46 protein-coding genes (1 of these 46 running past the window's edge) are annotated in these 57671 nt (G+C 66.1%); 13 read left to right on the top strand and 33 right to left on the bottom strand.

Annotated features, from left to right (window positions below; translation table 11 throughout):
• A protein-coding gene (gene smc / locus BRO63_RS06725) for a chromosome segregation protein SMC (protein WP_088138996.1) crosses the window boundary here: on the bottom strand, positions 1-3270 show its 5' portion. 264 nt of this gene lie to the left of the window's left edge; the window shows 3270 of its 3534 coding nt (coding positions 1-3270); it begins with the start codon at positions 3268-3270; its stop codon lies off the left edge, out of view.
• 298 nt (positions 3271-3568) lie between these two features.
• On the opposite strand from smc, the gene lplT reads away from it, so the two are divergent.
• Complete coding sequence (lplT, locus tag BRO63_RS06720) at positions 3569-4882, top strand: lysophospholipid transporter LplT (RefSeq protein WP_088138995.1); 1314 nt, start codon at positions 3569-3571, stop codon at positions 4880-4882.
• A 79-nt stretch (positions 4883-4961) separates the two neighbouring features.
• On the opposite strand, the gene BRO63_RS06715 is transcribed toward lplT, so the two are convergent.
• Together BRO63_RS06715 and tsaB are read right to left on the bottom strand one after the other, a co-directional pair.
• Complete coding sequence (locus tag BRO63_RS06715; RefSeq protein ID WP_088138994.1) at positions 4962-5945, bottom strand: uracil-DNA glycosylase; 984 nt, start codon at positions 5943-5945, stop codon at positions 4962-4964.
• Positions 5942-7189: a tRNA (adenosine(37)-N6)-threonylcarbamoyltransferase complex dimerization subunit type 1 TsaB gene (gene tsaB, locus BRO63_RS06710; protein ID WP_088138993.1), complete on the bottom strand. Its 1248-nt coding sequence runs from the start codon at positions 7187-7189 to the stop codon at positions 5942-5944. The genes BRO63_RS06715 and tsaB overlap by 4 nt, the downstream gene beginning before the upstream one ends.
• Positions 7190-7331: 142 nt before the next feature.
• On the opposite strand from tsaB, the gene risA reads away from it, so the two are divergent.
• From risA to BRO63_RS06690, 4 genes are all read left to right on the top strand, one after another.
• Positions 7332-8066 (top strand): response regulator transcription factor RisA, encoded by a 735-nt coding sequence (gene risA, locus BRO63_RS06705; RefSeq protein WP_013392162.1) that lies wholly within the window; start codon positions 7332-7334, stop codon positions 8064-8066.
• Positions 8067-8100: 34 nt separating this feature from the next.
• Positions 8101-9495 (top strand): sensor histidine kinase RisS, encoded by a 1395-nt coding sequence (gene risS, locus BRO63_RS06700; protein WP_059374934.1) that lies wholly within the window; start codon positions 8101-8103, stop codon positions 9493-9495.
• A gap of 55 nt (positions 9496-9550) precedes the next feature.
• On the top strand, positions 9551-10099 hold the full coding sequence (locus BRO63_RS06695; RefSeq protein ID WP_006389231.1) for a peroxiredoxin: 549 nt from the start codon (positions 9551-9553) through the stop codon (positions 10097-10099).
• A 74-nt stretch (positions 10100-10173) separates the two neighbouring features.
• Complete coding sequence (locus BRO63_RS06690) at positions 10174-10692, top strand: carboxymuconolactone decarboxylase family protein (RefSeq protein WP_042796792.1); 519 nt, start codon at positions 10174-10176, stop codon at positions 10690-10692.
• Positions 10693-10767: 75 nt separating this feature from the next.
• Here the strand turns inward: BRO63_RS06690 and BRO63_RS06685 are convergent, their stop codons facing one another.
• The 3 genes from BRO63_RS06685 to ispD form a co-directional block, all read right to left on the bottom strand.
• Positions 10768-12855, bottom strand: coding sequence for a DUF4344 domain-containing metallopeptidase (locus BRO63_RS06685; protein ID WP_088138992.1), 2088 nt, complete (start codon positions 12853-12855; stop codon positions 10768-10770).
• Positions 12856-13000: 145 nt separating this feature from the next.
• The gene (gene ispF / locus BRO63_RS06680) at positions 13001-13492 is read right to left on the bottom strand and encodes a 2-C-methyl-D-erythritol 2,4-cyclodiphosphate synthase (RefSeq protein WP_088138991.1); all 492 of its coding nucleotides are present in this window, start codon (positions 13490-13492) and stop codon (positions 13001-13003) included.
• Positions 13489-14172, bottom strand: coding sequence for a 2-C-methyl-D-erythritol 4-phosphate cytidylyltransferase (gene ispD, locus BRO63_RS06675; protein WP_059374938.1), 684 nt, complete (start codon positions 14170-14172; stop codon positions 13489-13491). The genes ispF and ispD overlap by 4 nt, the downstream gene beginning before the upstream one ends.
• 29 nt (positions 14173-14201) lie before the next feature.
• On the opposite strand from ispD, the gene mfd reads away from it, so the two are divergent.
• Together mfd and serB are read left to right on the top strand one after the other, a co-directional pair.
• On the top strand, positions 14202-17684 hold the full coding sequence (gene mfd, locus BRO63_RS06670; RefSeq protein ID WP_373557766.1) for a transcription-repair coupling factor: 3483 nt from the start codon (positions 14202-14204) through the stop codon (positions 17682-17684).
• Positions 17685-17707: 23 nt separating this feature from the next.
• Positions 17708-18565 (top strand): phosphoserine phosphatase SerB, encoded by an 858-nt coding sequence (gene serB, locus BRO63_RS06665; RefSeq protein WP_088139188.1) that lies wholly within the window; start codon positions 17708-17710, stop codon positions 18563-18565.
• 85 nt (positions 18566-18650) lie between these two features.
• On the opposite strand, the gene BRO63_RS06660 is transcribed toward serB, so the two are convergent.
• From BRO63_RS06660 to BRO63_RS06580, 17 genes are all read right to left on the bottom strand, one after another.
• Positions 18651-20927: a TonB-dependent receptor gene (locus tag BRO63_RS06660; protein ID WP_088138989.1), complete on the bottom strand. Its 2277-nt coding sequence runs from the start codon at positions 20925-20927 to the stop codon at positions 18651-18653.
• A gap of 333 nt (positions 20928-21260) precedes the next feature.
• Positions 21261-21590 carry a DUF2818 family protein gene (locus tag BRO63_RS06655; RefSeq protein WP_088138988.1) on the bottom strand — a complete coding sequence of 110 codons (330 nt, stop codon included), beginning with the start codon at positions 21588-21590 and terminating at the stop codon, positions 21261-21263.
• 15 nt (positions 21591-21605) lie between these two features.
• Positions 21606-23090, bottom strand: coding sequence for an NADH-quinone oxidoreductase subunit NuoN (nuoN, locus tag BRO63_RS06650; protein WP_088138987.1), 1485 nt, complete (start codon positions 23088-23090; stop codon positions 21606-21608).
• 9 nt (positions 23091-23099) lie between these two features.
• Positions 23100-24602: an NADH-quinone oxidoreductase subunit M gene (locus BRO63_RS06645; RefSeq protein ID WP_013392151.1), complete on the bottom strand. Its 1503-nt coding sequence runs from the start codon at positions 24600-24602 to the stop codon at positions 23100-23102.
• The gene (nuoL, locus tag BRO63_RS06640; RefSeq protein WP_088138986.1) at positions 24599-26635 is read right to left on the bottom strand and encodes an NADH-quinone oxidoreductase subunit L; all 2037 of its coding nucleotides are present in this window, start codon (positions 26633-26635) and stop codon (positions 24599-24601) included. Before nuoL ends, BRO63_RS06645 begins: the two co-directional genes overlap by 4 nt.
• A gap of 18 nt (positions 26636-26653) precedes the next feature.
• Positions 26654-26962, bottom strand: a complete 309-nt coding sequence (gene nuoK / locus BRO63_RS06635) for an NADH-quinone oxidoreductase subunit NuoK (RefSeq protein ID WP_006217969.1) — start codon at positions 26960-26962, stop codon at positions 26654-26656.
• Positions 26959-27609 carry an NADH-quinone oxidoreductase subunit J gene (locus BRO63_RS06630; RefSeq protein WP_088138985.1) on the bottom strand — a complete coding sequence of 217 codons (651 nt, stop codon included), beginning with the start codon at positions 27607-27609 and terminating at the stop codon, positions 26959-26961. The genes nuoK and BRO63_RS06630 overlap by 4 nt, the downstream gene beginning before the upstream one ends.
• Before the next feature lie 17 nt (positions 27610-27626).
• Positions 27627-28115, bottom strand: coding sequence for an NADH-quinone oxidoreductase subunit NuoI (gene nuoI / locus BRO63_RS06625; protein ID WP_008161196.1), 489 nt, complete (start codon positions 28113-28115; stop codon positions 27627-27629).
• A gap of 21 nt (positions 28116-28136) precedes the next feature.
• The gene (nuoH, locus tag BRO63_RS06620) at positions 28137-29210 is read right to left on the bottom strand and encodes an NADH-quinone oxidoreductase subunit NuoH (RefSeq protein ID WP_088138984.1); all 1074 of its coding nucleotides are present in this window, start codon (positions 29208-29210) and stop codon (positions 28137-28139) included.
• Complete coding sequence (gene nuoG, locus BRO63_RS06615; protein ID WP_088138983.1) at positions 29210-31537, bottom strand: NADH-quinone oxidoreductase subunit NuoG; 2328 nt, start codon at positions 31535-31537, stop codon at positions 29210-29212. The genes nuoH and nuoG overlap by 1 nt, the downstream gene beginning before the upstream one ends.
• Before the next feature lie 15 nt (positions 31538-31552).
• Complete coding sequence (gene nuoF / locus BRO63_RS06610; protein WP_088138982.1) at positions 31553-32920, bottom strand: NADH-quinone oxidoreductase subunit NuoF; 1368 nt, start codon at positions 32918-32920, stop codon at positions 31553-31555.
• Entirely contained in the window at positions 32917-33411 is a 495-nt protein-coding gene (gene nuoE, locus BRO63_RS06605; protein ID WP_013392145.1) for an NADH-quinone oxidoreductase subunit NuoE, read from the bottom strand. Before nuoE ends, nuoF begins: the two co-directional genes overlap by 4 nt.
• Positions 33412-33458: 47 nt before the next feature.
• Positions 33459-34715 carry an NADH-quinone oxidoreductase subunit D gene (locus tag BRO63_RS06600; RefSeq protein ID WP_088138981.1) on the bottom strand — a complete coding sequence of 419 codons (1257 nt, stop codon included), beginning with the start codon at positions 34713-34715 and terminating at the stop codon, positions 33459-33461.
• 3 nt (positions 34716-34718) lie between these two features.
• Positions 34719-35345 carry an NADH-quinone oxidoreductase subunit C gene (locus BRO63_RS06595; protein WP_088138980.1) on the bottom strand — a complete coding sequence of 209 codons (627 nt, stop codon included), beginning with the start codon at positions 35343-35345 and terminating at the stop codon, positions 34719-34721.
• Between the two features lie 75 nt (positions 35346-35420).
• Positions 35421-35897, bottom strand: a complete 477-nt coding sequence (locus BRO63_RS06590; protein ID WP_006217960.1) for a NuoB/complex I 20 kDa subunit family protein — start codon at positions 35895-35897, stop codon at positions 35421-35423.
• A 39-nt stretch (positions 35898-35936) separates the two neighbouring features.
• Positions 35937-36296: an NADH-quinone oxidoreductase subunit A gene (locus BRO63_RS06585; protein ID WP_006217959.1), complete on the bottom strand. Its 360-nt coding sequence runs from the start codon at positions 36294-36296 to the stop codon at positions 35937-35939.
• 291 nt (positions 36297-36587) lie between these two features.
• Positions 36588-37697: a porin gene (locus BRO63_RS06580; protein ID WP_088138979.1), complete on the bottom strand. Its 1110-nt coding sequence runs from the start codon at positions 37695-37697 to the stop codon at positions 36588-36590.
• 479 nt (positions 37698-38176) lie between these two features.
• On the opposite strand from BRO63_RS06580, the gene BRO63_RS06575 reads away from it, so the two are divergent.
• The 3 genes from BRO63_RS06575 to BRO63_RS06565 are packed head-to-tail and all read left to right on the top strand — an operon-like array spanning position 38177 to position 39665.
• Entirely contained in the window at positions 38177-38791 is a 615-nt protein-coding gene (locus BRO63_RS06575) for a TetR/AcrR family transcriptional regulator (protein ID WP_088139187.1), read from the top strand.
• Entirely contained in the window at positions 38788-39231 is a 444-nt protein-coding gene (locus BRO63_RS06570) for a PaaI family thioesterase (RefSeq protein WP_088138978.1), read from the top strand. Before BRO63_RS06575 ends, BRO63_RS06570 begins: the two co-directional genes overlap by 4 nt.
• Entirely contained in the window at positions 39228-39665 is a 438-nt protein-coding gene (locus tag BRO63_RS06565; protein ID WP_088138977.1) for an NAD(P)-binding domain-containing protein, read from the top strand. The genes BRO63_RS06570 and BRO63_RS06565 overlap by 4 nt, the downstream gene beginning before the upstream one ends.
• Here BRO63_RS06565 and BRO63_RS06560 read toward each other — a convergent pair.
• The 7 genes from BRO63_RS06560 to axyZ form a co-directional block, all read right to left on the bottom strand.
• On the bottom strand, positions 39636-40403 hold the full coding sequence (locus BRO63_RS06560) for a phosphatase PAP2 family protein (protein ID WP_088138976.1): 768 nt from the start codon (positions 40401-40403) through the stop codon (positions 39636-39638). The two genes, BRO63_RS06565 and BRO63_RS06560, sit on opposite strands and share 30 nt — an antisense overlap.
• Positions 40404-40440: 37 nt before the next feature.
• Entirely contained in the window at positions 40441-41226 is a 786-nt protein-coding gene (locus BRO63_RS06555; RefSeq protein WP_088138975.1) for a metallophosphoesterase family protein, read from the bottom strand.
• Entirely contained in the window at positions 41223-42197 is a 975-nt protein-coding gene (locus tag BRO63_RS06550; protein ID WP_088138974.1) for a diacylglycerol/lipid kinase family protein, read from the bottom strand. Before BRO63_RS06550 ends, BRO63_RS06555 begins: the two co-directional genes overlap by 4 nt.
• 79 nt (positions 42198-42276) lie before the next feature.
• On the bottom strand, positions 42277-44076 hold the full coding sequence (locus BRO63_RS06545) for a gamma-glutamyltransferase family protein (RefSeq protein ID WP_088138973.1): 1800 nt from the start codon (positions 44074-44076) through the stop codon (positions 42277-42279).
• A gap of 185 nt (positions 44077-44261) precedes the next feature.
• Positions 44262-45764 (bottom strand): ABC transporter substrate-binding protein, encoded by a 1503-nt coding sequence (locus tag BRO63_RS06540; protein WP_088138972.1) that lies wholly within the window; start codon positions 45762-45764, stop codon positions 44262-44264.
• A gap of 210 nt (positions 45765-45974) precedes the next feature.
• Positions 45975-46871 (bottom strand): LysR family transcriptional regulator, encoded by an 897-nt coding sequence (locus BRO63_RS06535; protein ID WP_088138971.1) that lies wholly within the window; start codon positions 46869-46871, stop codon positions 45975-45977.
• Positions 46872-46946: 75 nt separating this feature from the next.
• Positions 46947-47585, bottom strand: coding sequence for a multidrug efflux transcriptional repressor AxyZ (gene axyZ / locus BRO63_RS06530; RefSeq protein ID WP_088138970.1), 639 nt, complete (start codon positions 47583-47585; stop codon positions 46947-46949).
• Between the two features lie 225 nt (positions 47586-47810).
• Between axyZ and BRO63_RS06525 the strand changes: the two genes are divergently transcribed.
• The 3 genes from BRO63_RS06525 to oprZ are packed head-to-tail and all read left to right on the top strand — an operon-like array spanning position 47811 to position 53545.
• Positions 47811-49022 (top strand): MexX/AxyX family multidrug efflux RND transporter periplasmic adaptor subunit, encoded by a 1212-nt coding sequence (locus tag BRO63_RS06525; RefSeq protein WP_088138969.1) that lies wholly within the window; start codon positions 47811-47813, stop codon positions 49020-49022.
• A 6-nt stretch (positions 49023-49028) separates the two neighbouring features.
• Complete coding sequence (locus BRO63_RS06520) at positions 49029-52166, top strand: multidrug efflux RND transporter permease subunit (protein ID WP_088138968.1); 3138 nt, start codon at positions 49029-49031, stop codon at positions 52164-52166.
• Complete coding sequence (oprZ, locus tag BRO63_RS06515) at positions 52163-53545, top strand: multidrug efflux RND transporter outer membrane subunit OprZ (protein WP_088138967.1); 1383 nt, start codon at positions 52163-52165, stop codon at positions 53543-53545. The genes BRO63_RS06520 and oprZ overlap by 4 nt, the downstream gene beginning before the upstream one ends.
• 4 nt (positions 53546-53549) lie before the next feature.
• On the opposite strand, the gene BRO63_RS06510 is transcribed toward oprZ, so the two are convergent.
• From BRO63_RS06510 to BRO63_RS06500, 3 genes are all read right to left on the bottom strand, one after another.
• Positions 53550-54206, bottom strand: coding sequence for a helix-turn-helix transcriptional regulator (locus BRO63_RS06510; protein ID WP_088138966.1), 657 nt, complete (start codon positions 54204-54206; stop codon positions 53550-53552).
• 53 nt (positions 54207-54259) lie between these two features.
• Entirely contained in the window at positions 54260-55705 is a 1446-nt protein-coding gene (locus BRO63_RS06505) for an efflux transporter outer membrane subunit (protein ID WP_088138965.1), read from the bottom strand.
• A gap of 15 nt (positions 55706-55720) precedes the next feature.
• Positions 55721-57671: efflux RND transporter permease subunit (locus BRO63_RS06500; protein WP_179215046.1), on the bottom strand; the 1951-nt coding region annotated here is incomplete at its 5' end.

Raw genomic sequence — 57671 nt, 5'->3', positions numbered from 1 at the left:
GAACACCAGGGCGGTCGCGGTCAGCGCCTTTTCGCCGCCGGACAGCAGGTGGATGGTGCTGTTGCGCTTGCCCGGAGGCTGCGCCATGACCTGCACGCCGGCGTCGAGGATTTCCTCGCCCGTCATGCTCAGCTTGGCCTCGCCGCCGCCGAACAGCTTGGGGAACAGCTCGCCGAAGTGGCCGTTGACGACGTTGAAGGTTTCTTGCAGCAGCTCGCGCGTCTCGCGGTCGATCTTGCGGATGGCGTCCTCGAGAGTCTCGATGGCGCTCATCAGGTCCTGGTTTTGCGAATCCAGGAAGCCCTTGCGCTCGCGCGAGGTGTTCAGTTCGTCGAGCGCGGCCAGGTTGACCGAGCCCAGCGATTCGATCTGGCGCGAAATACGGCCAACTTCGGACTGCAGCCAACTGGCGCGGCGCCATTCGTCGGGCTGGTTGGCCAGATCCAGGGCCAGCGCCTCGCGGTCGACCTCGCGCGCGTTCAATTGTTCGGTGAACTGCTCTTCGGCCAGGCGGGCGGCCTGTTCCTGCAACTGCAGTTCCATGATGCGGGCGCGCCGCGGCTCCAGCGTCTGCTCCTGCTGCAGGCGGTCTTCGTCCGCGCCACGCAGCAGCGCCGCCAGGTTTTCGAGTTCCTGGCGCGCGCGCGACAGCGCTTCCTCGCGCTCGGCGCGCGCTTCCAGCGCGTCCTGCAGGCCGGCCTGGGACGCCGAGGCGTCCAGGTCGGCCAAGTCCACCAGCAACTGTTCCAGTTCGACGCTGCCGCGCTGGCTCTGGTCGGCGGCCAACTGCTGATTGCGCTGCAGGTCGGTGATGCGGACCTGGATGCCGCGTTCGGCGAATTCGGCTTCCTGGGCGGCGCGTTCCAGTTCACGCAGGCCGGCGCGAGCCGCCTCGGCCTGGGCCGCCAGGGTCTCGCCGTCGATTTCGGCGTCGGCGAAACGGGATTGGTGTTCGGCCAGCTCTTCGTCCAGCGCCTCGAAGCGGGCCTCGGCCTCTTCGCGGGCGGCGCGCAGGTCTTCTTCCTGGACCTTGATCTCTTCGAGGTCCTGGCGCAGGCGCGAGGCGCGTTCGCCGGATTGCTCGGCCTGCTGCTGCAGGCGCGAGTGCTCCAGCTGGATGTCGTGCACCCGGCGGGTGACCTCCGCCACGCGCTGGCGCGCCGGGGCGATGGCCTGGGACACCTGCTGCCAGGCGACTTCGGCGCGGGCGACCGCGGCGCGCGCCTGGTCGGCGATGAGCTGCTGCGCCTTGATCTCGCGTTGCAGGTTCTCGATTTCCTGCTGGCGCGCCAGCAGACCGGCCTGCTCGGAATCCGGCGCGTAGAAGCGCACGCTGTGGGCGTCGACCAGGTGGCCGGCCTTGACCACGCAGGCGCCACCGGCCGGCAGGCTGGCGCGCATGGCCAGCGCCTGGGTCACGTCGGTGGCCGTGTAGATATCGCCCAGCCACTCATTCAGCAGGGTACGCAGGTCCGGATCGGTGATGCGCAGCAGGCTGGCCAGCGGCGTCAGGCCCGCGGGCGCTGCCGGTGCGGGCGCCGCGACCGGCAACTGGTAGAACGCCAGCCGGGCGGGCGGCGCATCCTCGGCGAAGGCGCGGGCCCAATCCAGGTTGCGCACCTCCATGGAGGCCATGCGCTCGCGCAGGGCGGCTTCCAGGGCGGTTTCCCAGCCGGGTTCGATGTGCAGCTTCTGCCACAGACGCGACAGGCCGGCGAGTTCATGCTTGGCCAGCCAGGGTTCCAGCGCGCCCTGCTTCTGCACGTCTTCCTGCAGCTTCACCAGGGCCGACAGGCGGGCCTCCAGGCGCGCCAGGTTCTGCACGTCGGTCTGGGCGGCGGCCTGGGCGCGGCTGCGCTCGGCATCCGCTTCCGGCACGCGGCCTTCCAGGGTGGCGAGCGCTTCCTGGGCTTCCTCGAGCTGGTCCTCGCCAGCGACGCGGTCGCCGGCCAGTTGCTCCAGGCGCACCGGATCGGGGCTGTGCAGTTCGCGCAATTCCTGCTGCAGGCGTTCGCGGCGCTGGTCCAGCGCCTGCATCTGGCGGTCCGCGTCGCGCTGCGACTGGGCCACCAGGGCCAGATTCTGTTCGACGCGGGCCAGTGCGGCGCGCATCTCGTCGCGCCCCGAGGCGGCTTCGCGCACGCGCTGCTCGACGGCCGGCAGCGCGGCCTGGGCGTCCTCGGCCTTGGCGCGCGCCTCTTCGGTGCGGGCGGCGCCGGCGGCCAGGTCTTCCTCGGCCTGGGCGATCTGTTCAGTGCAGTGTTCGCGCTGGGCGGTCCACTCGCCGATCTGCTGCTGCAGCTGGTCGCGGCGCGCCTGCAGGCGGTTGCGGGAATCGACCACGTGGCGGATTTCGGCTTCCAGGCGGCTGACCTGGGCGTTGGCCTCGTACAGCCCGCCCTGGGCGGTGTGCACCGCATCGCTGGCGGCGTAGTGGGCCTGGCGGCGGGATTCCAGCGCGGCCTCGCCCGCCCGCAGGCCGGCGATGGCGGCTTCCAGCTCGTTCTGGGCCTGCGCCATCTCCTGGGCTTTCTTGGCCCGTTCCTCGCGCGCCCCGGTTTCCTTCAGGAACCACAGCGCGTGCTGCTTCTTTTCGCCGTCGGCCTGGAGCTCGCGGTAGCGCGTCGCCACTTCGGCCTGGGCTTCCAGCTTTTCCAGCTGGCTGTTGAGTTCGCGCAGGATGTCTTCGACGCGGGTCAGGTTCTCGCGCGTGTCGGACAGGCGGTTCTCGGTCTCGCGGCGCCGTTCCTTGTAGCGCGACACCCCGGCCGCCTCTTCCAGGAATACCCGCAGTTCTTCGGGGCGCGCCTCGATCAGCCGGTTGATCATGCCCTGGCCGATGATGGCGTAGCCGCGGGCGCCCAGGCCGGTGCCCAGGAAGATGTCGTGGATGTCGCGGCGGCGGACCTGCTGGTTGTTGACGAAGTAGCTGCTGGTGCCGTCACGGGTCAGCACGCGGCGCACCGCGATTTCCGCGTAGGTGCTCCACTGGCCGGCGGCGCGCCCCTCGCTGTTGTCGAACACCATTTCCACCGAGGCCCGCGCCGCGGGCTTGCGGTTGCCTGAGCCGTTGAAAATGACGTCCTGCATGGACTCGCCACGCAGCTCCGAGGCCTTGGCCTCGCCCAGCACCCAGCGCACGGCGTCAATGATGTTCGATTTGCCGCAGCCGTTGGGACCCACCACGCCCACCAGTTGGCTGGGCACGGGAATCACGGTGGGATCGACGAAGGACTTGAAGCCGGCGAGTTTTAGCTGAGTAAGACGCACAATACGATGACGACGGGGTGGGTTGAACGAAAGGCGTTAACGGACCTGCCGCACAGATTGCAAACCGGCCCGTGGAGGGCCGGCTTACACATGGGTCGTATGATACCGCAGGCAGTCTGTCCCCAAACGTCAGCAAGGGTCAAGGCGTGTTGTCCCTGAGCCTTGCCGGCGGTCAATCCGCGGGCAAACGCTCAATGGCCGCCGCCTGGGGTCCGGCTATACTCCCTGACACTTTTTTGCACGACACATAAATTTTCACGCGGACTGGCCGGGGCCAGGCCTGAGAACGGGGACATTCTTGAAACGTGGTTTCTATCTGGTCATGGCCGCGCAGGCCTTCTCGTCATTGGCGGACAACGCGCTGTTCATCGCAGCCATCGCCTTGATACAGGAACTGCATGGGCCGGACTGGATGGCGCCCATGATGAAGTGGTCGTTCGCGCTGGCTTATGTCGTCCTGGCCGCCTTTGTCGGCGCGCTGGCGGACTCCTTCCCCAAGGGCCGCGTGATGTTCTCCACCAACGCGCTGAAGGTGACCGGCTGCATGCTGATGTTCTCGTATGCCAGCATCGGCGTCGCCCCCGAGTACCAGACCTACCTGGTTTGCGCGGCCTACGCCATCGTCGGCATCGGCGCGGCGGCCTACTCCCCCGCCAAATACGGCATCGTCACGGAAATGCTGCCCCCGTCCATGCTGGTCAAGGGCAATAGCTGGATCGAGGGCCTGACCGTCTTCTCCATCATCCTGGGCACCGTGCTGGGCGGCCTGCTGATTACGTCCTCCGTTTCCAACGCCCTGCTCAGCCACTCGTTCATCGGCAAGCTGGTCCACACCCCGGCCGAAGCCGCGATCCTGGTCATCGCCTTCGTGTACCTGCTCGCAGCACTGTGCAACCTGCTGATTCCGCACACCCACGTGCGCTACCCGCCGCAGCAAAAGAACCCGGTGCGGCTGATCCGCACGTTCTGGGGCTATGTCTGTGTGCTGTGGAAAGACAAGCTGGGCCAGATCTCGCTGGCCGTCACCACCCTGTTCTGGGGCGCCGGCGCCACGCTGCAACTGATCGTCATTGAATGGGGCCGCAGCCACCTGGGATACCAGCTGGACAAGGCCTCGATGCTGATGGGCGTGGCCGCGCTGGGCACGGTGGTCGGCTCCATCCTGGCGGGCCGCATTCCGCTGCGCCGCGCCCTGGCCGTGCTGCCGGTCGGCGCCGCCATGGGCCTGGTCGTGCTGCTGATGCCGCTGGTCTACTCGCCCTGGAGCGTCTACCTGCTGCTGCTGATCACGGGCGGCCTGGCCGGCTTCTTCGTGGTGCCGATGAATGCCTTGCTGCAACACCGCGGCCACGTGCTGCTGTCGGCCGGCCATTCCATCGCCGTGCAGAACTTCAACGAACAGCTCAACATTCTGCTGATGGTGGCCATGTACACGCTGCTGCTGTGGCTGCAGCTACCCATCAACATCATCATCGTGATCTTCGGCACCGTGGTCGCCGTGCTGATGGTGGTCTTCATGCGCTGGAGCAAGCGCAATCTGCAGGCCAACCCCGAACTGCACGACCAGATCGGCCAGGAAGGCCATGGACGCGCGCTGGACTCCACGCATTAGGCGTGGCGATTCCACTGCAATGAAAAAAACCGGGCTCATGCCCGGTTTTTCTTTGCCACTAGACTTGCCCAGCCGGGCCTCAGGCCAGCTGCGCCACCGCCAGCCGCAGGTCCTGCCAGGCGCGCGCCTTCTCGCTGGGGCTGCGCAGCAGGTAGGCGGGGTGGTAGCTGACGACCACCGGGATCTCCCGCCCTTCGTCCGTCTTCAACGGGTGGATGCGGCCGCGCAGGCTGCCTATCGTCGCGTCCGTGCCCAGCAGCGTCTGGGCGGCGAAACGGCCCAGCACCAGGATCCGTTCAGGCTTGAGCAGCGCGATCTGGCGCATCAGGTAGGGACTGCAAGCCGCGATTTCCTCGGGCTTGGGATTGCGGTTGCCAGGCGGGCGGCACTTGATGACGTTGGTAATGAACACGTCGCGCTCGCGGCTCATGGACACCGACGACAGCATGGCGTCCAGCAACTGCCCGGAGCGGCCCACGAAGGGCTGCCCTTGCCGGTCCTCTTGCTCGCCCGGCGCCTCGCCCACCACCAGCCAGCGCGTGGGCTGGCCGCCATGGCCGAAGACCGCATTGCGGCGGCCCTTGCACAGGCCGCAGGCAGCGCAGGCCACGACCTGGTCGTGCATTTCTTCCAGCGTCGAATTGCGGATCGCTTCGGCCACCGGCACCGGCGGCGGTGGCGCAGCCTCGGCCTCCGCCTTGGGGACCGGACGCGGCGGCGGGCCGCTGCGGTTCAGGATCGAAGCCGGGATGCCGGGACGGCCGGAAACGGGCTCGGCGGGCTTCACCGCTACGGGGCTCGACGTCTCGCTTGCAGGTTGCGCGGCAACCGGCGCAGCGACCTCGACCGACGGCGGCGCGGGCGGCGCCTCGACCACGGGCGCCTGTACCGAAGCCGGCAAAACCGCCTTCGAAACAATGACTTGCGCCTCGACTGCGGGCCTGCTGGGCGCAGGAGCCGGGCGCAGCCACAGCCGCTCCATGCCGAGTTCGCGCAGCCAGATGCGCTGCAGCGGATTGACGCGGGGCGCGACCGGCGGCGGTGCTACGTTGGGCTGGCTCATGCCGCCGCTCCATCCGCCGCGAAGCGCTTCTGCATGACCAGGGCATCTTCCCTGCCGCCCTTCTCCGCCGGGTAATAGCCCCGGCGCACGCCGATCTGCAGATAGCCGTGCCGCTTGTAGAAACCGATGGCCGACTCGTTGGACGGGCGCACCTCCAGCAGCACGCCCTCCACGCCGCGTTCGCGCGCCTGCTGCTCACACCAGTCGAGCAGCACGCCGCCCAGGCCTTGGCGGTGCAGCGGCTTGGCCACCGCGATCACCAGCAGGTGCGCCACATCGGGCGCGAACATGAGCACGCAGAACCCCGCCAGCTTGCCTTCGCGCCGCAGCACCCAGGCGCCGTAGCCCGCAGCCAGGGCGTCCACGAAATTGCCGCGCGTCCAGGGAAAGGCCTGCACATGGGCCTCCAGCGCCACGACCTCGTCCAGATCGGCGTCGGTCATGGGCTGGGGAGCCGAAACGACCAGCGACTGGGCTTTCGGATTGCCGCCCTCGCCCCGCATGCGCTCGGCGGTGGTGAATGCCACCTTGTCGCGCACATAGAGCGGCGCGGCCAGCTCAGGCGCCACGGCCTCGCCCCGCATCCAGCCCTGCCGCCCCAAACGGGCGACGCTGGCCGCTTCCGGCCGCTGCGCGTCGGCGCGGCGCCATTCTCCGGGGAATTGCATATCGGACGCGTAGGCAACCCAGGCATCGCCGGCCAACACCGGCGCCAGCGGCCGGCCCGCCCGCGCCGACCAGGCCGGCAGGTGGTGGGCGGTCCAGGGCACGACCTCGGCCGCCGCGATCAGCAGCGGCGCCTGCAGGACCTCCCAGGTGATTTCGCCATCCGAAACGGATGCCTGGCGATAGACGGCCAGATAGACCTCGCTCATGCGTGCATCCAGCGCGACCACGATCGCGTCGGCCGGCGTGGCTTCCACCTGTGCGGCGACCGCCTGATGAGAGACAATGGGAAGTACCGGGATGCCCAGGCCCAGGCCCATGCCTTGGGCCACTCCGCAGGCCACCCGCAGGCCGGTGAATCCGCCCGGACCCTGGCCAAAAGCCACCGCGTGCAAGGCGGCTGGCGCCAGTCCGGACGCCGCCAGCAGCTCGTTGGCCATGGGCAAGAGCCGTTCCGCGTGCTCCTGGGAGCCTTCATGTTCCCTGACGCTGACCTCCAGGCGGCCATCGACCGCCCGCAACAGGGCCACGCCGCAACGGGACGAAGAGGTTTCCAAAGCCAGCAGGTTTAGTTCCATAGGTGCAGATTGTACGAAATACTCCGGCTCCGCCCCCGGTTATCAGGGGGATGCCGGGGGGATTTCAACCATGGATCGCAATGTGTAATATCTTGTGAACGCCCACTAGCCGCTGGTTCTTGCCACTGTTACATTTCCGGCCATGAATACGCAAAACACCACCCCCACCCGAAAAATCCTCGTCGTCGACGATGATCCGCGCTTGCGCGATTTGCTGCGTCGGTATTTATCCGAACAGGGATTCAACGTTTTCGTTGCCGAAGACGCCAAAGAGATGGGCAAACTCTGGCAACGCGAGCATTTCGACCTGCTCGTGCTGGATCTGATGCTGCCTGGCGAAGATGGCCTGTCCATCTGTCGCCGGCTGCGCGGTGGTCACGACAACACCCCCATCATCATGCTGACGGCCAAGGCGGAAGAAATCGACCGCATCGTCGGCCTGGAAATGGGCGCGGACGACTACCTGTCCAAGCCGTTCAATCCCCGGGAACTGCTGGCGCGGATCAACGCGATCCTGCGCCGCCGCGGCACCGAGGAACATCCCGGCGCCCCCAGCCAGGAAAACGAATCCATCGCCTTCGGCCCCTACACGCTGAACCTGTCCACCCGCACGCTCACGCGCAACGGCGAACAGGTGCCCATCACCACCGGCGAATTCTCGGTGCTGAAGGTGTTCGCCCGCCACCCCAAGATCCCGCTGTCGCGCGACAAGCTCATGGAACTGGCGCGCGGCCGCGAATACGAAGCCTTCGATCGCAGCCTGGACGTGCAGATCTCGCGCCTGCGCAAGCTGATCGAACCGAATCCGTCCAAGCCCGTATTCATCCAGACCGTCTGGGGTCTCGGATACGTGTTTGTGCCGGACGGTGGTAGCTGACCGGCTCGCCCGCCCCGGGCAGGAGCGCAGCCTCGTGCCCCGCTTGCGCAGAACCTTCAGGAACCTGACATCACGTTTGCGGCTCGGCTTGTTCGGCCGCACGTTCCTGTTGCTCGCCGCGCTGATGCTCGTCTCCCTGGGCGCGTGGCTACAAGTATTTTTCAGCATGGAGCTGGGACCGCGCGCCAACCAGATGGCGCAGCGGGTGATCACGGCCGTCAATATCACGCGCACCGCGCTGATCTATTCGCATAACGACGAACGCAGCAAGCTGCTGCTGGACCTGGCCACCAACGAAGGCATCCAGGTCTATCCGCGCGAGGTCACCGACTTCGCCGAAGCCCTCCCCGACGACGACTACTGGCAACGCGTTGCCCAGCACATCCGCACGCGCTTCGGCCCGGAAACGCAGATTGCCTGGGGCGTGAACCAGGTGCCCGGCTTCTGGGTCAGCTTCCAGATCGAAAAAGACCTGTACTGGCTGGTGTTCGAGCGCGAGCAGATCGGCCTGACGGGTGGGATCGAATGGCTGGGCTGGGGTGCCACGGCGCTGCTGCTGTCCCTGGTGGGCGCCGCGGTCAGCGTGGGCTTCGTCAACCGGCCGCTATCGCGGCTGGCCCGGGCCGCCCAGGTGCTGTCGCGGGGCGAAACCCCTGCGGCCCTGCCCGAACAGGGGCCGCTGGAGATCCGCGACCTGAACGCCTCGTTCAACCGCATGGCCAAGGATCTCAGGCAGGCGGAGGCCGACCGCGAGCTGATGCTGGCGGGGATCTCGCACGACCTGCGCACGCCGCTGGCGCGCATGCGGCTGGAGATCGAGTTGAGCGGGGTCTCCGAGGACGCCCGCCAGGCCATCGACGAAGACCTGGGCCAGATCGACCACAGCATCGGCCAATTGATGGAGTACGCGCGCCCCGCCGGCACGCTGCCGCAATTGGCCACGGACATTTCCGCCGTGCTGGCCGAACTCTACGAACGCGAACGCAGCCATACCGCGTCCCTGGGCGGGGAGCTGGACGCCACGCTGGAACCGGGCCTGCGCGCCCGCATCACGGCGCTGGACCTCAAGCGCATCGTCAGCAACCTGATCGAGAACGCCCGCCGCTACGGCCGTTCCGCCGACGGCATGGCGCATCTCGTCATGACACTGCAAGCTGAAGGCTCCATGATCGTGATCGAGGTGTCCGACCGCGGTCCCGGCATCGCCCCCGAAGACGTAGACCGCCTGCTGCGGCCGTTCTCGCGCGGCGAGGCGGCGCGCACCGGCGTCAGCGGCGCGGGGCTGGGCCTGGCCATCGTCGAACGCCTGCTCAAGCACGTCGGCGGCTCGTTGCGCATGCTGCCTCGCGAGGGCGGCGGCCTGACCGCAAGGATAGAGTTGCCCAAAGCGAAGTTTAGGAATTATCAATTAGACAACGAAAATCCATAGCGTAGAATTAAGGTTTGAGGCGCAGCCTTAATTCCACCAACAACTGGGAGTAAACATGAAAACTGTTGGCGACAAACTCGAGCCCTTCAAGGTCACCGGCGTCAAGCCCGGCTTCAACCAGCACGAAGAAAACGGCGTGTCGGCGTTTGAAGACATCACCGAAAGCTCGTTCCCCGGCAAGTGGAAGGTCATCTACTTCTACCCGAAAGACTTCACGTTTGTTTGCCCGACCGAAATCGTCGGCTTCAACAAGCTGGCCAAGGATTTCGAAGACCGCGACGCCGTCCTGCTGGGCGGTTCGAGCGACAACGAATTCGTCAAGCTGGCCTGGCGCCGTGAGCACCCGGACCTGAACAAGCTGGGTCACTACCAATTCGGCGACACCACCGGCGCCCTGATCGACCAGCTGGGCGTGCGTGAAAAGGGTGCTGGCGTTGCCCTGCGCGCCACCTTCATCGTTGATCCGGACAACACGATCCAGCACGTTTCGGTGAACAACCTGAACGTCGGCCGTAACCCGGAAGAAGTTCTGCGTCTGCTCGACGGCCTGCAAACCGACGAGCTGTGCCCGTGCAACCGTACGGTTGGCGGCGCCACGCTGTAATTTCCAGCCCGGCCCGGGACCCGCTTGCGGGTCCTGCGCTGGGCTTTAACTGCTCTAGATTATAGGTAAAAGCTATGGAATTTCTTACGACCATTAAGGAACAACTGCCGGATTGGGCCAAGGATATCCGCCTGAATCTGGACGCCGTGATCGCCCGCTCGACCCTGGCTCCCGAAGATGCCGTCGGCGCCGCCCTGTCCGCCGCCTATGCCGCGCGCAGCCCGGTGCTGGTCGAAGCCTTCAAGAGCGGCCTGTCCGAAGGCGACGCCAATGCCGCGCTGACGGCCTCGGCCCTCATGGGCATGAACAACACCTGGTATCCCTACGTCGAAATGACCGGCGACGCCCAACTGAAGAGCCTGCCGGCCCAGTTGCGCATGAACGCCTACGCCACCCACGGCGGCGTGGAAAAGAAGCGCTTCGAGCTGTTCGCGCTGGTCGCCTCCATCATCGGCAAGTGCCATTTCTGCGTGGCTTCGCACTACGAGAACCTGAAGAACGACGGCCTGTCGACCGAACAGCTGCGCGACGCGGGCCGCATCGCCGCCGTGGTCAACGCCGCCGCCCTGGCGCTGGCTGCCCAAGGCAAGTAAACCGCCCCGCGCAATAAAAAACCCGTCTGCGGTGCATGCCGCAGACGGGTTTTTTCATGCAGGGCCGCCGATCGCTTATTTCTTCGGCATGCTCGACGTGGTGGGCAGGCCGTTCGCGACCCAGGCCTCGACGCCGCCGCGGTACCAGTACACGGTCCAGCCCAGCGTACCGGCGCGCAGCGCCGCGTTGTAGGCAGTACGGTCGTTCATGCCTGCGCCCAGGATCACGACCGGCGCCTTGCGATCGCCGCCGTTGTTCTTCAACAGCCAGGCGTCGAAGCCTTGTTGCAGGTGATCCGTGACGCTGCCGTCCGAACCCGCATCTGCCAGCGGATAGCCGATGGGCACCGTGTCGCGCAGCCCGCTGGTGTCGATGATCAGGAGATTCTTGTCTTTCTTGATCATCCCGACCAGATCGGCGGTCGTGATCACCTGGGCGCGGTAGATCTTGTTGGGCGTCGGTCCCTTGTACGGCGCGGTGAACAGCATGGTCGTGGCCGGCACGCCAAAGTCCTTCAGCTCGTCGATGGCGCTGGCAGGCAGGCCTTGCCCCGGCTGCGCCGGCTCCTGCCGCGGCGCGGCCGAGCCTGGGGCGCCGCCGCCCTGGGCCGCGACCTCGCCGCCCACGGTGCCCATCTCGATGTCGGAAATCATCACCGCGATGTTTTCGATCAGCTCATAGCACATGGTGATCGAGCCTTCGCGCGGGCTGTACCAGGCGTTGAGCTGGCCGCAGTCCTTGAACACCACGTTGACCGGACGCGGCAGCACATAGCGTTCGCCCAGCAGCTTGATGTTGTTCGAGATCGCTTCGGACAGATTGTTCGCAAACAAGTTGCCGATCTTGCGCTTGGACGGCTGGAACACCACCTTCACCGGCGCGCCGGGCGCATTCGCCGGCTGCTGACCTTCGGGCGTCCAAGTGCCCACGCGCGTGTGAGGCGCCAGGATCTTGTTCCAGGCGCGGTTCTGCTTGTTGAATTCATCCGCGCAACGCGCCCGGGTCCGGTCCTCCAGCCCGACGTGCTTGGCAATGGACTCGAACACGGCGGGGTTGCCGCCATACATGATGCAGAGCATGTTGCGAAAGCGCTTCAGGTCGCCTGTGTGCTCGTCTTGCCAGGCCGAGGAGGCGTCGGCGCCCCTGCGCTCGGCCACCTTGCCGCTGTAGTACCACTGCAAGGCCGCGTACTTCGCCGCGTCCTGCGCCATGGTGTTCACTTCCTTGTTGTCCGACGGATACATGGTCGGCTCGACGATCTGCAGCGCCGAGTAGATGTCGACCGCGTCCTCTTCCGCCCCCGTCGAGGGCAGTTCCAGCTCGCCGATCAGGGCGTGCCCGAACTCGTGCATGAAGATGCTGCGCATGATGCCGATGTACACCGACACGATGCGCATGGTGTCGCCGCCAAAGCGCGGATAGGGGCCCTCCCCCGGCAGGGCCGGGTTGTAGTCGCCGCCGCCCTGCCCAGCGGCCGGAGCCGGCGCCTGGGGCTTTTGCGCCGTGCCCCCGCCTGCGTTGCCGCCGCGCGCGGGCAAGGTGCCGGCCGCCGGCGCCGCGCCGGATTGGCCGCCGGTCATCGTGATCTTGAAGTCGGCAACGCCGAAGGTGCCTACGTCGTAGGCCATGATGCCCAGCTCGGCGCCCGTGGCGGGCTCATTACTGACATCGCCGATCTGCTGGCCGTTGACGATGAAACGGGCCGCGCCGGGCAGTTCTACCACTCTGATGCGGTCGGTACCGTCCAGCTTCGCGATGTTGGGCAGCGCAGCGATGTCGCGGCGATCCTTCCCCTGCAGACAGAACAGCAGCGTGTTCTTGTCGGCCGTGAGTTCGAGCAGGCACAGGCTCTTGTTGGCGCGGTTGCTCAGCGCCACGCCGATGGACGCTTTCGGATTCGGAGACTTGACGACCACATTGACGTCGGTCACCCGGCCCGATTCCGGCGCCGGCCCGACATTCATGTACAGGGTCTGTTCGCTGTCGGCCTTGTTCGCGTTGTGCAGGGTGAACCATCCATCCTGCACGCCAGCGGTCCAGCCCTCCAGCATCTGCTGCTTGACCGCGCCGGCCAGCGGGCCCAGTTGCTGCTCGTACTGCGCATGCGCGGGCAGGCTTGCCGCGCTGAAGATGGAAGCCAGGGCGATGCCACGTAAATGCATCCGAATGTCTCAGTAGTCGAATTGAAGTAGCGCAGAATATGCCAGATCAATTCGACCCGCTTATTCATTTGTTAAAGATGTATCCAAACTAAATGAACAGCGGAAAAGCGCATTCGGCCGTGGTGCCGCGGAGCCTTCGCGCGAGCTAGGAAGCCGCGCGCGCCAGCAAGACCACCACCGTCGCCGCAATGCCTTCCTTGCGGCCCAGGTAGCCCAGGCCCTCGTTGGTCTTGGCCTTGATGTTGACCTCGGTCTCGGCCAGACCGGTGTCGGCGGCGATGTTCTTCACCATGGCCGGCGCGTGCGGGCCGATCTTGGGCGCCTGCGCGTGCAGCGTGGCGTCGATGTTCACCGGCGTCCAGCCTGCGGCACGCACCCGCGCCATCGCCTCGCGCAGCAGCACGCGGCTGTCGGCGCCCTTGAAGGCCGGGTCGGTATCCGGAAAGTGCCGGCCGATGTCGCCCAGGCCGGCGGCGCCCAGCAGCGCGTCGGTAATCGCGTGCAGCAGCACGTCCGCGTCCGAATGCCCCAGCAGGCCATGCGTGTGAGGGATCGTGACGCCGCCGATGATCAGCGGACGGCCCTCGACCAGCGCATGCACGTCGAAACCCTGGCCGACGCGGAAAGGAATACTCATAGCCATTTTTCCATCAGTTCAAAATCATCCGGCCATGTCACCTTGAAATTGCGCATGGCGCCGGGCACCAGCAGCGGCGCATAGCCGGCGGCCTCGATGGCCGAAGCCTCGTCGGTGACGGCCGCGCCGCTCACGGAGGCCGCCGTCAGCGCGTCGCGCAGCACGCCGGCCCGGAACATCTGCGGGGTCTGCGCCAGCCACAGGCCGTTGCGGTCCAGCGTGCGCTCCACGCGCTCATGGCCGCCCTTGACGGTGTCCGCCACGGGCAGCGCCAACAGGCCGCCCACGGGATCCGCCAGGCAGGCGTCGATCAGCCGGCCCAACGCGGCCGCCGGCAGGCCGGGGCGCGCGGCGTCGTGCACCAGCACCCAGGTGTCGTCGGCCACGCCGCTGTCGGCCAGCGCGCCGGCCACGGTATCCGCACGTGTCGCGCCGCCGCAGGCGCGCCACACGGTGCGCGGCAGGCCGGCCAGCGCCGCATCCACCCAACCGTCGCCGGGGGTCACGGCCACGCGCACCTGCGAAATGCGTTCGTCGGCCAGCAGCGCGCATACCGCGTGGCGCAGCATGGGCTGTCCGGACAGCGGACGGTACTGCTTGGGCACGGTTTCATGCCCGGGCCGGCTGGCGCGGGCGCCGACGCCCGCAGCGGGCACGATTGCAATGAGGGAGGCAGACATGGTGCGGTGATTTTATAATCTTCCGCTTGATGCCTGCTCCCAGTCTGATGCCAGCCCCCTCCGCCCCCGCCATCTTCGCGCCTCCCGTCCCCGCCACGGCCCCCACCCTGTCCGCGCTGAAGGCCGGCGCGCGCTATGCCCAGCCGCGTCCGCCGGGGTCCGGCGACGCCTGGCTGCTGGCGGATCTGGCGCGACAGGCCGCGGCGCCGCTGGTCATCCTGACCGCCGAGCCGGTCGAGGCCCAGCGCCTGGCCGAAGAAATCCAGCTGTTCGCCCCGGGCCTGCGGGTGCGCCAGCTGCCCGACTGGGAAACGCTGCCCTACGACGCCTTCTCGCCGCACCAGGACCTGATTTCAGAACGCCTGCACACGCTGCATGCGCTGATGACCAAGTCGGTGGACGTGCTGACGGTGCCGGTCACCACCGCGCTGTACCGGCTGGCGCCGCCTTCGTTCCTGGCGGCCTACACCTTTTCCTTCAAGCAGAAGGACAAGCTCAACGAAGCCGCGCTGCGCGCGCAACTGACCCTGGCCAACTACAACCACGTCACCCAGGTGACGGCGCCGGGCGAGTTCTGCCTGCGCGGCGGCCTGATCGACCTGTTCCCCATGGGCTCGGTGGTGCCCTACCGGCTGGACCTGTTCGACGACGAAATCGAGACCATCCGCAGCTTCGACGTGGACACGCAGCGCAGCCTGTACCCGGTGCGCGAAGTGCAGCTGCTGCCCGGCCGCGAATTCCCGATGGACGAAGACGCGCGCAATCGCTTCCGGGCGCGCTTCCGGGAAGTCTTCGAAGGCGACCCTTCCCGCGCGCTGCCCTACAAGGACATCGGCAACGGCATTCCGTTTGCCGGCGTCGAGTACTACCTGCCGCTCTTCTTCGAGGAAACGGCGACGCTGTTCGACTACCTGACGCAAGGCACGGTCACCATCACCGTGGGCGACATCGACGACGCCATCCAGCGCTTCAATCAGGACACCTCCAGCCGCTACGGCTTCCTGAAGAGCGACCGCGAACGGCCGGTGCTGCCGCCGTCCGAACTGTTCCTGGACAACGAGACGCTCTACGCCCGGCTGAAGGACTTCCGCCGGCTGTCGCTCACCGCCGGCCAGCCGCACCCGGACTTCCGCGCCGCTCCCGACGTGAGCGTGGCGCGGCGTTCTGAAGATCCCATCGCCAAGCTGCGCGCGCTGGTGCAATCCGGCCAGACGCGCGTGCTGCTGTGCGCCGACTCCGCCGGCCGGCGCGAGACCCTGGTACAGATGCTGAATGAATTCGGCGCCACGCCAGACGCGCAGCCGGACAGCATCGAAGCCTTCCTGGCCTCGGACGCGCATTTCGGCATTGTCGCGGCGCCGCTTTCCACCGGATTCGGGTTGCCCCAGGCCAACCTGGCCTTCCTCACCGAAAACGACCTGTACCCCGGCCTGGCCACCACTGGCCGCCGCGGCAAGCGCGACCAGGAACGCGCCAGCAACGTCGAAGCCATGGTGCGCGACCTGTCCGAGCTGCGTGCCGGCGACCCCGTCGTGCACGCGCAGCACGGCATCGGCCGCTATCACGGCCTGGTCAACATGGACATGGGCGAAGGCGGGATGGAATTTCTCCATCTCGAATACGCCAACGGCAGCACGCTTTACGTGCCGGTGTCGCAGTTGCACGTGATCGCCCGCTACAGCGGCGCCGATCCGGAGGCCGCGCCCCTGCACCAGCTGGGCTCCGGCCAGTGGGACAAGGCGCGCCGCAAGGCCGCCCGCCAGGTCCGCGACACCGCCGCCGAGCTGCTGGCCCTGTATGCCCAGCGCGCCGCGCGCGAGGGCTTCGCCTTCAATCTGCCGCTCAACGACTACCAGGCCTTCGCCGAAGGCTTCGGCTTCGAGGAAACGGTCGACCAGGCCGCCGCCATCGAGGCCGTCATCGCCGACATGACCTCGGGCCGGCCCATGGACCGCCTGGTCTGCGGCGACGTGGGTTTCGGCAAGACCGAGGTCGCGCTGCGCGCCGCCTTCCTCGCCGTGGCCAACGGCAAGCAGGTCGCCCTGCTCTGCCCCACCACGCTATTGGCCGAACAGCACGCGCAGACCTTCTCCGACCGCTTCGCCGACTGGCCCGTCAAGGTGGTGGAGCTGTCGCGCTTCCGCTCGGCCAAGGAGGTTTCCGCCGCCATCGAAGGCATCAACGATGGCCGCGTGGACATCGTCATCGGCACCCACAAGATCCTGTCCAAGGACGTGCAATTCAAGCGGCTGGGACTGGTCATCATCGACGAGGAACACCGCTTCGGCGTGCGCCAGAAAGAAACGCTGAAGGCGCTGCGCGCCGAGGTCGACGTGCTGACGCTGACCGCCACGCCCATCCCGCGCACGCTGGGCATGTCGCTGGAAGGCATACGCGACTTCTCCGTCATCGCCACCGCGCCGCAAAAGCGCCTGGCGATCAAGACCTTCGTGCGGCGCGAGGACGGCAGCACCCTGCGCGAAGCGCTCTTGCGCGAACTCAAGCGCGGCGGCCAGTGCTACTTCCTGCACAACGAGGTCGAGACCATCCACAACCGCCGCGCCCGCCTGGAAGAGCTGGTGCCCGAGGCCCGCATCGCCGTGGCCCACGGCCAGATGCCCGAGCGCGAGCTGGAACAGGTCATGAAGGGCTTCTACCAGCAGCGCTACAACGTGCTGTTGTGCACCACCATCATCGAAACCGGCATCGACGTGCCCAGCGCCAACACCATCGTGATCCACCGGGCCGACCGCTTCGGCCTGGCCCAGCTGCACCAGCTGCGCGGCCGGGTCGGGCGCTCGCACCACCAGGCCTACGCCTACCTGCTGACGCCTGGCGAAGACGCCATCACCAACAACGCCAAGAAGCGCCTGGAAGCCATCCAGGCCATGGAAGAGCTGGGCTCCGGCTTCTACCTGGCCATGCACGACCTGGAAATCCGCGGCACCGGCGAAGTGCTGGGCGACTCGCAGTCCGGCAACATCCAGGAAGTGGGCTTCTCGATGTACAACGAGATGCTCAACGAAGCCGTGCGCGCGCTGCGCGCCGGCGAAGAGCCCGACCTGGACGCGCCCTTCAACCTGGCCTGCGAAGTCAACCTGCATGCGCCTGCGCTGCTGCCGTCCGACTATTGCGCCGACGTCCACGCCCGCCTGGGCATCTACAAGCGCCTGGCGCACGCCGCGGACGAAGACGACCTGATCCACATCCAGGAAGAACTGATCGACCGCTTCGGCAAGCTGCCCGAGGCCGCGCAGACGCTGCTCGCCACGCATCGCCTGCGCCTGGCCGCCCAGCCCCTGGGCATCGTCAAGATCGACGCCAGCGAGACCCAGGCGCTGCTGCAATTCGGTCCCAAGACCTCGGTCGATCCCGGCAAGATCATCGAGCTCGTACAGCGCCAGCGCCACATCAAACTGGCGGGACAGGATAAATTGCGGGTAGAGATCAAGGCCGCGCAGGTCCCGGCCCGCGCCGACGCCGTGCGCGCCGTGCTGCGCGCCCTGAAGTAATCGTCCAAACCATGCAGATTTCCATGACTACTCATCACCTTGTCGTCCAATCCCCCGGCCTGACCGTGGAGCAAGCGGAACAGCTGGCTGCCCTGGCCCAGGCGCAGGGCGTGGCGCGCATCAGCGCCACCGCCGCCCGCCTGCTCGACGTGCAGCACGACGCCGCCACCCGCGCCGAAGTCGTGGGCTGGGCCGAGCGCCACGGCATCGACACCGCCTTCCTGCCCGCCGGACTGAAGCTGTCGGGGTGCAAGGTGCTGGCGATGGACATGGATTCCACGCTGATCAATATCGAATGCATCGACGAGATCGCAGGCGTGGCGGGCCTGAAGGATAAGGTCTCCGAAATCACCGAGGCCGCCATGCGCGGCGAAATCAAGGACTTCTCCGAAAGCCTGCGCCGCCGCGTCGCGCTGCTCGAAGGCGTGCCCGCCGACGCGCTGGAACAGGTCTACGCGGACAAGCTGCGCCTGAATCCCGGCGCCGAGCGCCTGATCTCCACGGCCCAGGCCGCCGGCATCAAGGTGCTGCTGGTCTCCGGCGGCTTCACCTTCTTCACTGAACGCCTGCGTCAGCGCCTGAACCTGGACAGCGCGCACGCCAACACCCTGGAAATCGCCAACGGCGTGCTCACCGGCAAGGTCCTGGGCGACATCCTCGACGCCGACGCCAAGGAAGCCCACCTGCGCGAATTCGCCCGCCAGCATGGCGCCTCCCAGGAGCAGATCATCGCCATGGGCGACGGCGCCAACGACCTGAAGATGCTGGGCATCGCCGGCTTCCCGGTCGCCTATCACGCCAAGCCGCTGGTGCGCCAGCAGACGCGCTATGCGCTCAACGTGTCGGGATTGGACGGGGTGTTGAACTGGTTCGAAAGCTGATCAAGCCGCATCGCTCGCATCAACGCCCGGCTGCGGGCACGAAAAAAAGCCACCTTGCGGTGGCTTTCTTCATTGCTACGACTGATCAGTACCGCACGCGCAGCGAGAGCAGCGCCGCCCGGCCAGTACCCAGCGCCGCATAGTGCGCCGCATAGGCCTTGGTGTAGTACGTTTCGTCGAAGATGTTCAGCACGTTCAACTGCGCCGACATGTGCTCGTTGAATTCGTAGGCGGCCATGGCGTCGAAGCGCCAGTAGGAAGGCACCCAGCGCGCCTTGGGCGTGCCGTCGGCGTTCTTGGTCGCGTCCGAATTGCCGTACACCTTGTCCACGTAGTAGGCGCCGCCGCCAACCGTCAACTTGGGCAGCACCTTGTAGGTGGTCCACAGGCTGAAGGCATTGCGCGGGGTGTTGGGCAGGTCCTGGCCCACGGCGCCGCTGTTGTAGGCGCCCTTGGTCATTTCGCTGTCCATGAAGGTGTAGCCGCCGAACACGTTCCACTTGGGCGTGATGCTGCCCGAGAAGCCCAGTTCGATGCCGCGTACCTTGGCTTCGCCGACCTGCGCCGTCTCGGTGGCCGAAACGGCCACGCTGGTGTTCTTGCGGATGTCCTGGAAGGCCGCCGCTGACAACGTCAGGCGATCATCGAACACCTGCCACTTCGTGCCCACTTCCACCGTACGGCTCTTCTCGGGTTCCAGCGACTGGTTCGAGACCGACACGGCATCACTGATCGCGCTGGAGGCGATGGCCGACGGCGTGGACGAGGTGCCGTAGGTGGCGTAGATGGTGCCGTTGGGCGCCGGCTTGTAGGCCAGGCCAACCTGATAGTTGAAGAGGTTGTCCTCGCGGCTGGTGCTATAGAACGCCGGCGTGCTGGCCGGGTCGTTGCGCCCCTTGGCGATATTGCTGCCGCTGGTGCGGTAATTATCCCAACGCAGACCCAGGCTGGCTTGCCATTGCTCGTTGAACTTGATCGTGTCGAAGCCGTAGAGCGCGACCGTATCCGTGTTGTAGCGCGCCGGATTGTTGTTGCGCTGCAGATGGCCAGGATAGTAGGTGCCCGGGTCCGGATCCCACAGCGAAGCGCACAGCGCCGGATTGGCGTAGGTGTTCTTGCCGTTGGCGGTGCCGGTCACGCAGCCGCTGGTTCCCGCGGGAACGCCCGACTCGGTATAGCTATCCTTGTCCTGCTTGATGTTGCTGTACTCGAAGCCCAGGTCGAACGAGTGCTTCAGGCTGCCGGTATCGAACTCGCCCGTCAGGTTGGTCTGGTTGGCGAAGCTCTTGGTGACGTAATAGCCCGACTTGAGCGCCCGGTACACCAGGCCATTCGGAATGTTGCCCTTGCTGTCGTCGGGGTTGGTCGCAGCAAAGTCGGTGGTGCCGCGGCCGTAGCGCGTCACGTTGCGCAGCTGCAGCTTGTCCGAGAAGTCGTGCTGGAAGTCCACCGTCGCAACGTCGTCGCGGGTCTTCATGAAATCGCGGCCCTTCAAGCCATAGAAGCTCTTGCGGCTCACGCCCATGGTCTCCGTCACCGGCTGACCCGTCTTCGGGTCATACGGGATGGAGTAATCCGGCATGCTGTCGTCTTGGTAGTGGTAGTAGCTCAGCGTGATGCGGGTCGGCGTGCCCACGCCCAAGGTCAGCGAGGGCGCGACGCCCCAGCGCTCGAAGTCCACCGCGTCGTCGCGGCCGGGCGCGTCGCCCTTGTTGCCCATGACGTTCAGGCGGAACGCGGCCTTGTCGGCCAGGCGCCAGTTGCTGTCGATCGTCGCGCGGTAGTTGCTGTCCGTGCCGATCTGCGCCGTGGCTTCGGTGAAGTCGGTGGCCTTGGGCGTCTTGCTGACCATGTTGATGCTGCCGCCCGCGCCGCCGCGGCCCGAATAGACCGAGTCGGGACCCTTGATGACTTCAACCTGTTCCAGGTTGAAGGTGTCGCGCACCTGCGTGCTGGAGTCGCGGATGCCGTCCAGGAAAATGCTGCCGGCGGAGTTTTGGCCGCGAATGATGGGCAGGTCACCGCCCGGGCGGCCGCCTTCGCCCGCGCCGAACGTGATGCCGGGCGAGTTGCGCAGGACATCCTGAAGCGTGGACGCGGCCTGGTCCTGGATCACCTGCTTCGGCACGACCTGCACCGTGCGCGGGGTGTCCAGCAGGGGCGCCGTGAACTTGGGCGACTGCGCCGTGGAGGTCTGGTACGACGACCCCTCACCCTCCACGCGCACGGGCGCAAGTTGCGTCACGCCCGAATCCGCGGATTGGGCGGCGGCGTACGGGCTGATGAACAGCGCGGGGGCCGCGATCGCGGCGGCCAGGGAGGTAGTGAGCGTATTCAGCGAATACGTATCTTGGGGCTTCAAACCAGCTTCTCCGAATGTGAATAGCAACGATTCTTGTTTTTCTACCGGTTGCGATTGTGAACTCGGGGGCTGAACGGAACCTGAAAAATGGCTTTTCGCTCACATAATGGGGAAAAAAACAACACTCAATACTTATAGGGTCAACACCGAATTTCCGCCGGGCGCGGCAAGTGGTTTCAGCCTCACGCACCCACCGCCCCCCTCGCTGCGGAATGCCCCTGGAGACGCCAGGAAGGCCGCCTGGGAAGTCCAAGCGCATGAGAGAGGACATTCCCTCATTGCGCAAAAAAAAACGCCCCGCGGGGCGTTTTTCATGCATGAACCTGGCTGCCTTCAGGCGCGCAGGCGCGGGTGCCGCTTGAACAGATAACGGTACACGAACCCCGGATAAGCCAGCACCAGAAACAGGCTGAGGGTGATCGCGTAGAACTCCCAGGTCTGGGAAAAGCGATTGCCCAGCGTGGATTCGAACGCGAAACCGAGCGCGCCGACGATGCCGTAGAACACCAGCACTTCGATCAGCCGCATCCAGAACGGCTTGACTGCCGCCACCCCGCCCTGCTTCCAGGGCATGACGGCGAACACCCGTTCCGTCAGGAACGGGAGATTCGCGCTGACCAGGGCCAGCGCGATTAGCAGCCATACCGCCAGAGTCTGGTTCATGGCCCCGTTTTCCGCTTACAGGCTGAGCGAGCTGCGGATGGCCTGCACGCACAGGGCCATCAGGCCGCCGGGCAGGATACCCAGGATCAGGATCAGCGCGCCGTTGACGGACAGCACGCCGCGCTGGCCGCAGGTGGCGACCATCGGGACGGCATCGGCGGCCGGCTCGTCGAAGTACACGACCTTGACCACGCGCAGGTAGTAGAACGCGCCGATCAGCGAGAACAGCACCGCGATCACGGCCAGGGTCACGTGGCCGGCGCTGATCAACGCCTGCAGCACGGCCAGCTTGGCGTAGAAGCCCACCAGCGGCGGGATGCCGGCCAGCGAGAACATCAGCAGCAGCACGATGGCGGCATGCCACGGGCTGCGGCGGTTCAGGCCCTTCAGGTCGTCGATGTGCTCGCACTCGAAGCCTTGGCGCGACAGCAGCAGCACGATGCCGAAGCTGGCCAGCGTGGTCAGCACGTAGGTCAGCATGTAGAACAGCGAGGCGCCGTAGGCGGCCGACGACAGTTCCGGCTTGCCCGCAACCGAACCCGACATCAGGCCCAGCAGCACGAAGCCCATGTGCGAGATGGTCGAATAAGCCAGCATGCGCTTGAAGTTGGACTGCGCGATGGCGGTCAGGTTGCCGATGGCCAGCGACAGCACCGCCAGGATCATCAGCATCGGTTGCCAATCGGCAGCCAGGCCATGCAGGCCGTCGACCAGCAGGCGCAGCGTGATCGCAAAGGCGGCCAGCTTGGGCGCGCCGCCCAGGATCAGGGTGACGGCGGTGGGCGAACCCTGATAGACGTCGGGAACCCACATGTGGAACGGCACGGCGCCAAGCTTGAACGCCAGGCCGGACACCAGGAACACGATGCCGAACACCAGGGCCAGCTTCTCGGCCTTGCCCGCGGCGATGACCTTGGACACTTCCGCCAGATCCAGATGGCCGGTGGCGCCGTAGATCATGGACATGCCGTACAGCAGGAAGCCCGAGGCCAGCGCGCCCAGCACGAAGTACTTCATGGCGGCTTCGGTGGCCACGACGTTGTCGCGACGCAGCGCGATCAGCGCGTACAGCGCCAGCGACATCAGTTCCAGGCCCAGGTAGATGGAGATCAGGTTCCCGGAGGAGATCATGACCATCTGGCCCAGCAGGGCGAACAGCGTCAGGACGTAGAGTTCACCGCCGCGCATCATGTCGCGCACTTGCGCGTAGACGCGGCCGTAGACCAGGGTCGCGCCCACGGCGATGTAGGACGCGATCTTGAGCAGGTGCGACAGTTCGTCCGTGACGTACAGGCCGTTGAAGGTCGATCCGGCGACGCCGTTCTTCCATTGCAGGGCCGACACCACGGTCAGCACGCCCAATGCAAGCATGGACAGCAGAAACGTCGGCTTGCGCTCGGGGTGATTGCTGACCGCGTCGACGAGCAGGATAGCCAGGCCGAAAACCAGCAGAAGGATTTCCGGTGTCGCCAGGGCGAAATCGATTTGGGATTGCATCATTGTCTTGTCTTACAGTTTCGAGACGGCAACGTGTTGCAGCAGGGCCTCCACCGAAACGTGCATCACGTCGGTGAAGGGCTTGGGATAGATCCCCATGTACAACACGGCGATCGCCATCACGCCAAGAATCACAAACTCGCGGCGGTTGATATCGGTCAGCTCGCGCACGTGGTCGTTGGCGACGTCGCCCAGGACCACGCGCTTGACCATCCACAGCGAGTACGAAGCGCCCAGGATCAGGGCGGTCGCCGCCAGCAGGCCGATCCAGAAGTTGTGCTCGACCGCGCCCATGATCACCATGAACTCGCCGACGAAACCGCTGGTGGCCGGCAGGCCGCTGTTGGCCATCGAGAACAGGATGAAGAAAGTCGCGAAACGCGGCATGACGTTGACCACGCCGCCATAGTCGGCGATGCGGCGCGAGTGCATGCGGTCATAGAGCACGCCGATACACATGAACATGGCGCCCGACACGAAGCCGTGCGAGATCATCTGCACGATGGCGCCTTCGACGCCGGCCGTGTTGAAGATGAAGAAGCCCAGCGTCACGAAGCCCATGTGGGCAACCGACGAATAAGCCACCAGTTTCTTCATGTCGTCCTGGACGATCGCGACCAGGCCGATGTAGATCACGGCGATCAGCGACAGCGTGATCATCATGCCGGCCAGGCTGTGCGAGGCGTCGGGAGCGATCGGCAGCGAGAAGCGCAGGAAACCGTAGGCGCCCAGCTTCAGCATGATCGCGGCCAGCACGATGGAGCCGCCCGTGGGGGCTTCGACGTGGGCGTCGGGCAACCACGTGTGCACCGGCCACATCGGCACCTTGACGGCGAAAGCCGCCAGCAAGGCCACGAAGATCAGGATCTGCGGGGTGTAGCCCAGCTTGGTCTGCTGCCAGGTCAGGATGTCGAACGAACCGCCCGACACGTTCCACAGGTACACGAAGGCGACCAGCGTCAACAGCGAGCCCATCAGCGTGTACAGGAAGAACTTGAACGCCGCGTACACGCGGTTCGGTCCGCCCCAGACGCCGATGATGATGTACATCGGGATCAGCGTGGCTTCGAAGAACACGTAGAACAGCATGCCGTCCAGCGCGCAGAACACGCCCACCATCAGACCCGACAGGATCAGGAAGGCGGCCATGTACTGGGCGACGCGGCTGGTGATGACTTCCCAGCCGGCCAGCACCACGATGATGGTGATGAAGGCCGTCAGGAGCACGAACCACATCGAGATGCCGTCGATGCCCAGGTGGTAATTGACGTTGAAGGCCTCGATCCAGGAGGTCTTCTCCACGAACTGCATCTTGGCCGTGGTGGAGTCGAAACCGGTATACAGCGGGATCGTGACGAGGAAACCGGCGATTGCGCCGACGAGCGACAGGCCGCGCGTCAGGCCGGGACGGTCGTCACGGCCCACCGCCAGCACCAGCAGGCCGAATACGATCGGGACAAAGATCGCAAGCGTGAGCCAGGGGAAAGTGTTGGATGCCATCTCGCTTGCCATCATTGGGGAATCAGCACAAAGAAAGTCACCAGCGCCATGATGCCGATGATCATCGCGAACGCGTAGTGATAGATGAAGCCGGACTGCAGGTGACGGCTGACCGCTGCCACCCAGCCCACCACACGGGCGCTGCCGTTGATCAGCAGGCCGTCGATGATGCCGCGATCGCCGGTCTGCCACAGGCCACGGCCCAGGCAGCGCAGGCCGCGGGCGATGATCTGCTCGTTGACCCAATCCACGTAGTACTTGTTCTCAAGCACCTTGTTGATGCCGGACAGGCTGGACTTGATCTTGGCCGGAACCTTGGGATTGATCAGGTAGCAGTACCAGGCGGTGACGGCGCCAGCCACGACCAGCCAGAACGGAACCGTCTGGAAGGCGTGCAGGCCGAAAGCCACCCAGCCGTGCCACTCTTCATGCAGCTCGTGCATGGCGGGATGCTGCGGCAGGACCTTGATGACGCCGTCGAAGAACTTGCCGAACAGCATCGGGTCGACCACCAGGGCGCCGATGATGACCGACGGGATCGCCAGCAGCACCAGCGGCAGCGTGACCACCCAGGGCGACTCGTGCGGCGTGCCGTGATGGCCATGGCCGTCCGGCTCATGGTCGACGTCGGCCGCGTGGTGATGGTCGTCATGGCCATGGCCGTGACCGGTGGTGTCGAAGCGTTCCTTGCCATGGAAGACCAGGAAGTACACGCGGAACGAGTACAGCGAGGTCACGAACACGCCGATCAGGGTCGAGTAGTACGCGAAGTTCGCGCCCCAGACGTTGGCGGCGCCGGCGGCCTCGATGATGTGTTCCTTCGAGTAGAAGCCCGAGAAGAACGGCGTGCCGACCAGGGCCAGCGTGCCCAGCAGGAAGGTGATCCAGGTGATGGGCATGTACTTGCGCAGGCCGCCCATGTTGCGGATGTCCTGGTCATGGTGCATGCCGATGATGACCGAACCCGCGCCCAGGAACAGCAGCGCCTTGAAGAACGCGTGCGTCATCAGGTGGAAGATCGCGACCGAGTAGGCCGACGCGCCCAGCGCGACCGTCATGTAGCCCAGCTGCGACAGCGTGGAATACGCGACCACGCGCTTGATGTCGTTCTGGATGATGCCCAGGATGCCCAGGAACAGCGCGCCGATGGCGCCGATCACGATGATGAAGGACAGCGCGACGTCGGACAGTTCGAACAGCGGCGAGAAGCGCGCGACCATGAAGATGCCGGCCGTCACCATGGTGGCGGCGTGGATCAGCGCGGAGATCGGGGTCGGGCCTTCCATCGAGTCGGGCAGCCAGGCGTGCAGCGGAACCTGGGCCGATTTGCCCATGGCGCCGATGAACAGGCAGATGCAGGCGACCGTCAGCAGCATCCAGTCGGAACCGGGCAGCGTCAGGGTGGCCAGCTTGTCGGCCTGGGCGAAGACTTCACCGTAGTGCATGGTGCCGGCGTAGGCGAACAGCAGGCCGATGCCCAGCACGAAGCCGAAGTCGCCGACGCGGTTGATCAGGAACGCCTTCATGTTGGCGAAGATCGCCGTGGGACGGGTGTACCAGAAGCCGATCAGCAGGTAAGACACCAGGCCCACCGCTTCCCAGCCGAAGAACAGCTGCACCATGTTGTTCGACATCACCAGCATCAGCATGGAGAACGTGAACAGCGAGATGTACGAGAAGAAGCGCTGGTAGCCGGGATCATCAGCCATGTAGCCGATAGTGTAGATGTGCACCATCAGCGACACCGAGGTCACCACGACCATCATCATGGCCGACAGGGGATCGATCAGGAAGCCGATTTCCAGCTTGGTCTGGCCGATCAGGCTCCAGGTGTAGACCGCGCCGTCGAAGCGCAGGCCGTTGAGCACGTCGTTCAACACCACCACCGAGCCGATGGTGGAGATGAGCACGCCCAGGATGGTGATCATGTGCGAAGCACGGCGGCCGATGGGACGGCCCAGGAACCCGGTGCCGAAGAGGCCCGCGAGAATCGCCCCGGCCAGCGGAGCCAGCGCGATGAGCAAGTAGAGATTGGGTGAGCTAGACATTTTCTTCCAATACCCCGTTCAGCCCTTCAGGCGATCGAGTTCGTCAACGTTGATCGTGTTCAGGTTGCGGAACAGCAGCACCAGGATGGCCAGGCCGATCGCCGCTTCAGCAGCAGCCACGGTCAGGATGAAGAACACGAACACCTGGCCGGCGGTATCGCCGAACCAGCTGGAGAACGCCACGAAGTTCATGTTGACGGCCAGGAGCACCAGCTCGATGGACATCAGGAGAATGATCAGGTTGCGGCGGTTCAGGAAGATGCCGAAGATCCCGATGGCGAACAGGATCGCCCCGAGGATCAGATAGTGGGCCAGCGTCAGCGTCATTTTTGTTCTCCTTGGGGCGCGGCGGCGGTCGGGGTGCCGTTGTGCGCCTGGGCGCGCTCGCTCTGGGCGGGCATGCTCACCATGCGGTAACGGTCCTTCGCACGCACGCGGACGGCGGCCACCGGGTCGTTGTACTTCACGTCGCGGCGGCGGCGCAGGGTCAGCGCGATGGCGGCAACCATGCCCACCAGCAGCAGCGCGGCGCCCACTTCAATCGCGTAGATGTACTGGGTGTACATCGCTTCGCCCAGCGCGCGGGCGTTGTTGTAGTCGCCGGCAACCGGAGCTTGCGGGCCCGCGCCGTACCAGGTCGAACCCAGCACGAAGGCCATTTCCAGCACCATCACCAGGCCGATGACCAGGCCCAGCGGCAGGTAGGTCTTCATGCCCTGGCGCAAGGCATCCATGCGGATGTCCAGCATCATCACGACGAAGAGGAAGAGCACCATCACGGCGCCCACGTACACCAGCACCAGCAGCAGCGCGAGGAACTCGGCGCCCAGCAGCATCCACAGCATGGCCGCGTTGACGAATGCCAGGATCAGGTGCAGGACGGCGGTGACCGGGCTGCGCGCGGTGATCACGCGGAACGCCGCGATCACCAGCACGGCGGCCAGTATGTAAAACAGGACAGTGGTAAAAGTCATGGATCAGGTCCTGGGCTTCAACGATAGGGAGCGTCTTCGGCCCGGCGGCGGGCGATGTCGGCTTCGTAGCGGTCGCCCACGGCGAGCAGCATGTCTTTGGTGAAATACAGGTCGCCGCGCTTTTCGCCGTGGTATTCGTGGATATGCGTTTCCACGATGGAGTCCACGGGGCAGCTTTCCTCACAGAAGCCGCAGAAAATGCACTTGGTCAGGTCGATGTCGTAACGCGTGGTGCGGCGGGTGCCGTCGTCGCGCTGGTCCGACTCGATCGTGATGGCCAGCGCGGGGCACACGGCTTCACACAGCTTGCATGCGATGCAGCGCTCTTCCCCGTTGGGGTAGCGGCGCAGCGCGTGCAGGCCGCGGAAACGCGGCGACGCAGGCGTCTTTTCCTGGGGGTAGCGCAAGGTGACCTTGCGCTTGAAGAAATACTTGCCCGTCAGGCGCATGCCCTTGAGCAATTCGGTCAGCATCAGACTGCCGAAGAAATCCTTGATCGCTTCCATATCCTGCCTCTGCCTGGCGGCTTAGCGCCAAATGTTCCAGGGCGTCTGCATCCAGATCGCCACCACGACCAGCCAAACGCCGGTCAGCGGGATGAAGATTTTCCAACCCAAGCGCATGATCTGGTCATAGCGGTAACGCGGGAACGACGCGCGGAACCACACGAACAACGAGACCACGAAAAACGTCTTGAGACCCAGCCAGATCCAACCGGGGATCCAGGTCAGCGGCGCGATGTCGATCGGGGAAGCCCAGCCGCCCAGGAACATGATCGAGGCCATGCAGGACAGCAGGATCATGTTGGCGTATTCGCCCAGGAAGAACAGCGCGAAGGCCATGCCCGAGTATTCGACCATATGGCCGGCCACGATTTCCGATTCGCCTTCGACCACGTCGAACGGGTGGCGGTTGGTTTCAGCCACGGCCGAAATCACGTAGATCACGAACAACGGCAAGAGCGGCAGCCAGTTCCAGGACAGGAACGTCAGGCCCTTGTCGGCGAACCAGCCGCGGTTCTGCACGTGCACGATCTCGGACATGTTCAGGCTGCCGGACACCAGCAGCACCGTCACCAGCACGAAGCCGATGGCCAGTTCGTAGGACAGCATCTGCGCGGAAGCGCGCAGCGCGCCCAGGAAGGCGTACTTGGAGTTGGATGCCCAACCCGCGACGATCACGCCATACACGCCCACGGACGTGATGGCCATGATGTACAGGAGGCCGGCGTTGACGTTGGCCAGGACCACGTCGGGACCGAACGGCACCACCGCCCAGGCGGCCAGGGCCGGCATCAGCGTGACCACCGGGGCCACGATGAACAGCACCTTGTTGGCCTGCGACGGAACCACCACTTCCTTGGTCAGCAGCTTGAACACGTCGGCGAACGGCTGCAGCAGCCCCTTGAAACCGACGCGGTTCGGACCCATGCGCACGTGCATGGCGCCGATCATCTTGCGCTCCCAGTACGTCAGGTAAGCCACGCACAGGATGATGGGCACGGCGATGATCACAATCTTGATGAGGGTCCAGAGGACCATCCAGACCGTCGGGCCCAGCAGTGCCGTACCCTGGCTCTCAAGAACATTAAGCCATTCCATCAGGCACGCTCCACGCTGATTTGACCGAATGCGCCACCCAGGGCCGCGGTGTTTTCAAAGGCTGCGGAGATGCGCACGGCGCGGTCGGCCACGGCATCGTCCTGCACGGTTTCGAGTTCGATGGCGCCCTGCCCGCTCGACACGCGCACCTTGACGCCGGCCGTCAGGCCCAGGCTGGTGAGCGTGCGGCCGTTCATGGCGGCAGCCGGCTTCTTCGAGGCCGGTGCCGCTTGCAGCGGCTCCGAGCGGCGGACCATGGCGTCGGTGCGGTAGATCGGCACGTCGGCGACGCGCTCCAGGCCGCTCGCGGCCTGGCCCAGGCCCAGCGGAGCCTTGATCTCGTTGGACAGGCGGCCTTCGATGCCGCCAGCCAGCGCGGCGTCGCGCACGGACTCGGAGGTCTCGTCGTCGAATCCGGCCAGATGCAGGACGTTGCCCAGCACGCGCAGGACCTTCCAACCCGGACGGGTCTGGCCGAACGGCGTGACCGTGCCCTTGAAGCTCTGGGCCAGGCCTTGCGCGTTGACGTAGGTACCCGAGGTTTCGGTGAACGGCGCGACCGGCAGCATGACGTCGGCCCATTCGGCGGCGGCCGAACGGTAGGGCGTCAGGGCCACGGCGAACTGCGCGCCGCGCAGCGCGGCAATGGCCTGCTGGCCGTTGTCGGCATCCAGCAGCGGCTCGGCGTGCAGCACCACATAGGCCTTCAGCGGCTCGGCCAGCATGGCGGCGGCGTTCTTGCCGCCCTTGCCCGGAATGGCGCCGGCCAGGTAACCGCCGACGGTGTTGCCGCCGGAGGTCAGGAAGCCGAACTTGCCGCCGGCCAGGTCCGCCACGGCGCGGCCGTTGGCGGCCAGGGTCGAAGCCTGGGCGCTGGCCACGGCCAGGTTGCCCATCAGCACGGCGGTGTTGGCGCCGGAAGCCAGGCTGGCAGCGATGAGCTTGGCGTTTTCGCCGGGCGCGACCGAGGCGAACTCGGCCGGCACGGCCTGTTCCTTGGCCTGGGCCAGGGCAACGGCCACCTCGGCCAGCGCGCCCGCCAGCTCGGACGGAGCCACGGTGATACGGGCGGCCACCGGCATCAGGGGATCGTCGGCGGCGCTGTCGACCATCAGGATCTGGGTGCCGCGCTTGGCGGCCTGGCGCAGACGCTGCGCCATCAGCGGGTGGTCCTTGCGCAGGAACGAGCCGACCACCAGGACGCGGTCCAGGTTGTCGAGTTCGGCGATCGGCATGCCCAGCCACGGCGCGCCGGTCAGGGCGGCGTCAAAGGCGGCATCCGTCTGGCGCAGGCGGAAATCGATGTTCTCGGAACCCAGCGCGCGGACCAGGCGGCCCAGCAGCGCGTATTCCTCGGTGGTGGCGTATTCGGACGCCAGGGCGCCGATCTGGCCGGCGCCGAAGCTGTCGCGCACGCGGGACAGGCCCTGGGCCACGGCGGCAAGCGCGTCGCTCCAGGAAGCTTCCTGCCACTTGCCGTCGGTGCCCTTGATCATCGGAGCCGACAGGCGGTCTTCGCTGTTCAGGCCTTCGTACGAGAAGCGGTCGCGGTCGCTGATCCAGCATTCGTTGACGGCTTCGTCTTCGAACGGCACCACGCGCATGACGCGGTCGCCCTTGACCTGGACCACCAGGTTGGCGCCCAGGCTGTCGTGCGGGCTGACCGAACGGCGGCGGGCCAGTTCCCAGGTGCGAGCGCTGTAGCGGAAGGGCTTGGAGGTCAGCGCGCCCACCGGACAGATGTCGATCATGTTGCCCGACAGTTCGGACTCGATCGAGCGGCCGACGAAGGTCGTGATCTCGGAGTGCTCGCCACGGCCCAGCATGCCCAGTTCCATGACGCCGGCGATTTCCTGGCCGAAGCGCACGCAGCGGGTGCAGTGGATGCAGCGGCTCATTTCCTCGGCGGAAACCAGCGGACCCAGGTCCTTGTGGAACACCACGCGCTTTTCTTCCTGGTAACGCGAGGAAGAGCCGCCGTAGCCCACGGCCAGGTCCTGCAGCTGGCATTCGCCGCCCTGATCGCAGATCGGGCAGTCGAGGGGGTGATTGATGAGCAAGAATTCCATCACCGATTTCTGAGCGGCGATAGCCTTCTCGGAGCAGGTGTGGACGACCATGCCGTTGGTCACGGGCGTGGCGCAGGCGGGCAGCGCCTTGGGCGCTTTTTCCACTTCAACCAGGCACATGCGGCAGTTGGCCGCGATGGACAGTTTCTTGTGGTAGCAGAAATGCGGCACGTAAAGCCCGACTTTCTGGGCGGCATGCATGACCATGCTGCCTTCGGGCACTTCGACCTTGTTGCCGTCGACGGTTAGTTCAACCATTGCTGTTCCTGAGACCTACAGATATTGCGGGACCACACAAGACTTGTGCTCGATGTGGTGCGCGAATTCGTCGCGAAAATGCTTGAGAAAGCCACGGACGGGCATGGCGGCGGCGTCACCCAGGGCGCAGATGGTGCGGCCCATGATGTTGCCCGCCACGTTGTCCAGCAAGTCCAGATCTTCCGGACGGCCGTGACCGTTTTCGATGCGATGCACCATGCGGTAGAGCCAGCCGGTGCCTTCACGGCACGGCGTGCACTGGCCGCAGCTTTCCTCGAAATAGAAGTACGACAGGCGCAAGAGCGACTTCACCATGCAGCGCGTTTCGTCCATGACGATCACGGCGCCCGAGCCCAGCATCGAGCCGGCCTTGGCGATGGAGTCATAGTCCATCGTGCATTCCATGATGATGTCGGCCGGCAGCACCGGTGCGCTCGAACCGCCGGGGATCACGGCCTTCAGCTTCTTGCCGCCGCGCATGCCGCCCGCCAGTTCCAGCAGGGTCGAGAACGGGGTGCCCAGCGGGATCTCGTAGTTGCCGGGACGTTCGACGTCGCCGGTGATCGAGAACAGCTTGGTGCCGCCGTTGTTCGGCTTGCCGACTTCGAGGTAGGCCTGGCCGCTGTTGCGGATGATCCAGGGCACCGCCGCGAACGTTTCGGTGTTGTTGATCGTGGTGGGCTTGCCGTACAGGCCGAAGCTGGCCGGGAACGGCGGCTTGAAGCGCGGCTGGCCCTTCTTGCCTTCCAGCGATTCCAGCAGCGCGGTTTCCTCGCCGCAGATGTAGGCGCCATAGCCGTGGAACGCGTGCAGCTGGAAGCTGTAATCCGAACCCAGGATCTTGTCGCCCAGGAAGCCGGCGGCGCGCGCCTCTTCCAGCGCTTCCTCGAAGCGCTCGTAGACTTCGAAGATTTCGCCGTGGATGTAGTTGTAGCCGACGCTGATGCCCATGGCGTAGGCCGCGATGGCCATGCCTTCAATCACGATGTGCGGATTGAAGCGCAGGATGTCGCGGTCCTTGAACGTGCCCGGTTCGCCTTCGTCGGAGTTGCAGACCAGGTACTTCTGGCCCGGGAAGGCGCGCGGCATGAAGCTCCACTTCAGGCCGGTCGGGAAGCCCGCGCCGCCGCGGCCGCGCAGGCCGGAGGCCTTGACCTCGGCGATCACGTCTTCCGGCTTCATGCCGGTGGTCAGGATCTTCTTCAGGGCTTCGTAGCCGCCGCGCTTGACGTAGTCGGCCAGGCGCCAGTTGGCGCCGTCGACGTCAGCCATGATCTGCGGCTGGATGTGCCGGCCATGCAGGCACATCGAATTAGAAACGTCGTTCAGCGGGTTGGGGTCCAGCCCCTGCGCGAACTGCTTGTACAGGTCGGGCGCGTTCATGCCGACTCTCCTTGCACCTTGAGGGCCGCGACCAGCGCGTCCAGCTTCTCTTCGGTCATGCGCACGCACATATGCTTGTTGTTCACGATCAGCACGGGCGAGTCGCCGCAGGCGCCCATGCACTCGCCTTCCACCAGGGTGAACTGGCCGTCGGGAGTGGTGCCGCGGTAGTCGACGCCCAGCTTGCGCTTGAGGTAGTCGCCGGCGCGTTCGCCGTCGCGCAAGGCACAGGGCAGGTTCGTGCAGACGGCGATCTTGTTCTTGCCGACGGGCTTGACGTCGAACATGTTGTAGAAGGTGGCGACTTCCTGGACCGCGATGGGCGGAACGCCGATGTAGTTGGCCACATCTTCAATGATTTCGGTAGCCAACCAGCCCTTCTCTTCTTGCGCGATGGCAAGCGAGGCCATGATGGCGGACTGCCGCTGGTCGGCCGGGAACTTCGCGAGTTCTCGGTCGATTTTCTGGTAGGCCTGTTCGGAAAGCAGCATAGTTTGAATCCGGGTTATGCGGGCGTGCTCGTGACTGTCTGGGCGGATCAGCGATCGATTTCGCCGAAAACGATGTCCTGCGTGCCAATGATGGTGACGGCGTCGGCGATCATGTGACCGCGCGACATTTCATCCAGCGATTGCAGGTGGACAAAGCCGGGGGCCCGAATCTTCAGGCGGTAAGGCTTGTTGGCGCCGTCGGACACCATATAGATGCCGAATTCGCCCTTGGGGTGCTCCACCGAGGCGTACGCTTCACCGGGAGGAACGTGGAAACCTTCAGTGAAGAGCTTGAAGTGGTGGATCAGCTCTTCCATGTTGGTCTTCATGGCGGTGCGCTTGGGCGGAGCGATCTTGTGGTTCTCGATCATGACCGGGCCCGGGTTGTTGCGCAGCCACTCCACGCACTGGCGGATGATGCGGTTGCTTTCACGCATTTCGGCGATACGGACCAGGTAGCGGTCATAGCAGTCGCCGTTGACACCCACGGGGATGTCGAAATCGAGCAGATCGTAGACTTCGTAGGGCTGCATCTTGCGCAGGTCCCAGGCCACGCCCGAACCGCGCAGCATGGGGCCGGTGAAGCCCAGCGCCTTGGCGCGATCAGGGTCGACCACGCCGATGCCCACCAGACGCTGCTTCCAGATGCGGTTGTCGGTCAGCAGGGTTTCGTACTCGTCGACGCAAGCCGGGAAGCGGTTGGTGAAGTCTTCGATGAAATCCAGCAGCGAACCCGAACGCGCGTCGTTCATGACGCGCATTTCCTTGTCGCCGCGGTACTTGCTGGTGTCGCCGTATTGCGGCATCGAGTCCGGCAGGTCGCGGTAGACGCCGCCCGGGCGGTAGTAGGCCGCGTGCATGCGCGCGCCCGAGACCGCTTCGTAGCAGTCCATCAGGTCTTCGCGTTCACGGAAGGCATACAGGAACACCGCCATGGCGCCCACGTCCAGCGCGTGCGAGCCCAGCGACATCAGGTGGTTCAGCAGACGGGTGATCTCGTCGAACATCACGCGGATGTACTGCGCGCGCAGCGGGGCTTCGACACCCAGCAGCTTCTCGATGGCCATGACATAGGCGTGCTCGTTGCACATCATGGACACGTAGTCCAGGCGATCCATGTAGGGCAGCGCCTGGATGTAGGTCTTGTGTTCGGCCAGTTTTTCGGTGGCGCGGTGCAGCAGGCCGATGTGCGGATCGGCGCGCTGGATCACTTCGCCGTCGAGCTCGAGCACCAGGCGCAGCACGCCGTGCGCGGCCGGGTGCTGGGGGCCGAAGTTGAGCGTGTAGTTCTTGATTTCTGCCATGATTTAACGCCCCAAGCCGTAGGAGTCTTCGCGGACCACGCGCGGAGTGATCTCGCGCGGATCAATCGTGACCGGCTGGTAAATGACGCGCCGTTGTTCCGGGTCGTAGCGCATTTCTACGGTGCCGGACAGCGGGAAGTCCTTGCGGAAGGGATGGCCGATGAAGCCATAGTCGGTGAGGATGCGGCGCAGGTCCGGATGGCCTTCGAAGACGATGCCGTACAGGTCGAAGGCTTCGCGTTCGAACCAGCCCACGGCCGGCCAGCATTCCATCAGCGACGCGACGATGGGGAACTCGTCGTCCTCGGCCCAGGTGCGCACGCGCAGGCGCCAGTTGTTCTCGATCGAGAGCAGGTGCGCGACCACGGCGAAACGCGAACGGTGGATCTTGGCGGTCGCTTCCTCGGGCAGCTGGCGCGTGCCGTTGCCCCAGGTCAGGTAGTCGACGCCGCAGAGGTCGATACAGGTTTCAAAGCGCAGGCCGGCTTCGGTGCGCAGCTTGTTGCAGACGGAGAACCACTGCTGCGCGGGCACTTCGAGCGTCAGCTCGCCCAACGCCTCGGTCAGCGCGATATCCGCGCCGAGGGTAGTCTGCAAATTGTTTTTCAGGGTTTCGAGCCTGGTCATCATCTTGTACGCTTAGGTGAACCGATACGCTGGTTTCGCGGGGCCGGCGGCACGAACTGCCGCCTGGCGCGGCGAAGCTCAGCGCGCAATCGTGTTGGTCAGACGGATCTTGTTCTGCATTTGCAGCAAGCCGTAGACCAGCGCCTCGGCCGTGGGCGGGCAGCCCGGCACGTAGACGTCTACCGGTACGATGCGATCGCAGCCACGGACCACCGAATACGAGTAGTGGTAGTAACCGCCGCCGTTGGCACAGGAGCCCATCGAAACCACCCAACGCGGCTCGGGCATCTGGTCATAGACCTTGCGCAGCGCCGGCGCCATCTTGTTGCACAGCGTGCCGGCCACGATCATCAGATCGGACTGGCGCGGGCTGGGCCGGAAGATGATGCCGAATTGGTCCAGGTCGTAGCGGGCCGCGCCCGCGTGCATCATTTCAACCGCGCAACAGGCCAGACCGAAGGTCATGGGCCACATGGAGCCGGTCTTCGCCCAATTAAGGAACTTGTCGGCGCTGGTTGTGATGAACCCTTGCTTGAGAATGCCGTCTATAGCCATATTCGTCTCTGATAGCGTGCTGAGGAAAAACCCGGCGGGTTATTCCCAGTCCAGCGCGCCCTTTTTCCATTCGTAGATGAAGCCGACCGTCAGCACGGCCAGGAATACCATGACCGTCCAGAAACCGACGAGGCCGACCGTGCCCTGGGCGATGGCCCACGGGAACAGGAACGCGATTTCCAGGTCGAAAAGAATGAACAGGATCGCCACGAGGTAGTAGCGCACGTCAAACTTCATGCGGGCGTCTTCGAAGGCCTCGAAACCGCATTCGTACGGCGAGAGCTTCTCGGCGTAGGGACGCCGCGGACCAAGGAGGGAGCCGGCCGTTAGAAGCGCGAACCCGATAAGGGTGGCCACTACGATAAACAGCAGGACGGGAAAATACTGTTGCAGGTTCATTCAGGCGTCCGTCAAATGCGCAAACCTTAGGATTGTAGCATTCGCGCGGTTACTTCTGGCTGAACTCTGTAGCTCGAACAGCAGGTGAAAGACAGCATTCCTCAAATGGAACAATGGCTGTTTTCAGCACCGGTGCGCAAGCATACAGCAGCCTGCCGATGCACGCACAAACACACGCAAAAACACAGGCGCATAAACGAAAAAAACCACCCCGAAGGGTGGTTTCATACGAACGGGCCGAAGCCCGTTCGCGCACTTTAAATCCAGGCAGGACTTGCGCCCTGCTTTGGATTAGAAGCGGTGACGGATACCGACGCCGACGGCGGTCGACTTGACGTCTTCGATGAAGGCGTAGTTCTTGGCGTACGAACCGTAAGCGTACAGGTTGGTACGCTTGGACAGGTCGTAGGTGTAGCCCAGCGAGAAGACGTTCATCGTCTCAGCACCGTTGATACGGTCGTTGCTGGGGTCAACCATTTGCCACGAACCGAACAGCTTGCTTGCGCCGCCGATCGGGGCCGACAGGCCGACCATGTACGAGTTGGCCTTGAAGCCATCAGCAAAGATGTTGGTGCCGATGCTCAGGGAGCCGGAGCCGGTGTTCACGCCTTGACCAGCGAACCAGCCGTCGGTCGTGCGAGCGTAGGCCAAGGCCAGCTTCACGACTTCAAAGTCGTACGAACCGCCGATTGCGTACATGCGCGGGGTCGCGTCTTGGTCAGCAAACACCGACTTGTTCGAAGCGTTCAGCTGGTCGTACGTCAGAGCGACGTTCAGGGGACCGTTCACGTAACGCAGACCGGTCGTGATGGCGCGGGTGTTGTCAGCCGTGCGCCAGCCGGTTTGATCCGCGTTGTTGTCGTCGGCGTTGAACGAGTAGCCGATACCGAACTGGAAGCCGCTGAACGACGGGGTCTGATACATGACCATGTTGTCGTAGCGTTGCGTGTTGGCAGCGCTCATCGAAACGCCGATGTTGGCTTGACCGAAGCCAGCGCCGAACGGATCAATCGAGCCGAAGTACTTCGACGCGATGTTGGTTTGGCGACCGAAGTCCAGTTGGCCCCAGCTGTCGCTGGCCAGACCGATGGTGGCTTGACGACCGAACAGGCGGCCACCTTGGGCCGACTTGCCGTTACCCGAATCAAAGCCGGATTCCAGTTGGAAAACAGCGCGCAGGCCGTCACCCAGGTCTTCCGAACCACGCAGACCCCAGCGCGAACCGTTCTGGACGCCGTTGATCATGCCGAAACGGCTGCCGTTCATGGCATCGGGACCACCGCTGATCTTGTTGTAGCCGATACCCGTGTCGATGATACCGTACAGGGTGACAGACGTTTCTGCCTGGGCGACACCGGCAAAACCGGCGAGCAGGGCGGCAGCGAGCAGAGTCTTTTTCATTTAAGAAATCTCCGTTGATTTGAGTGACAAGAGCAGCAATCCAGCAAACCAGCCTGCCGCCCCCCTAACTCCGCGAAGGGAAGTTGACGCTATTGCATCAAAAATCAGGGGGGCTGGCTATGGTCGGCGCCAGAAAAGTGCAGGTTTACGACAGGCTTGTTGGGATATTGCAACAACTCGGCGCAGCCTGGCCGACCGCACTAGGGCTTACCCTTAGTTTTTGGGCCAAGCACCTATCCATGCGACTTTCAGCCCTGCCCCTAATTATCCGGATGATCTGGATACCATCCCCGGCACCCAATGGAAGGCCTCTTCCGGCACGGTTTGAGCCTGACGCTGACCTTCGCCACGCCGCCGGGATCCCATTTCCGCCGTAAGGATCCGCGCAGCGGGAATGGCGCCTTTGTCCACTATCAATAACGTTGTTATTTATAAAAATCGTCGATATGATCGAATCGTCGATTTCCCTCCTGAGCCACATGCCCACGCCCTCCTCCCGCGCCGACCGCTCCGAACGATTGAATGCGTTGCGCCGCCAGCTGGTTCTGGACGCCGCGCAGCGCGTGTTCGAGCGCGACGGCCTGGAGAAGACCACGATCCGCGCGATCGCCAAGGAGGCCGGCTGCACCACCGGCGCCATCTACCCCTGGTTCGCCGGCAAGGAAACCATTTATGGCGCGCTGCTGGAGGAATCGCTGGAACGCCTGCATGCGCATCTGGCCGAAGCGGCCTCCAGCGGCCCGGCCCCGGCCGCGGCGCGTACTGCGATCCATGCGTTCTTCGGCTACTACGCCGAACGGCGGACCGACTTTTCGCTGGGCATGTACCTGTTCCAGGGGCTGGGGCCGCGCGGCCTGGGCCGGGAAATGGACGAACGGCTCAACGCCCGCCTGCGCCAGTGCATCGACCTGCTGGGCGTGGCGCTGGCCCGGACCAAATCCTGGGAGGCCGCGGCAGTCGCGGTCGAGCAGATGAATCTTTTCACCTATCTGATGGGGCTGTTGCTGCTGCTGCACACCCGCCGCCTGAAATCCCTGGGCCAGCATGCGCAAGCGCTGCTGGACAACTACTGCCTCGCCCTGGAGCAACGATGACCGCAACCGACTTGGACACCCCGGCCGACGCCCCGCTGATCAGCCTGGCCGATTTCCATATCCTGCTGGCAGACCAGCATCCCTTTTCGCTGCTGCTGGGCATCGACGTGCTGCACATCGGCCGCGGCACGGCGCGCGCGGTGCTGCCGGCGCGAGACGCCCACCAGCGGCTCGGCGGCATCGTCGCCGGCCCGATGCTGATGGGCCTGGCCGACCTGACCATGTACGCGGCGGTAGTGGGCGCAACCGGACAGGCGCACGCGGTGACGGCCAGCCTGACGATCAATTTCCTGCGCAAGAGTCCGGCGGGGGCCATCCATGCCGACGCCCGACTGCTGAAAGTGGGCCGGCTGTCCGCCGGGGAAGTCATTCTGACCGGCGCGGGGTCGGACGAGCCCCTCGCCCATATCGTGAGCACGTGGTCCGTGCCCAAGCCATGAATATGCGCGTGAGCATCGTCGGCATGGGCAAGACCGGCACGCGAGCCGCGCAGCGCCTCCTGGCGGCCGAGCCGGACATCGCGCTGACCCTCTACGACATCGAGCCCGCGCGCTGCGAGGACTTCCGCGGCAGCGCCACGCTGGCGACGTCCGCCCGCGAAGCGCTGGAAGAATCGGACACCATCGTGCTGGCGCTGCCGCGCGAGCGCGAGATCGACCGCACGCTGGAGCGCTTCAGCGACGGCAACGTGACGGCGCCGGTGGCGGGCAAACTGATCGTGGACCTGGAACCGCCCTGCGCCGAGCGCGTGCGCAGCCTGGACCAGGCCATCGTCGCGGCGGGCGGCCGTTACACCTGCGCGCCCCTGGCCGCGGCGGCGGACGCCCCGGGCGCCGAGGCGCGCCTACTGAACGCCCTGGCCCTGGGGGCATGACGGCCGCAAGCGCTGCGCCACCGCGACGCACAGCGCCAGCCAGGCCAGGCTGACCGCGAAACCCGCCAGCACGTCGCTGGCGAAATGGACCTGCAGCAGGATGCGGCTGAGTCCGATCGCCATGATGAGAGCCGCCAGCAGCGCGGTTCCCGGCAGGCGCCAAGCAGGAGGCGCCAGACGCCAAAGCAGATAGCAGGCCATGCCGTACACGGCCATCGCGGCCGAGGAATGGCCGCTGGGGAAGCTCCACCCCGCCGCGCTGGCATAGCCATGTTCATGTTCCGGCCGGACGCGCTCGAAAGCGTGCTTGAGCAGCCAATTCAGCGCCCCGCCCACGCCGGTGGCGACGGCGCAGACGACGGCCAGCCCCCATTGCCTGCGCAACAGCAGGAACAATGTCATCAGCACGCTCACCACGGTCAGGAAATTTCGGTCGCCCAGATACGTGAACCACGACAGCAGCCACAGCAGCGGCGTCGACATGGACATGCCCAGCGCGCGCGCCAGCGCCTGGTCGAACGCGACCACCGCGCCCAGGCGTTCGATGGCGTAGGCCAGGATCAGGAACAGCGCGAGCGCCGCGGACGCCCCCAGGGCAAACACCACAAGGCGGCCGCCGCCGGGCAGGCGCGGCCAGCAGTACGCCAGGGCCAGCGCCGCCGCCGCGGCCAGCAATGGCAGCGCGATGAATAGCTGCAAGGCATGGGCCGCCGCCCATGCCGCATACGCATCCGTCATAAGTAAGAGCCCGTCACGAAGAAATTCCCGCTCTCTCTCAATACAACTCGACCAGGGTCTTGTCCACCGGTGCAAACGCATGCGCCCCGGCGGCGTAGTCCCAACGCTCGATCTGGCAATCGCCCTGCCCCTCGCGGGTAATCACATTGACCGAATTGGGCACGTTGCCGCGCACGCGGCGCGAGCAGGTGGTTCCGGCCTGGACGACCCAGCCGCTGGCAGGCGCCGCGGGATTCAGCGGCAGCACATAGGGCAGATGGATGTGGCCGCCCAGCACCAGGTGGACGCCTGCCTGCGTCCAGGTTTCCAGCGCGCGTTCGCGTCCGTTCAACAGGTTGGACAGGTCCGACTCGACCTTGGCGCGCACGGGATGATGCGCGACCACGATACGCAGCTGTCCTGGCTTGGCCTGGCGCAGCCGCTCGGCGACCCTTGCGATCTGCGCGCCGGATATCTCGCCATCCTTGCGGCGGCGAGGGCGCGTCGTATTGACGCCGATGGCAAGCAGGCCAGCGTTCTCGAACACGGGTTCCAGCACGGGGCCCAAGGCCCGTTTGTAGTTGCCGTAGGGGTTGAGCGCGCGGGCAAACACGTTGAACAGCGGAATGTCGTGATTGCCCGGCACCGTCAGCACCGGCAGCGACAGGCGTTCGATGAACTTGCGGGCGGCGGCGAACTGGCCGCGCCGCGCGCGTTGCGTGATGTCGCCGCTGAGCACCACCAGGTCGGGCGCGAGATTGCAGGCCAGGTCCAGCGCGGCTTCGACCACGGGTTTACGCTCCGTGCCGAAGTGGGTATCGGAAAAATGCAGGATGCGGGTCATGAACGGTCCAGGTATTGCGAATCCGCCGGCACCACCAGCGGCAGCCGTTCGTCGGCCACTTTGAATTCCAGCGGCGTATCCATCCAGGAGATCTCGCCGTCCATCGCCACCTTGACGCGGCGGCGTCCGCGCACCGCCACCGTCAGGCGGTCGAAGGCGAAACTGACCACGTGCTCGGCTTCGCCCAAGCGGCTGAACAGGCCGCGCAGCAGCAGGCCATAGAGCGCCAGGGTGCCGACCGGCCGCGCCGCCATGGCGATCAGGCGATTCTGGTCCAGCTCCGCGGATTCGATGCCGATGTGCTCCAGCTGGAGCTTGTTGTTGCCGACCACCAGCGTGGGCGAGCGCAGGTTGCGCGCCTGCCCGCCGTGATCCAGCAGCAGGCTCAATTGGCGCGGCGCGCGCAGCAGCGTGACCAGGCCTGACCACAGCGCCACCAGCCGGCTGCGGCCGTACTTCTGCTTGTAGGCCTCGCGGTCCTCGAGCAGTTGCGGGTACAGGCCCAGGCTGGCATTGACCAGGAACAGCCGGCCGTTGAGCATGCCGACCTGCACCGGCCTGGGCTGGCCTTGCAGGAAGCCGCGCAAGGCCACTTCCGTATCTTGCGAGATGCCGTAGCTGCGCCCGAAGTAATTGAACGTGCCCTGGGGCAGGATGCCGAACGGCACGCCTTTGCCGAGCACGACGCCCGCGACCGCATTGAGCGTGCCGTCGCCGCCCGCCGCGATGACCACGCCCTGCTGTTCCTGCGCGCGCCTGACCGCGGCCTCGGCCGTGGCGGTCAGGCGCGACGGATCCTGCACGGGCATCAGCTCATAGCGGCGCCCGGCCTCGTCGAGTATGCGACGGATCGTGTCTTGGAGGATCTGCGCGTCGCCGCGCCCCGATCCGGTATTGAGGACGATGAAGAGAGGTTCTTGTCCCGTCAGGGAATGGGCCGCTATTGCCGGTTTCTGCTGGGGTGGCGTCATGCGACAAACATACCCCATGCCGGCAAAGCGCCGCAACAAGGCTGGCGGCGGACGCGCCAGGCGCGCCCGCCGCCGCCGTTCAGCGGCCGATGGCGTAGGCCTGCATCAGGCGCGGCGTGGCCGCCGCGTGCAGCAGGCCGTCGGCGTCGCGCGAAGCCGCGGTCAACCTGCCCACCGACCATTCGGGCACTTCCTCGATCTGGTGCCCGCGCTGGCGCAGCGCCGCGATGACCTCGGCGCCGAAGCTCGCCTCCACCGCCAGATGCCCCGGCTTGCGGTCGCGCGGATAGAAGGACGTGGGGAAATGCATGGTGTGGGACATGGGCAGGTCGATCGCTTCCTGCAGGTTCAGGCCGTGATGCACGTGACGCAGGAAGAACAACAGCTGCCATTGCTCCTGCTGGTCGCCGCCCGGCGTGCCGAATGCCAGGTAGGGCTTGCCGTCGCGCAGCGCCAGCGAGGGCGTGAGCGTGGTGCGCGGACGCTTGCCGGGCGCCAGCGTGCCGGGCAGCCCTTCTTCCAGCCAGAACATCTGCGCCCGGGTGTTCAGGCCGAAGCCGAGTTCCGGGATCACCGGCGAGGACTGGAACCATCCGCCCGAAGGCGTGGCCGAGATCATGTTGCCCCAGCGGTCGATCACGTCCACGTGCGTGGTGTCGCCGCGCTTGGCGGAGGCGCGCATGTCGGCCAGCGTGGGTTCATTGGTGGCGCTACCGGGCGCGGACACCTTGGACAGGCGCTCCAGCGTGTCCATCACGCGCTTCACCTGGGCCTCGAAACCCGGCACCTGGCCGGGCAGCAGATCCTGCGAGGCCGACTCGCCGATGAGCGCGCGGCGTTCGGCGTTGTAGGCGTCGGACAACAGGTGCTCCAGCGGCACGTCGACGAAGGCCGGATCGCCGTAATAGGCCTCGCGGTCGGCGAAGGCCAGCTTCATGGCCTCGGTCACGCGGTGCACGAATTCGGCGCTGATCGGACTCACGCCCGCCAGGTCCATGTCCTTGAGCAGCGCCAGGGTTTGAAGGAACACCGGACCCTGGCTCCAGGAGCCGGCCTTGGCCACGGTATAGCCGTGGTAGTCGTACGTGACCGGCTTGTCGTAGCTGGCCGACCAGCCCGCCAGGTCGTCGGCGGTGATGACGCCGCGGTGCGTGGAACCGCTCTCGTCCATGACATCGGTGTTGCGCGCAAACTTGTCGATTTCCTCGGCAATGAAGCCGCGGTAAAACGCGTCGCGCGCCGCCTCGATCTGGCGCTCGCGGTCCGCGCCGGCGCTTTCGGCCTGCTGCAGCACGCGGGTCCAGGTGCGCGCCAGTGCCGGATTGCGGAACAGCTTGCGGGCCTCGGGCACCTTGCCGCCCGGCACGTAGACCTCGGCGGTGGTCGGCCAATGGGTCTGGAAGAAATCCTTCAGGCCGGCGATGGTGTTGGAGATGCGCGGCATCAGCGCGTGGCCGTGCTCCGCGTAATAGATGGCGGGCTCCAGCACGTCGCGCACGCGCATGCTGCCGTGGTCGCGCAGGAGCAGCATCCAGGCGTCGAAGGCGCCTGGGATGACCGTCGCCAGCAGGCCATTGCCAGGGATGAGCTTGAGGCCTTCGGCGCGGTAGCGTTCGAGCGTGGCGGCCGCGGGCGTGGTGCCCTGGCCGCACAGCACCTCGACTCGGCCGGTGCGCGCGGAGTAGAACACCGCGGGCACTTCGCCCGCCGGGCCCACCAGATGGGGTTCGACCACCTGCAGCACGAAGGCCGAGGCCACGCAGGCGTCGAAGGCGTTGCCGCCGCGCTCCAGCAGCGACATGCCGGCCGCGCTGGCCAACCAATGGGTGGAGGTCACGACACCGAAGGTGCCAAGGATTTCCGGGCGAGTGGTAAACATGATGATTCCTATAGGGCTGCCGCTGAAACGCGGAACACTTCCTGTACGGCGGGCGCCTGGCGATCAAAAGAACAGGCACGCTGGAGAGGCCCGCGGACGCCGCCAGCCGGGGCGCCGCGGATCCGGCTCCGCCGGTCCGCCAGCGCCGCCCCCTAGGGGGCCCGCGCCAGCGGGTAGGGGGGAGCCTACTTTTTTGCCACAGTGACGCCCTTCAGGCGGATCAGGCCGTCGGGGTAAGGCACAAAGCCCTCCACCTTCTTCTGCACGCCAAAGGTCCACGGCAGGTAGAACAGGTAGACGATCGGGCGCTGGTCCTGCATCGCAGTCAGCACCTGGTCATACATGGCGCGGCGCTTGGCGGTGTCGGATTCGGCGCGGGCGTCGTTGAGCAGCTTGTCCACGCCGGCGTCGCAGAACTTGCCGTCGTTCAGGTTGCCCTTGCAGCTCAGGTACTGGTGGATGTTGCCGCTGGGATCGACACGGCCGGACCAGCCGCTCTGCCCGACTTCGAAGTCGCCGCGCGCGAGCGAGGACTGCAGCGAGGCGAACTCCACCGGACGCAGGGTGATGTCGAAGCCCGCTTCGGCGCCCATGGCCTGCACCAGCTCGAACACCTGCTGCATGGTGGTGTTGTTGCCGAAGGTGATCTCGAACTTGACGCGGTCATAGCCCGCTTCCTTCAGCAGGGCCTGGGCCTTCTTGGGATCGCGGCCCTTGTGCTCGAAGGCGGTGTTGTAGGCGAAGCTGGCCGGCGGGAACGGCTGGTAGGCGGGCTGGAACATGCCTTCGCCGATCACCTGGTTGAGCACGTCGCGGTCGATCGCGAGGTCCAGCGCCTGGCGCACGCGCTTGTCCTTGGCCAGCGGGTTGTTGGCGCGCGCGCCATTGGCCAGGTTCACCGAAATGGCCTGGAAGCCCAGGCCGGTCACCGGCGCCAGGGTCAGGTTCTTGTCGTCCTTCACGGCCTTGGCATCGCTGGGCGCGACGCGCTCGATGATGTCCAGGTCGCCGGCGCGCAGGTTGTTCAGGCGCACGGTGTTGTCGGGAATCGGGGTGTAGACCAGGCGGTCGAAGTGATAGTTGGCCGCATCCCAGTACTTGGGAAATTTCTCGAGCACGATGCGGTCGTTCTGCACGCGCTCCTTGAATTGGTAGGGACCCGAGCACACCGGCTTGCCGCCGGGATCCTTGTCGAAGCTGGCGGGCGACATCATCATGCCGGCGCGGTCGGACAACTGCGACAGCAGCGAGGCGTCGGGTTCGGACAGGGTCAGCACCACGGTGCTGGCGTCCGGAGCTTCAACGCTGGCGACGGTGGCCAGCTCGCTCTTGCGGTTGCTGTCGGGCAAGGTGCGGGCGCGGTCCAGGTTGGCCTTGACGGCCGCGGCGTTCACCGGCGTGCCGTCATGGAAAACGGCGTCGGTGCGCAGCTTGAAGGTCAGGATCTTGTTGTCCGGGCTGATGGTCCAGGATTGCGCCAGCTGCGGCACGATCTTCAGGTCCGGCGTGATCTCGACCAGCTTGTCGCACAGGGAAGCGAAGACAATGCGGCCCACGAAGGTGCGCGCGCGCACCGGGTCCAGCACGTCGGGGTCGTCCTGCAGGCCGATACGCAGGGTGGATTGGGCTTGCGCCAGTCCGCTGGCCAGCATTCCCGCCATGGCCATGGCGAGGCAAAGTTTACGCATGAAAGATCTCCGTCGGTTCAGGTCGGCCTGGTTCCCCGCGCGGACGCGCCGCCCGGCATGTGGGAACAGACCCGAGCCGTGCTGCATCCGGGTCCATCCCCCGCTGCGCACGTTCTTGTTGGATTCTGCGCCAGGCGCGCGGCGATTGTATAGAGCGGCGGCTGTCGTAAGCCTAAATGCGCGCCGCGCGGCCGCCTTGCGGACGCGCCCTCAGGGAATGCGGCAAGGCGCGGCGAAGTCCACGGCGGCCTGGACCTGGGCGCGCAGCTTGGCGACCAGCGGCCGGGCGTCGTCGCGGCGGTACTGGAAGGCGTAGGGCAAGGCCGCCAGGGGCGTATCCCCTTCCAGCACGCGCAGGCTGCCCTCGGCCTGCAGCGCGCGGGCCCAATGGCTCGGCAGCAGGCCGACGCCGGTGCCTTCGATCAGAAGACCGACCACCGCTCCCCAGTTGTTGCAGCAGAGACGTTCGCCGCCGGCATCACGGCCCGCCAGCCAGTCGTCGATGATGCGCGTGGTGCCAGCCCCGGCCGGCAGCGTGACCAGCGGCAGGCGCGCAAGCAGCTCAGGCGTCATGCGCGTGGCGCCGTCCAGCAGCGCCGGCGCGGCGACCCAGGAGAATTCGGCCTGGCCTATGCCCGTGGAAGCGATGTTGGGCCGCGAGGACCGGCCGGCTATCACGGCAAAATCCAGTTCGCCGTCGGCCACGCGCTGCTCCAGCACCTGGCCGATGTCCACATAGGGCTCCAGCACCAGGTCCGGGTAGGCGGCGCGCACGCCCCGGATCAGCCGCGGCAGCCAGGTCAGCGCGGTCAGTTCGCCCACGCCGAAGCGGCAGCGCCCGCTGAGCCCCGCGCTTTGCGCCAGCGAAGCCCGGATCTGCTCGGCCGAGGCCAGCAGGTCGCGCGCCTGCGGCAGCAGGCGCTGGCCGGCGTCGGTCAGCACCGCCTTGTGGCCGCTGCGGTCGAACAAGGACAGGCCCAGGCCTTCCTCGAGTTCGGTGATGCGCTTGGACAGCGACGATACCGACAGGTGCAGGCGCTCGGCCGCCACGGCGAAACTGGCGCAGGTGGCGGCCCAGTAGAAGGCTTCGAGTTGCTTGAGGGTCATGCGCGGATTGTAGGGGCGTCCGGCATGGGAATGCTCAATTCAGGAACATCCCGTTGGAAGGCGCCCCCCGCGGAATCAGGCGGCTTTCGGCGTCAGCAGATGCGCGGAAAACCGGAGGGTATCGATGGCGGCGCGGAGCATGCGCTCGACGCGCGGCCACATGTCGCCCTTGAGGCGATCAGACCAGCAGATGCTGTCAAACACCCCGTCGACCAGGGCATGCAGATAGAGATTGGACAGGCGCACGTCCAGCGCGCGCGGCAGGTCTTCGCGCTTGACCGCGGCGCGCAACAATTTCTCGGAAGTGCGCAGGGCGTGGCGCTCCCACAGGTCGCGGCGGCGCAGCAGGGGCGCGTTCTCGTCGCTGCGTTCGCATTTCAGGTAAAGGATCTCCAGCACGCGCTGCACCGAGCCTTCCTGCGCGTAGATCTGGATGTACTGGCGCATGGAGGTGTAGAGCGACTCCAGGGCCTCGCCATCGGTCGACACCTGGGTCAACGGCGCCGCCTCGCCCAGCGCGCGGTCGCACATGGCGATGCAGACATCGATCTTGTTCTTGTAATGGCCGTAGACGGCGCCCCGGGATACCCCCGCGTGATCGGCTATGTCGCTCATGGTGGTGGCGGCCACCCCTTTGGACAGGAACACGTGCTCGGCCGCATCCAGGATGCGGTCGCGGGTGCGTTGGGACTCTTCTTTCGTCTTGCGGGCCATGCGGGGGACCTCCTTCTTAAAAAATCGGCTGCAAAAAAACGGCGGCTTCAAAACAAGAAGCCGCCTTTTTCGTCACTGTGAATAAGTGTGAAGCGGGCAGCATACTTCCGAACAAAATAATTAATCAAGCGTGACGGATTAAATGATAGACTCGCTTCCCCACGCGGGAAAGTCGGCGCCTTTCCCCACCTCAGCCCTCCCCGGGCCCATCAGATAATTTTAAAAATGAAGCAAAGAGTCTCTCTACGCACGCTCGCCCTTTCTTCCGTATTAATTCTTATTACCGGTTGCTCGAAACCGGAAGCCCAAGCAGCCGCCGAGGCTCCCGCCGAAGTCGGCGTCATCATCGCGGCGGCCACGCCCACCAGCGTCGCGACCGAATTGCCGGGCCGCCTGGAACCCTACCGCGAGGCCGAGGTACGCGCGCGCGTGGCTGGCATCGTCACCGCGCGCCTGTACGAGGAAGGCCAGGACGTGGCGCGCGGCGCCGCCCTGTTCCAAATCGACCCCGCGCCGCTGCAGGCCGCCTACGATTCCGAAGCCGCGAACCTGGCGCGCGCACAGGCGAACCTGTCCGCCGCCGCCGACAAGCTGCGCCGCTACGCCGACCTGGTGTCGGACCGCGCCATCAGCGAACGCGACCACGCCGAAAGCGTGGCGCAGGAGCGCCAGGCGCGGGCCGAGGTCGCCCTGGCCCGCGCCAATCTGCAAAGCGCCAAGCTGAAGCTGGATTACGCGCGCGTCACCTCGCCCATCGACGGCCGGGCGCGGCGCGCGCTGGTGACCGAAGGCGCGTTGGTGGGCGAAGGCCAGGCCACGCCGCTGACGGTGGTGCAGCAGATCGACCCCATCTACGTGAACTTCGCCCAGCCCGCCGCCGAGGTGATGCAGTTGCAGAAGCAGATCCGCGCGGGCGCGCTGGAAGGCGTGGCGCCGGACCAGGTGCGGGTGCGCCTCCTGCTGCCCGACGGTTCCGAATACGGACGCGGCGGCACGCTGTCGTTCGCCGACCTGGCGGTGGACCCGGGCACGGACAACGTCACGATGCGGGCGCTGTTCGAGAACCCCGGCCGCGACCTGCTGCCGGGCATGTACGTGCGGGTCGTGCTGGAGCAGGCGATCAACCGCGACACCTATCTGGTGCCGCGCAATGCCCTGCTGCGCAACGCCGAAGGCGCGCACGTGCTGGCCGCCGGCCCGGACGGAGAGCTGAAGAAGATTGCCGTCACCGCGCAGCGGCTGCAGGGTCCGAACTGGATCGTCACGCAGGGATTGGCGGGCGGCGAGCGCATCGTCGTCGAGAACGCCGCGCATATGGCGGCGGGACAGAAAATCAAACCGGTGGAGCGGGCCGCGCCCAGCGCGCAGGCACCCGCCGCCGGCAACCCGGAGGCCGGCGTCCAGGCAAGGACGCCCGCCGCGGGCCAAAAAGGATAAACCGCAATGGCGCGTTTTTTTATCGATCGCCCCGTCTTCGCGTGGGTGATCTCGCTGCTGATCGTGCTGGTCGGCATCCTGTCGATCCGCGCGCTGCCGGTAGCGCAGTATCCGGACATTGCTCCGCCGGTGGTCAACGTCGGCGCCAGCTACCCGGGCGCCTCGGCCAAGGTGGTCGAAGAAGCCGTGACCGCCATCATCGAACGCGAGATGAACGGCGCCCCCGGGCTGATGTACACCTCGTCCAGCAGCGACTCGACGGGCTGGGCCAGCATCAACCTGACCTTCAAGCAAGGCACCAATCCGGACCTGGCTGCCGTGGAAGTGCAGAACCGCCTGAAGGCGGTGGAGCCGCGCCTGCCGGAATCGGTGCGCCGCGACGGCGTGCGCGTGGAGAAGGCGGCCGACAACATCCAGCTGGTGGTGTCGCTGAAGTCGGATGGCGGGCTGGATGACATCCAGCTGGGCGAACTGGCCGCCTCCAACGTGCTGCAGGCGTTGCGCCGCGTGGAAGGCGTGGGCAAGGTGCAGTCGTTCGGCGCGGAAGCCGCCATGCGCATCTGGCCAGATCCGGCCAAGCTGACGGCCATGTCCCTGACCCCGGGCGACATCGTCTCGGCCCTGCGCAGCCACAACGCCCGCGTCACCATCGGCGAACTGGGCAACCAGGCCGTGCCCAAGGACGCGCCGCTGAACGCCAGCATCGTGGCCGGCGAATCGCTGCGCACGCCCGAGCAGTTCGGCAACATCCCGCTGCGCGCGCAGCCGGACGGCGCCACCTTGCGCCTGAAGGACGTGGCCCGGGTCGAGCTGGGCGGCACCGACTATATGTACCTGTCGCGCGTGAACGGCATGACCGGCACGGGTCTGGGCATCAAGCTGGCGCCGGGCTCGAACGCGGTGGAAACCACCAAGCGCATCCGCGCGACCATGCAGGAGCTGGCCCAGTATTTCCCGCCGGGCGTGACCTGGGACATTCCGTACGAGACCTCCACCTTCGTCGAGATCTCGATCAAGAAGGTGCTGATGACGCTGCTGGAGGCCGTCGCGCTGGTGTTCTGCGTGATGTACCTGTTCATGCAGAACTTCCGCGCCACGCTGATTCCAACGCTGGTGGTGCCGGTGGCTCTGCTGGGCACGCTGGGCGTGATGCTGGGGCTGGGCTATTCCATCAACGTGCTGACGATGTTCGGCATGGTGCTGGCCATCGGCATCCTGGTGGACGACGCCATCGTGGTGGTGGAAAACGTCGAACGCATCATGGCCGAGGAAGGCCTGCCGCCGCGCGAGGCCACGGTCAAGGCCATGGGCCAGATCAGCGGCGCCATCGTGGGCATCACGGTGGTGCTGGTGTCGGTGTTCGTGCCGATGGCTTTCTTCGACGGCGCGGTGGGCAACATCTACCGGCAGTTCGCCGTGACGCTGGCGGTGTCGATCGCCTTCTCGGCTTTCCTGGCGCTGTCGCTGACGCCGGCGCTGTGCGCCAGCATGCTCAAGCCCATTGCTGCCGGCCACCACGAGAAGCGCGGCTTCTTCGGCTGGTTCAACCGGGCCTTCGCGCGCCTGACCACGCGCTACACGGCGCGGGTGTCGGGCGTGCTGGCCCGTCCCGTGCGCTTCGGCCTGGCCTATCTGGCGGTGATCGCCGCGGTGGCGCTGCTGTTCGCGCGGCTGCCCTCCTCTTTCCTGCCGGACGAGGACCAGGGCAGCTTCATGGCCATGGTCATCCTGCCCCAGGGCTCGCCGCAAGCCGAGACCATGGCCATGGTGAAGGACGTCGAACGCTACATGATGGAGCACGAGCCGGTCGAGTACGTGTATTCGGTCAACGGCTTCAGCAACTACGGCAGCGGCCCCAACTCGGCCATGTTCTTCGTCACGCTGAAGGACTGGAAGCAGCGCGGCGGCGCCGACCTGCACGTGAACGCGGTGGTGGAACGCATCAACGCCGCCTTCGCCGACCGCAAGAACGTCATGGTACATGCGCTGAACTCGCCGCCGCTGCCGGACCTGGGCTCCACCTCGGGCTTCGACTTCCGCCTGCAGGACCGCGCCGGGCTGGGCTACGAGGCCCTGGCCCAGGCGCGCCAGCAATTGCTGGCGGCGGCGGCCAAGCATCCCGCGCTGACCGAGGTCGTCTTCGCCGGCCAGGAAGAAGCGCCGCAGCTGGAACTGCGCGTCGACCGCGACAAGGCCCAGGCCATGGGTGTGCCGCTGGACGAGATCAACACGGCGCTGGCGGTGATGTACGGCTCGGACTACATCGGCGATTTCATGCTCAATGGCCAGGTGCGGCGCGTGACCGTGCAGGCCGACGGCAAGAGCCGCGTCGACATGGAGGACGTGTCGCGCCTGCACGTGCGCAACCTGCAGGGGCAGATGGTGCCGCTGTCGGCCTTCGCCACCCTGAAATGGTCGATGGGACCGCCGCAGCTCAACCGCTACAACGGCTTCCCGTCGTTCACCATCAACGGTTCGGCCGCCCCGGGACATAGCAGCGGCGAGGCCATGCGCGCCATCGAGACGCTGGCGGCCGAGCTGCCGCGCGGCATCGGCTTCGACTGGTCGGGCCAGTCCTACGAGGAACGCCTGTCCGGCAACCAGGCGCCGGTGCTGTTCGCGCTGTCGGTGCTGGTCGTGTTCCTGGCCCTGGCCGCGCTGTACGAAAGCTGGTCGATTCCGCTGGCGGTGATCCTGGTGGTGCCGCTGGGCGTGATCGGCGCGGTGCTGGGCGTGACGCTGCGCGGCATGCCCAACGACATCTACTTCAAGGTCGGCCTGATCGCCACCATCGGGCTGTCGGCCAAGAACGCGATCCTGATCGTGGAAGTGGCCAAGGACCTGGTGCGCGACGGCCAGGGCATCGTGTCCGCCACCCTGGAAGCCGCAAGGCTGCGGCTGCGCCCCATCGTGATGACCTCGCTGGCTTTCGGCGTGGGCGTGCTGCCCCTGGCGCTGGCCACCGGCGCGGCCTCGGGCGCCCAGGCCGCGATCGGCACGGGCGTGCTGGGCGGCATCGTCACCGCGACGGTGCTGGCCATCTTCCTGGTGCCGCTCTTCTTTTTGATCGTGGGCCGCGCGCTGGGCATGCGCGTGCGCCCCTCGCGTCCGCAAGGCCGCGAAACGCTGGAGACCTCGCCATGAAGGCTATGGCAATGACCCTGCTTGCGCTGGCCCTGGCCGGCTGCTCGCTGGCCCCCAAGTATGAACGACCAGCGGCGCCGGTCCCGCAGGCCTATGACACGCCCGCCGCGGACGGACAGGCGGCCATGCCGCAGGACTGGCGCGATTACTTCAACGACCCGGCGTTGCAGGCCTGGATCGCCGCCGCGCTCGAGAACAACCGCGACCTGCGGGTGGCGGCGCTTCGCATCCAGGAGGCCCGGGCGCTGTATGGCGTGCAGCAGGCCGACCGCCTGCCGTCCATCGACGGCACGGGCGAGTTCAGCCGCGGACGCGGCGCGGAACCTGGCCAGCCGCGCATGCCGGTGGCCGACCGCTACCGTGCCGCCGTCGGCATCGCGGCCTTCGAGCTGGATTTCTTCGGCCGCGTGAAGAGCCTGAGCGACGCCGCGCTGTCGCGCTACCTGGCCAGCGAGGAAGCGCACCGCGCCGCCACGCTGTCGCTGGTGTCGGAGACGGCCACGGCTTACTTCAACCAGCGTTCGCTGGCTGAGCAGCTGCGCCTGACCGAGAGCACGCTGGCGCTGCGCGAGGCCTCTCTCAAGCTCACCCAGCGCCGCTACGACGCCGGGCTGGAAACGGCCGTGGGGCTGCGCACCGCGCAGATGCTGGTGGAATCCTCGCGCGCCACGCATGCCGAGCTGAGCCGGGAATACCGCCAGGCCGTGCATACGCTGGGCCTGCTGGCGGGAGACTTTTCCCTGCCGCCCGATACCGATGCCGTCACGCTGGAAAGCCAGAGCCTGACGCCGCTGGCCGCGGGCCTGCCCTCCGCCTTGCTGATCCGGCGCCCGGACCTGCGCCAGGCGGAGGACACACTGCGGGCCGCCAACGCCGACATCGGCGCGGCGCGCGCGGCGTTCTTCCCGTCGGTGCAGCTGACCACCGACATCGGCACCACGGCCGGCAGCTTCTCGGACCTGTTCGGTTCGGGCACGGGCACCTGGACTTTCGCGCCCAAGCTGACGCTGCCCATCTTCAATGCCGGGCGCAACAGCGCCAATCTGTCGCTGGCGGAAACGCGCAAGGACATCGCGGTGGCCCAGTACGAAGGCAGCATCCAGCAGGCCTTCCGTGAAGTAGCCGACGCGCTGTCCGCGCGCGACACGCTGCGCGCCCAGATCGACGCCCAGCGCAAGGTGCGCGACGCCGACCGCGACCGCCAGCGCCTGACCGAAAGGCGCTACGAACGCGGCGTGGCCAGCTACCTGGAAATGCTGGAGGCGCAGCGCAGCCTGTTCGAATCCGAACAGGAGTTCATCCGGCTGCAGCAGCGCCGGCTGGTCAATGCGGTGGAGTTGTACAAGGCGCTGGGCGGCTGGGAACAGCCCGGCTCATGATGGATCAGGCGGCCTTGTCGATGCGGTAGGCGCAGCGGCGCGCGCCCGCGAGGATATGTTCTTCGCGGCGCACCCGGACTTCTTCTCCGAGCACCTTATGGAAGAGTTCCAGTTCGCTGCGGCAAAAGCCCATACAGGCTTTGGCCGCGGAGCAGATCGGGCAGTGGTTCTCGATGAAGAGGAAGTCCGGGCCGTCCTTGCGCAGCTCGGCCATGTAGCCTTCGGCGCTGCGGACTTCCACCAGCCGCTCCAGCCTTTCCTTCAGGCTGCGGGCGCCCTGCATGGCCTGGCGATAGCCGCTGAGCATGGCGGCTTCGCGCGCCTGGATCAGCTTTTCGATACCCTCTTCGCCGAACACCTGCCGCACCGCGCCCAGCATCTGCACCGTCATTTCGGCATGCGTGTCCGGAAAGCGCCCGTTTCCGGCATCGGTCAGGAACCAGATCTGCGTGGGCCGGCCCCGGCCCGCGCTATGGCTTTCGGAGTCCACCAGTCCTTCCGCATGCAGGCGCGTCATCTGCTGACGCACGGCCTCGGCCGTCACGTCCAAGGCCTTGGCAATGACGGCGACGGATTGCGGGCCGCGCGTCTTCAGGGTCATGAGCACGCGGTCGGCGGGCTGATGTTCCCAGACCACGGGATGGGACGGACTGTCAGACATGGATGTGGATGCTCCGGTTGTTTGCCTATGGTGCCACGAACCTGGCCTGCCGGTCAGCCGGAGGCGGCCGGCTGGTCCATCGAGGGCGCTTCCCACCCGCCCCCCAGCGCCTTGTACAGCGCGATCAGGCGGGTATAGGACTCGGTTTCGGCCACGGCCACGGCGTCCTGGGCGCGCAAAAGCGTACGCTGCGCGTCCAGCACCGTCAAATAAGGGGTGCTGCCTTCGCGGTAGCGCAATTGCGCCAGTTCCGCCGCCCTCCCGCTGTGCGCGGCCGCCTGCGCCAGGCTGCCCAGGCGCTGCTGGGTCTGGCCGTATTCCGTCAGCGCCGCTTCCAGTTCCTCGACCGCCCGCAGCACGGTCAGCTCATAGCTGGCGACGGCGCCGTCCGCGCGCGCCACCGCGCCGCGCTTGCGCGCCAGCGCCGTGGGCAAATGGAAAGCGGGCCAGTTGGCCGTGGCCGCCACGCTGAATGCGCGGCTGGCCGATGAGCCGAAATCCGCGCCGCGCAGGGCGACAAAGCCCAGGAATCCGCCCAGGTCGATGCGCGGATACAGTTCGGCGGTCGCCACGCCCACGTCGGCGTTGGCGGCCGCCATGCCGCGTTCGGCCGCCAGCACATCCGGGCGGCGCGACAGCAAGGCGCTCACGTCGCCGATCGGCAGGCGGGTATCCAGGGGAGCCAGCGCCTTGCCCGCGTCCAGCTCGCCCAGCTCCACCGGCCGCAGGCCCGCCAGCACCGCGATGCGGTACTGCGCCAGCCGCCGGGCCGCGATCTGCAGCGGCACGCTGGCCTGCACGGTTTCCAGTTCGGCGCGCGCGCTGGCCAGGTCGCCTTCGTCGCCACGGCCGGCCGACACCATGGCCTGGATCACGCGCAGGCTGTCACGCTGACTTTGCAGATTGGCCTGCGCCACGGCCAGGCGCTGTTCCGCGCCGCGCAGCTCGAAGTAATTGCGCGCCACTTCGGCCGCGACCACGATGCGGGTCTGGGCCAGGTCCGCGGCCTGGGCCTCGCTGCGCGCCGCGGCGCCCTCGGCCGCCCGGCGCAACCGGCCGAACAGGTCCAGTTCCCAGGTGGCGTCAAAGCCCGCCCGGTAACTCTCGGCCAGATTGCGCTGGCCGGCGACGCCGGCATTGGCTTGGGACAGGCTGCGTTCATAGCCGCCGCCCAGCGTGACCGCCGGCAACTGGTCCAGTTCCTTCTCGTCCAGCGCCGCGCGCGATTCGGCCAGGCGCGCCTGCGCCATGCGGATGTCGAGATTGCGGGACAGCGCCAGATCGATCAGACGGTCCAGCTGGGGGTCCTGCAATTGCTTCCACCAGTCGCGCTGCACCTGATCGGTGGAGAACAAGGCCTGCTCGGGGCTGGCCAGCGCCACCGGCGCGGCCTGGGGTTTCTGGTAATCGGGGCCGACGGCGCAGCCGGCGGTGGCCAGCGCGGCCAGCAGCACGGCCGCGCCGCGGCGCAAGCGTAGGGAAAGTTGTGGATGCTTCATGATGATTTCCTTGGGCTAGGCCGAGACGCCGGGCGCTGCGGCGTCCTCGGCCTGGGCCAGCGCCAGCTCCCGGGCGCGCGGCGTATCGTGCGCCGCGCGGTGGTCGCGGGCGAAGACGGTATAGACGGTGGGCAGCACGAACAGCGTGAACAGCGTGCCCACCAGCAGGCCCACCACGATGACCAGGCCCAGGCTGTAGCGGCTGTGCGCGCCCGCCCCGCTGGCGAACAGCAGCGGGATCAGGCCCATGACCATGGCGGCGGTCGTCATCAGGATGGGACGCAACCGGATGCGGGCGGCCTGCTCCATCGCGGTGCGCCGGTCCAGCCCGTGGCTGACCTGCATTTCATTGGCGAACTCCACCATCAGGATGCCGTGCTTGCTGATCAGGCCGATCAGCGTCACCAGCCCGATCTGGGTGTAGATGTTGATGGTGGCCATGCCCAGCGCCAGCGGAATCAGCGCGCCGCAGATCGACATGGGCACGCTCACCAGGATGATGAAAGGGTCGCGCAGGCTCTCGTATTGCGCCGCCAGCACCAGGTAGATCACGATGATGGCGAAGATGAAGGTGATCATCAGCGCCGAGCCTTCCTGGCTGAACTGGCGGGCGTCCGACTGCCAGTCGTAGCTGAAGCCCGCGGGCAGGAACTTGGCCTGTTGGGTCAGGAACTGCACCGCGTCGCCCATGGTGACGCCCGGCATCGGGATGGCCTGGAAGGTAGCCGCGTTGAGCTGGTTGAACTGGGTCAGCTTGTTGGGCTCCACGCCCATGGACACGGTCACGAGGTTGGACAGCGGCACCTGCGCGCCGCTGGCGCTCTTGACGTAGTAGCGCGCCAGCGACTCCGGCGAGATGCGCTGTTCGCGCAGGCTCTGCGGAATGACGTCGTAGGAACGGCCGTCCATGCCGAAGCGGTTCACGTAGTTCTCCCCCACCAGCACGGCCAGCGTGTCGCCGATGGCCTTCATGGTGACGCCCAGGCTGTTGGCCTTGGCGCGGTCCACCTTCAGCTGCACCACCGGGTTGTTGTAGTCCAGGTCGCTGTCGACCACCATGAACAAGCCGCTTTCACGCGCCGCCTTCTTCAACCCTTCCATGGCCTCGTAGACCACCGGATAGTCGGATGCGCTCATGATGACCATTTGCACCGGCAGCCCGCCGGTGGAGCCCGGCAGCGACGGCAGCTGGAAGGCGAAGATGTTGCTGCCCTCGACCTGGTTCACCATGGCCTGCATGTCGGCCTGGATCTGGTCGGCCGAACGCTGGCGTTTCTCCCAAGGCACGAAGTCCACGCCGCCGATGCTGTTGGATACGCCGTCGGAGCCGTTGATCAGCCAGCGCCCCTGCTGTTCGGGCAGGGTCTTCATGACGTCGTCCCACTTGCGGCCGAACTTCTCCACATAGTCGATGTTGGCGTGCTGCGGCGACTTGATCGCGGTCAGCACCGTGGACTGGTCCTCGACCGGCGCCAGCTCGCGCTGCGCGGCGTTGTAGAGGAACGGCAGGCTTGCCAGCACCGCCACGGCGATCAGCCCGGTCACCCAGCGGTGATGCAGCGAAACGTCCAGCACGCGGCCATAGGCATCGCCCAGGCGCCCGAAGAAATGCTCGGCGCGGCGCGCCATCCAACCTTCGGAAACGCGGCTGTCCAGCAGGAACGAGCTCATCACCGGCGACAGGGTCAGCGCGATGACTCCCGATACCACCACCGAGCCCGCCAGTGTGAAGGCGAATTCCTTGAAGAGCGAGCCGGTAAGCCCGCCCATCAGGCCGATGGGCGCGTAGACCGCGGCCAGCGTGATGGTCATGGCGATCACCGGCCCCGCCACTTCGCGCGCGCCGATGAGGGCCGCGCGCACCGGCGACTTGCCCTCTTCGATGTGGCGGTGCACGTTTTCCACCACCACGATGGCATCGTCCACCACCAGGCCGATGGCCAGCACCATGGCCAGCAAGGTCAGC

The organism is Achromobacter xylosoxidans (genome assembly GCF_002192695.1).
GTDB lineage: Bacteria > Pseudomonadota > Gammaproteobacteria > Burkholderiales > Burkholderiaceae_B > Achromobacter > Achromobacter xylosoxidans_C.
Note: the sequence above shows the minus strand (reverse complement) of the source record. Positions and strands in the feature narration are given on the sequence as shown.

Bases quoted from the DNA above. Each gene is read 5' to 3' on its own strand.
- BRO63_RS06525 (WP_088138969.1), top strand. From the start codon at position 47,811: ATGAAGCAAAGAGTCTCTCTACGCACGCTCGCCCTTTCTTCCGTATTA.
- BRO63_RS06645 (WP_013392151.1), bottom strand. From the start codon at position 24,602: ATGATGGCAAGCGAGATGGCATCCAACACTTTCCCCTGGCTCACGCTT.
- nuoH (WP_088138984.1), bottom strand. From the start codon at position 29,210: ATGGAATGGCTTAATGTTCTTGAGAGCCAGGGTACGGCACTGCTGGGC.
- tsaB (WP_088138993.1), bottom strand. From the start codon at position 7,189: ATGGAACTAAACCTGCTGGCTTTGGAAACCTCTTCGTCCCGTTGCGGC.
- nuoI (WP_008161196.1), bottom strand. From the start codon at position 28,115: ATGGAAGCGATCAAGGATTTCTTCGGCAGTCTGATGCTGACCGAATTG.
- BRO63_RS06575 (WP_088139187.1), top strand. From the start codon at position 38,177: ATGCCCACGCCCTCCTCCCGCGCCGACCGCTCCGAACGATTGAATGCG.
- BRO63_RS06600 (WP_088138981.1), bottom strand. From the start codon at position 34,715: ATGGCAGAAATCAAGAACTACACGCTCAACTTCGGCCCCCAGCACCCG.
- BRO63_RS06570 (WP_088138978.1), top strand. From the start codon at position 38,788: ATGACCGCAACCGACTTGGACACCCCGGCCGACGCCCCGCTGATCAGC.
- nuoL (WP_088138986.1), bottom strand. From the start codon at position 26,635: ATGTCTAGCTCACCCAATCTCTACTTGCTCATCGCGCTGGCTCCGCTG.
- BRO63_RS06715 (WP_088138994.1), bottom strand. From the start codon at position 5,945: ATGAGCCAGCCCAACGTAGCACCGCCGCCGGTCGCGCCCCGCGTCAAT.
- BRO63_RS06685 (WP_088138992.1), bottom strand. From the start codon at position 12,855: ATGCATTTACGTGGCATCGCCCTGGCTTCCATCTTCAGCGCGGCAAGC.
- nuoE (WP_013392145.1), bottom strand. From the start codon at position 33,411: ATGCTGCTTTCCGAACAGGCCTACCAGAAAATCGACCGAGAACTCGCG.
- nuoG (WP_088138983.1), bottom strand. From the start codon at position 31,537: ATGGTTGAACTAACCGTCGACGGCAACAAGGTCGAAGTGCCCGAAGGC.
- BRO63_RS06535 (WP_088138971.1), bottom strand. From the start codon at position 46,871: ATGACCCTCAAGCAACTCGAAGCCTTCTACTGGGCCGCCACCTGCGCC.
- axyZ (WP_088138970.1), bottom strand. From the start codon at position 47,585: ATGGCCCGCAAGACGAAAGAAGAGTCCCAACGCACCCGCGACCGCATC.
- BRO63_RS06520 (WP_088138968.1), top strand. From the start codon at position 49,029: ATGGCGCGTTTTTTTATCGATCGCCCCGTCTTCGCGTGGGTGATCTCG.
- BRO63_RS06545 (WP_088138973.1), bottom strand. From the start codon at position 44,076: ATGTTTACCACTCGCCCGGAAATCCTTGGCACCTTCGGTGTCGTGACC.
- mfd (WP_373557766.1), top strand. From the start codon at position 14,202: ATGCCTGCTCCCAGTCTGATGCCAGCCCCCTCCGCCCCCGCCATCTTC.
- BRO63_RS06595 (WP_088138980.1), bottom strand. From the start codon at position 35,345: ATGATGACCAGGCTCGAAACCCTGAAAAACAATTTGCAGACTACCCTC.
- BRO63_RS06505 (WP_088138965.1), bottom strand. From the start codon at position 55,705: ATGAAGCATCCACAACTTTCCCTACGCTTGCGCCGCGGCGCGGCCGTG.
- BRO63_RS06695 (WP_006389231.1), top strand. From the start codon at position 9,551: ATGAAAACTGTTGGCGACAAACTCGAGCCCTTCAAGGTCACCGGCGTC.
- ispF (WP_088138991.1), bottom strand. From the start codon at position 13,492: ATGAGTATTCCTTTCCGCGTCGGCCAGGGTTTCGACGTGCATGCGCTG.
- BRO63_RS06580 (WP_088138979.1), bottom strand. From the start codon at position 37,697: ATGAAAAAGACTCTGCTCGCTGCCGCCCTGCTCGCCGGTTTTGCCGGT.
- serB (WP_088139188.1), top strand. From the start codon at position 17,708: ATGACTACTCATCACCTTGTCGTCCAATCCCCCGGCCTGACCGTGGAG.
- oprZ (WP_088138967.1), top strand. From the start codon at position 52,163: ATGAAGGCTATGGCAATGACCCTGCTTGCGCTGGCCCTGGCCGGCTGC.
- BRO63_RS06565 (WP_088138977.1), top strand. From the start codon at position 39,228: ATGAATATGCGCGTGAGCATCGTCGGCATGGGCAAGACCGGCACGCGA.
- nuoF (WP_088138982.1), bottom strand. From the start codon at position 32,920: ATGAACGCGCCCGACCTGTACAAGCAGTTCGCGCAGGGGCTGGACCCC.
- nuoN (WP_088138987.1), bottom strand. From the start codon at position 23,090: ATGATGCAATCCCAAATCGATTTCGCCCTGGCGACACCGGAAATCCTT.
- BRO63_RS06590 (WP_006217960.1), bottom strand. From the start codon at position 35,897: ATGGCTATAGACGGCATTCTCAAGCAAGGGTTCATCACAACCAGCGCC.
- BRO63_RS06585 (WP_006217959.1), bottom strand. From the start codon at position 36,296: ATGAACCTGCAACAGTATTTTCCCGTCCTGCTGTTTATCGTAGTGGCC.
- BRO63_RS06510 (WP_088138966.1), bottom strand. From the start codon at position 54,206: ATGTCTGACAGTCCGTCCCATCCCGTGGTCTGGGAACATCAGCCCGCC.
- BRO63_RS06555 (WP_088138975.1), bottom strand. From the start codon at position 41,226: ATGACCCGCATCCTGCATTTTTCCGATACCCACTTCGGCACGGAGCGT.
- BRO63_RS06550 (WP_088138974.1), bottom strand. From the start codon at position 42,197: ATGACGCCACCCCAGCAGAAACCGGCAATAGCGGCCCATTCCCTGACG.
- BRO63_RS06655 (WP_088138988.1), bottom strand. From the start codon at position 21,590: ATGAACCAGACTCTGGCGGTATGGCTGCTAATCGCGCTGGCCCTGGTC.
- risA (WP_013392162.1), top strand. From the start codon at position 7,332: ATGAATACGCAAAACACCACCCCCACCCGAAAAATCCTCGTCGTCGAC.
- BRO63_RS06560 (WP_088138976.1), bottom strand. From the start codon at position 40,403: ATGACGGATGCGTATGCGGCATGGGCGGCGGCCCATGCCTTGCAGCTA.
- ispD (WP_059374938.1), bottom strand. From the start codon at position 14,172: ATGTCTGCCTCCCTCATTGCAATCGTGCCCGCTGCGGGCGTCGGCGCC.
- BRO63_RS06630 (WP_088138985.1), bottom strand. From the start codon at position 27,609: ATGACTTTTACCACTGTCCTGTTTTACATACTGGCCGCCGTGCTGGTG.
- BRO63_RS06540 (WP_088138972.1), bottom strand. From the start codon at position 45,764: ATGCGTAAACTTTGCCTCGCCATGGCCATGGCGGGAATGCTGGCCAGC.
- BRO63_RS06690 (WP_042796792.1), top strand. From the start codon at position 10,174: ATGGAATTTCTTACGACCATTAAGGAACAACTGCCGGATTGGGCCAAG.
- nuoK (WP_006217969.1), bottom strand. From the start codon at position 26,962: ATGACGCTGACGCTGGCCCACTATCTGATCCTCGGGGCGATCCTGTTC.